Here is a 54,667-nt window from a genome sequence, read left to right as displayed (position 1 = left end):
GTGGCCGACGCGTTCTGCGCCGGCCGGCTGGGCGGCGACCGCGGCGCGGCCTTCGGCACCTTGCCGGCGGGGGTCGACACCGAGGCGATCATCGACCGCGCCCGCCCGGTGCCCGCGTGAGCGGCCGGGAAGTGAGCGCCCGCGTGAGCCCCCGGGAAGTGAGCGCCCGAGAGGCGGGCTGCCAGGAGGTGGCGGAGGTCCGCGCGTTCTGGCAGGCCCTCGGGCTGCCCGGCCTGATCGACGTGCACACCCACTTCATGCCGAAGAACGTCCTCGACAAGGTGTGGGCGTACTTCGACGCGGCGGGGCCGCTCATCAACCGCCCCTGGCCGATCACCTACCGCGAGGCCGAGGACGAACGCGTCCGGCGGCTGCGGGAGTTCGGCGTGCGGGCGTTCACGTCCATGCTGTACCCGCACAAGCCCGGGATGGCCGCCTGGCTGAACGCCTGGTCCGCCGACTTCGCCGCCCGCACCCCGGACTGCCTGCACACCGCGACCTTCTTCGCCGAACCCGAGGCGCCCGGCTACGTGGCCCGGGCGATCGAGGACGGCGCCCGGGTGTTCAAGGCACACCTGCAGGTCGGCGGCTACGACCCGACGGACCGTTCGCTGGACGAGGTCTGGGGACTGCTCGCCGAGACCGGCACCCCGGTGGTCAGTCACTGCGGATCCGGGCCGGTGGCGGGCAAGTTCACCGGTCCCGGCCCGATCGGCGCGGTGCTGGACCGGCACCCCGGGCTGGTCCTGGTGGTCGCCCACCTCGGCATGTCCGACTACCGCGAATTCCTCGACCTGGCCGAGCGCCACCCGGCCGTCCGGCTGGACACCACCATGGCGTTCACCGACTTCGTCGAGGCCGACGACCCGTTCCCGCGCGACGAACTGCCGCGCCTGCGCGGGCTGCAGGACCGGATCCTGCTCGGCAGCGACTTCCCCAACATCCCGTACCGGTACGTCCACCAGCTGGACGCGCTGGCCGGGTTGGGGCTGAGGGAGGAGTGGCTGCGGGCGGTCTGCCACGACAACGCGGCCGCCCTGTTCAAGCTCAGCTGACCTCAAGCTCAGCTGACGACCTCAAGCTCAGCTGACCGCCCCCAGCACCCCCAGCGCGTCCGCGTGCAGCCCGGGCGCGGCGGCGAGGAAGCTGTCGGCGTCGGCCGTCCAGGCCGCCCCGGCGGCGTCCGTCACCGCCGCGCCCGCCTCGCTCGCGATCAGCGCGCCGGGCAGCAGGTTGCCCGCGTCCAGGCCGTACTCCCAGAACAGCGCCAGGTGCCCGGAGCCGACCTGCGCCACCTGCAGTGCGGTCGGGCCGAGGTTGCGCACCGCCAGCACCGCGCCCGCCATCGCGGACAGCGACTCGCCCGCCCGGCGCAGTGCCACCGGGTCCCCGGCCACCCGCGGCGGCTGGCTGGTGGCGGCGACGGTGGCCGCCAGCTCGCGCTCCAGCGGGGTGATGGCGCGACCGTCCAGCTCGGCTCCGCCGCCCAGCACCGCACGGTAGGTCCGTCCGCCGTTCAGCTCCGGGGCGTGCACCACGGCGAGCACGGCGGCGCCGTCCCGGACCAGCGTGGCGGTGACCGCCCAGTGCGGCTGGCCGAGCAGGTACTGCACCGCGCCGTCGGTCGCGTCGCAGAGCCACCACTCGCCCTCGGCGGGCACCGAGTCGTCCGACTCCTCCGGCACCCAGCCGGCCTGCGGGCGCAGCGCGGTCAGCCGCTGCTGCAGCTCGGCGGCGGCCGGCCCGTCCAGTTCGGCGAAGCGGGCCCCGGCCTCCTCGAGCGTCCGCGCCGTGACGGGTTCGGTGGACCGGCGGGCCGCCAGCTTCGCGCCGACCTCGCGCACCGCGGCCTCCACACCCTGCGCCAGCGTCCACAGCTCGTTCATCACGGTCTTCCTCACCTGCTCACGGCCGGTTCGCTCCGGCCTCCCGAGACAAGTAGTACCGTCGGGGTTGCCGAACGGGACGCTCAAGCCGCCGAGAATGACGGGAATCGGACACCATGGACCTCTCCGCTGCCGATCCGGACGCCGTACTGGACGCGCTCGACCGCCGCCTGATCTGCGCCCTCCAGGTGGACGGACGGGCCGAGCCCGGCCGGATCGCCGAGGTGCTGGGCGTCTCCGCCCGTACGGTCACCCGCCGCCTGGCCCGGATGCGGCAGGCCGGGGTGCTGCGGGTGGTCCGGATGCCCGACGTCGAGGACGCAGCCGTGGGTGCGCTGCTGTTGCGGGTCCGGGTGCTCAGCGGCCGGGTGGACACCATCGCGCAGGCGCTGGCCGACCGCTCCGACGTCCCCTTCGTCGACGTGATGCTCGGCGGCCACGAGATCGGCGCCGTCATGATGACCGACGCCGGCGCCCGCGACCGGCTGCTGTACGGGCAGTTGCCCGCGACCGGCGCCGTCACCGAGACCACCACCCACGCCGTGCTGCACGCCTTCGCCGACGCCGGGCAGTGGTGGGCCGGCCACCTGACCGAGGCGGAGGCCGCCGCGCTCGCCCGTCCCGCCGTCCCGCGCCCCGCCGCACCCCCACCGCTGGACGGCCTCGACCGTGCGCTGCTGGATCGGTTGGGCGAGGACGCCCGGCAGTCCCACGCCGTCCTGGCCGCGGCCGTCGGCGCCCCCGAGTCGACCGTGCGCCGCCGACTGCACCGGCTGGACGAGCTCGGACTGCTGCGCACCCACGCCACCGTCGACCCGCGGCTGCTCGGCATGGCCGTCGACGCCAACCTCTGGCTGGACGTGCCGCCCGGCCGGCTCGCCGAGGTCGGTGCGGCCCTGGCCCGCCACCCGCAGGTGCACGGCGTGTTCGCCACCAGCGGCCCGACCAACCTGCTGGCGACGCTGTTCTGCGCGGACCACGGCGAGCTGTACCGCTTCCTCACCGACACCCTCGGCCCGCTCGGGGCCGCCCGCGTCGAGACCACGATCACCGCCCGCGCGGTGAAGCGGGCGGGGGTCCTGCTCCGGCAGCCGCCCCGGAGGCCGTAGCGACCGTACCCGCCCCGGAGTCGGTAGCGACCGTACGGCCCCGGCGCCCGGAGTGGCCGTTACCTGCGGGGTAATCGACGCCCGCCGTCGGGCCGGGCAGGGTGGGGGCAACCCGGTGAGGCCGTCAAGGCCCCGGGATCCCACCCCCGACAGGAGGCGATCCGTCATGTCCGCCCACGCGAACACCCTCACCCCCGCCCGGCCGGGTTCCGCGTTCTCGCCGTGGACGGTGCGCGGCGTCCTCGCCCTGGACGCCCTGGTCACCGGCGGCAACGGCCTGGCCTACCTGGCCTTCCCGGGCCCGCTCGGTGAGCTGCTCGGCCTCGGCCGCGCCACCCTGCTCGGCCTCGGGGCCCTCCTCGCCGTCTACGCGGTCGCGGTCGGCGCGCTGGCGGCCCGTCGGCAGCCGCCGCCGCTGGGCGTGCGGACGGTGATCGACCTCAACCTGGCCTGGGTGGTGCTCAGCCTGGTGGCGATGGAGGCGTGGCTGGAGCCGACCACCGCCGGCTTCGTCTGGATCCCGGTGCAGGCCGCGGCGGTCGGCCTGTTCGCCGTCCTGCAGTTCACCGCCCTGCGCCGGAGCGGGCGCAGCGGCGGGAACGACGGCAAGGGCGGGAACGACGGCAAGGGCGGGAACAGCCGCAACGGTGGGAGCGCCCGCTACAGCTGACGCTCCGGCCCCACCGCGGACTGCAGGAACCGCACCGTCGCCGCGTCGGCCGGGAGGAAGGTCTCCATGGCCAGCTCGGAGACGGTCACGTCCAGCGGGGTGTTGAAGGTCGCGATGGTGGAGAGGAAGGACAGTACCCGCCCGTCGTGGCGGATCCGGACCGGTAGCGCGAACGGGAAGCCGTCCCCGGCCGCGTCCTGCGCCGGGTCGTCGGCCGGCTCGGGGTAGCCGCGGACCTCCTCGTACAGCCGCCGCAGCGGTTCGGCGCGGACCAGCTCCAGCTGGCGCTCCATCCGCTCCAGCAGGTGGTGGCGCCACTGCCGCAGGTTGACGATGCGCGGCGCCAGCCCGTCCGGGTGCAGGGTGACCCGGATCGCGTTGAGCGGCGGCTCCAGCAGGTGCGGGGCGACCCCGTCCAGGAGCAGTCCGAGCGAGCGGTTGGCCGCCAGTACCCGGAAGCTCCCGTCGACGACGACCGCCGGGTACGGGTCGTGGGCGGCCAGCAGCCGCTCCACGCCGCCGCGCAGCGCGTCCATCGAGGGGTCGTCCAGCGGTGTCTCGGGGTAGTGCGGGGCGTAGCCGGCCGCGAGCAGCAGGGTGTTGCGCTCACGCACCGGGACGTCCAACTGCTCGGCCAGCCTCAGCAGGAGCTCCCGGCTCGGGCGGGAGCGGCCGTTCTCCACGAAGCTGAGGTGCCGGGCCGAGGAGTCCGCCCGCAGCGCCAGTTGCAGTTGGCTGAGCTGTCGTCGTTCCCGCCAGCCGCGCAGCAGCGGGCCGACGCCGGTTCCCGTCGGGCTGCCCATGCCCGCCATGATCGTCATGGCCCAGGACGGTACTCGAACAAGCCCGGTCGGCGGGAGGGGGCGAGGGGCGAGGGGGCACGGACGGACCGGACGGACCGGACGGGCCGGACGGGGCCGGGTGAGGCCGGGTGGGCAGGGGGACGGCGGGGATCCGGGGGATCCGGGGGATCCGGAGGGATCAGACGCCGGTGCTGGAGCCCGGCCGGATGACCATGAGGACCACGACCACGGCCCACAGCAGGTTGAACACCCCGGCCGTCATCGGCAGCAGGCGCAGGCCGTTGACGGCCTTGGCGCGCTGCTCGTCCGCCGGGTCGAGGCCGAGCGCCTCCACGGCGGCCTGCTGGCCGGGCAGCACGAACAGCAGCAGCGAGAGCGCGGCGATCGCGGTCAGCACCATCGAGACGATCACCCAGGACTGGCCCATCACGTCCATCACCTGGGCCAGGCCGATGCCCAGAACCGGCACCGCGACCCCCAGCAGCGCGTAGACCTGGGTGATCCGGTGCAGGACGCGCAGCACGCCCGCGTCGGAGGCCTGGTCCGGCCCGCCGGCCAGCGCGGCCTTCGCCCGGCGCGGGAACATGCTGACGGCGACCGCGACCGGGCCTATGAACAGGACCGACACGAGGACGTGCAGGCTCAGCAGGAACTTGGCCATGGCGGGGCACCCTTTGGATCCGGTGGGCAGCTGGGAAGCGGGCGCGCGCGGTCGGCGCGCCCACGAGCAGGCACGCTAACACCGCTTATCCACGGGCCCGCCGCTCGGGTCGGCGGTGGCGAGAGCCCGGGCCCGCGGTTCAGCCCGCGGCCGTCAGCTCCACGATCCGCGGCGCGGCGGTGCTGACCGCCGCGACGGCGGCGCCGTGCTCCGGGTCGGTCCAGTCGATCAGGTGCAGGTCCTCGTACCGGCTGCGCACCGGCGCCCCCGGCGGTACGGCCAACGGCAGGGCGGAGAGGTCGATCCGGCCGAGGGTGTCCAGGGTGGCCCGCCCGATCTTGATCAGCGACTCCTTGCGCACCCACAGCCGCAGGAACGCCCGGTCCGGCTCCGGGTCCGCCTCGACCAGGGCGAGCTCCGCCGGGGCCAGTACCCGGCGGGCGACCGCCCGCAGCGAGCCGCCGCGGCCGGACAGTTCGACGTCCACGCCGATCGGCCGGTAGCCGGCGCCCGCCGCGACCACGCCCCGGGTGTGCGACAGGCTCACGTGCACCCCGGGGTGGTCCGGCAGGTACGGCTTGCCGTGGTCGGCGAGCCCGCAGTCCGGGCACTGCTGGGCGAGCACCAGGCCCGCCGCCGGGACACCGAGCAGCCGCGCGGCGCAGAGCCGGACCAGCAGGTGCCCGGCGGTGAAGTCGACCCGCCCCGACTCGTGCCGGAAACGCGCGGCGCGTTCCCGTTCGAGAGCGGTCAGCAGGTGCTCGCCCGCCTCGGGGTGCCGCAGCACGGCGTCGGCGGACGCGACGGCGACGAGCGGCGCGCTCTGGTCCTGGGCCTCGGTGGTCATGACTCCAACCTAGAGCTTCGCGGGCAGGGGAGCGCACCCGGGAGATCGCTGGGCCGTTCGTAAGAATTCCGGATCGGACCTGAGGGTCCATAGGGTGCGAATAGTCCGATATAGGGTTGGATATCCCGGATTTGTGGGACCGCCAGCAGATCACACGGACCATGGCAGGTCATCCGAACCTGCCCTTTTCTCTGCGCGGAGGAACAGTCGATGGGGCAGGCCACCGGTTCGCCGGATCACCGAACGACCGCCGTGAGAACACCCGCCACCCGCAGCCGCCGGGCCGTCCGCGTCGCGGTGGCGACAGCCGTCGCCGCGCTGCCGCCGGCCGCCGTGCTGACGGTCGGTTCGGCCGCTCCGCTGGCCCCGCCGCTGGGCGCCTGCACCGGACCCGACTGCCCCGGCACCTGGCCGCCGTCGAACAACGGCGACTTCACCGGACGGGACGCCACCATCAACGTCTTCACCGGCGGCAACTACATTGTGAACGGCCGCGCCGCCGAGGCCGAGGGCAAGATCGTCACGCTGGGAAACCTGGCCGTCGACAAGAACGGCGGCGGCGTCTACAACATGGGCGTCGTCGGCGTCGGTTCACGCGTCGTCCCGCCCAACGGCAGCGACTTCGTCACCACCGGCGGGAACGCCGACGTCAGGACCGGCAACACCGTCCTCATCGGTGGCAGCGACTCCCACGGCCAGGCGTTCGGCAACCTGCGCCACGCCGGCAGCGTGACCGGCACCGTCAACATCGATCCCACCGGCCAGTCGATCCAGGACTCCAACGCCGCCGCGCCGTACCGGACCGTGCTCACCCGGATCGAAGAGGTCTCCGACTGCGTGGGGCGGGCCACCGCGACCGGCACCGTCGACATCTCCTCCAGCACGGCGACCTTCACCGGCGACGGGACCAGCGCGAAGCAGGTCTTCAACGTCACCCGGAACCTCGCCTCGCCGGCCGGGCGGCAGATCGGCCTGGTCTTCAACCGCATCCCGGCCGGCGCCACCGTCGTGGTGAACATGCTCGGCGACAGCCCGATCATCAACACCTACACGGGCACCGGCCTGGCAGGGGACCAGACCACCGAGCTGCGCTCGAAGCTGATGTACAACTTCCCCACCGCGACCACGGCCCAGATCCTCGGTGGCGCCCAGTTCCAGGGCTCGGTCCTGGCCGGCAACCCGGGCGGCACCACCATCATCGCCCAGCCGGGCATGAACGGTCGGGTGTACCTGGCGGGCAACCTGATCCACACGGGGACCGGCGGCTACGAGATCCACAGCTACCCGTTCGACGGGGACCTGCCGGAGTGCACGGTGACGCCGAGCCCGTCGCCGACCTCGCCGTCTCCGTCACCGACCTCGCCGTCGCCGACGTCCCCGTCCCCGACGCCTCCCTCGCCGACGTCTCCGAGCCCGACCTCGCCGATGCCCACCTCCCCGAGCCCGAGTCACCACTCGCCGTCGGCCAGCGCTTCGACATCGAGCGCGCACCCGGCCCCGACCAGCCACCATCCGACCGGCCACCACCCGACCGGTCACCCGACCAGCCACCACCCCGGTGGGGGCGGTGAGCTGCCCTCCACCGGTGCGGGCAACGCCCCGGTGGTCTTCGGCCTGGCGGGCGTCGGCCTGCTCGGCCTCGGCGGTCTGGCCGTGATGGCCGCCCGCCGCCGTGGCCGCCACGGCTGACGGCCCGTACGGGACGGCTGAACGGCTGAGCACCTGAAGAGCAGAACGGCTGACCGGCCGAAGAGCAGAACGGCTGAACACCTGAAGAGCTGACCATCGGCCCAGGTCGCCCGCGTCGATCCGACCGGGCGGCCTGCGCCGTCCCGGGCTCCGGCGCGGAGCAGCCGGGGGCGGGCCGACGGGAGGCCGAAGGCGGGGTCTACCGCTGCGCCGGGTAGTCCGCGAGCCCCGAGGCGAGCAGGTCGAATGCCTGCTCCGCCGCCGCCCGGACTCGCGTCCGGACGGCGGCGGCCGGTTCGCCGGCCACCATGGCCCGCCGGATCTCGCCGAGCACCGCGCGGTGGGCCCCCGCGATGGCTCCGGCCACCACGTGGGGGAGCGGGTCGTCCTCGGCGGCTCCCGACTGCTCGGCCAGGACGGCTGCCAGTGCCGCCTCGGCCTGCTCGCCGAGTTCCAGCAGCCGGGCCCGGAGTGCCGGGCTGTCCGCGACGATCCGCCAGAACGCCGCCATCCCAGGGTTCAGTCCGACCGTCGGTTCCCCGTCCTCGAGGGCGGCCAGCAGGTCGGCCCGGACGGCGGCCACGGCGGAGCTGCCGGCCGGGCGGCGCCGGACCACCTCGGCCAAGTGGGCGACCACGGCGTCCTGCCGGTCGAAGAACAGGTCTTCCTTGGTCGGGAAGTAGTTGAAGACCGTGTTGGGCGAGACCCCGGCGGCCCGGGCCACCTCGACCACCGTGACCTGGTCGAACCCGCGCTCGGCGAACAGGCCCATGGCGGTGTCGGCGAGGAGCTCCCGGGTCTGTTGCTTCTTGAGTTCGCGAAGTCCCATGGCGGGATCCTATGCCAGAATCATGGTGTCGCAGCAAACTTGCAGTGACACCAAAAATATCGGGTATGGTCGCGGCATGACCTTCACCTTCGGCATCTATCCCGGCGGACTGCTCGGTGACGACACCGGCGTGCTCGCTCCCGTCCGCCCCGACGACCCGGCGCTGATCACTGCGGCGCTGCGCGAACTCCAGGGCGACGCACCAGAGTTCCTGGTCCGCGCCTACCGCTCGTACGCGGACTCGGCGCAAGCCCCCGATCGGCCCGAGCAGTACGCCGTGGACGGCCGGAGGCTCGACCTGGTGCTCCAGTACCGTGACCGCAGCGGGGAATTGGCGGGCTGGCTGGACTTCGTCCGGAGCACGGTCCGGGCCGAGGGCCACCGCGTCGCCCTGCTCCAGATCTGCGAGGAGCCCAACCTCGACCTGCCGCCCGTGGACGGCAGCATCCCGAACGTCCGCCGGGCGCTGGTGGCCGGCGTGGTCGCGGCCAAGGAGGAGGCGTTGGCCCGCGGTTACGACCACCTGGCCGTCGGCTTCAACGCGGTGCCGTCCTTCGATCCCGCGGACACCTTCTGGCCCGAGCTCGGAAAGCTCGCCGACGAGCGCTTCCACCGCGCCCTGGACTACGTCGGCCTGGACTTCTACCCGGACGTCTTCGGGCCCGTCCCGCCCGGCGGACTCGCCGACGCGGTACGGGCGGTGGTCACCGGATTCCGTCGCGACTTGCTGCCCAGGGCCGGTATCGGGCCCGCCGTACCGGTGCGGATCTGCGAGAACGGGTGGCCCACCGGCCCCGGGCGGAGCGAGGCGCGGCAGGCCGAGGTGGTCGAGGAGCTGGTCCGGACGGTCGCCGGGCTGGCCGCCGAACTCGCCGTTACCGGTTACGCGTTCTTCGCCCTGCGGGACGCCGACAGCGCGGGTGCGGGGCTGTTCCACCACTTCGGCCTGCTGCGCGACGACTACTCGCGCAAGCCGGCCTTCGACACCTACCGGAAGCTGGTGGCCGAACTGACCGGCTGAAAAGGCTAGTTCGCCTCGAAGAAGCGGTCCACCGTGCGGCGCCGGGCGGCGACGGCGTGCACCGGCTCGCCGATCACCCGCCCGGCCAGGGCGACGGCCAGTTCGCCGACGTCCCGGCGGAGCCGGTCGGTGGCCGCGGCCCGGTCGGCGGCGATCCGCGGGTGGGCGGTGGCGAGCAGTTCGTCCCGGTCGCGGAGGCCCTCCGCGCGGGCCGCGGCGATCGCCGCCGCGCCGCGCTCGGCGTAGTCCTCCCGGATCCGGGCTGCCTCGTGCCGGGCCTCGGCCAGTTCCCGCAGGTGGGCGTCCCGGACGGCCGCGGCCTCGGCGTGCAGGGTCTCGGCGCGTCCCGTCCGGCTTTCGGTGATCTCCCGACGCTCGGCCTGCACCCGCTCGATGCGGGGGAGCAGGTGCCGGCCGAGTATCCACAGGATCAGGAAGAACTGAGCCAGGCCGAGGAGCACGACCGGTTCGGGCTTGAGTTCGAGGTTCACGCGACCCCCCTGAGTCCGACGTTCCGTCAATCAGGGGTCTCCCCGGGGTCGATCGCGCTGGAACTCCACCCGGACATGACGTCCGTCACGGTGCCGATGCCCCGAACGGCATTGCCCTGTCCGGAACTTGACGATCAGTCCGGTGGTTCGGAAGCCGCTCGGGTACGCCGGGTCGACCGCTACGTCACCTCGCCCCGGCGGGAGAAGCGCTCTGCCCGCCACTCGCCGCTCTCCAGTACCTCCGCCAGCTGGCGGGCGGCGTCCCAGACCTCGGTGTACGAGAGGTAGAGCGGGGTGAAGCCGAAGCGCATCAGGTCCGGCGCGCGGAAGTCGCCGATCACCCCGCGCTCGATCAGCGCCTGCACCACCGGGTAGCCGTCGGCGTGCCGCAGGGCGACCTGGCTGCCGCGCCGGGCGTGCTCGCGCGGGGTCACCACCTCGATCCCGTCCAGGCCCTCGGTCAGTGAGATGAACAGATCGGTCAGCGCCAGGCTCTTCGCCCGAACCGCCGCGAGGTCGGCCCGCTCCCAGATGTCCAGGGAGGCTTCGAGGGCCGCCTGGCCGAGCAGCGAGGGCGAGCTGGTCAGGAAACGGCCGATGCCCGGCTTGGGGTCGTACCCGGGCTCGAAGGCGAACGGGCGGGCGTGTCCGAACCAGCCGCTCAGCGGCTGCAGCGGACCGGCCGCCAGGTGCCGCTCGGCGACGTACAGGAAGGCCGGCGAACCGGGGCCGCCGTTCAGGTACTTGTAGGTGCAGCCGATCGCGAAGTCCACGTTCGCGGCGCCGAGTTCGACCGGCAGCGCGCCCACCGCGTGGCACACGTCCCAGATCATCAGTGCGCCCGCGGCCTGCACCCGGGCGGTGATCCCGGGCATGTCCAGCAGCTCGCCGGTGCGGTAGTCGACGTGCGACAGGACGACCGCGGCGACGTCCCCGTCCAGGTGCCGGTCCAGGTCCTCCGGCCGGATCAGCACGCTGCGCGCGCCGTCGACCAGGCCGGTCACGCCCTCGGCGATGTACAGGTCGGTCGGGAAGGCCTCGGCGTCGCCGAGCACCGTGCCCCGGCCCGGGCGCAGCCGCAGCGCGGCCGACAGCACCTTGAACAGGTTCACCGAGGTGGTGTCGCAGACGACCACCTCCGCCGGATCGGCCCCGATCAGCGGCGCGATCCGCCGGCCCAGCCGGTACGGCTGCTCGAACCAGCCGGCGTCGTTCCAGCTGCGGATCAGCTCCCGGCCCCACTCCTCCTCGACGACCTGGCGCACCCGCTCGGGCGTGCGCACGGGCAGTGCGCCCAGCGAGTTGCCGTCCAGGTAGATCACCCCGTCCGGCAGGGCGAACTCCTTGCGGAACGCCGCCAGCGGGTCGACGGCGTCCAGCGCCGCGCAGTCCTCGCGCGTGGTCATGCCCATTCCCTCGTTCCCCTCGCTCACTGCTCTTCCCGTCACTGCTCTTCCCGTCACTGCACTTCCCGTCACTTCTCGCGCCGTGACGGACCGTCCCGTCACAGCTCGTTCCGGATCGTCCACAGCTCCGGGAACACGTCCTGCTCGGCCGACTTGCGCAGCCAGGTCAGCCCGCTCGAGCCGCCCGAGCCGGGCTTGCCGCCCATGGTCCGCTTCACCGCCGAGAGGTGCCGCTGGCGCCAGCGGGTGACCCGCTCGGCGACGTCCAGCAGGGCCTCGCCGAGCGGCTGCAGCGCGGCGAACTCCGGCTCGGTGTACACCCGGCGCCAGGCCGCCGCGACCTCCTCGGACGGGTGGTAGCGCTGCTCGGACGACTCCGGGTGCAGCTCCAGGCCGCGCCGCGCCAGCAGCGCCAGCACCTCGTCGTACAGGCCGGGGGAGCGCAGCGCCTCGACCAGCTCGTCCTGGGTGTGCGGCATGCCGTCGTACATCTTCAGCAGCGCGGCGTTCTTGTTGCCGAGCAGGAACTCCAGGTGCAGGAAGGCCGCGGACTGGAAGCCGGAGGCCTCGCCGAACAGCGAGCGGAAGGAGTTGAACTCGTGCGGCGTCATGGTGGCCAGCAGGTCCCAGGAGTCCACCAGCACGTTCTGTGCGTGGGTGCCCCGGCGCAGCGCCGCGAGCGCGGTGGGGAGGTCGTCCTCGCGCAGTGCCTGCCGGGCGATCGTCCACTCGTGCCGCAGCAGGTCGAAGAGCAGTTCCATCACCTGGGTGGTGACGATGAACGACAGCTCGGCGGGTTCCTTGCTGCGCGGGTGCTGCAGGCTGTGCAGCTCGTCCAGGCGGGCGTACTGGGCGTACGGGGTGCTCCGAACCGGCGCCCCGCCCCGACCGAACGACAGGTTGGGTGTCTCCACCGTGTCGTGCCCCATCCCGATGCCTCCTGCTCCGTCCGGGCCACGTCGCCCGCTCCCGTGAACCAGACGGACTGCCTGGTTCCACCGGGATGCCCATTGTGCGGCGGTGGTGGCTCCCGCTTGAATGGTCGACGGACACCGCAACCGCCGTTGCAGCTGTCATTCGCGAGGCGTTCAGCCGATTCGCTTTACGAATGAAATTCCCTTGATCCCGACCACTGATCCCGACCACCCGGGGAGCCGCCATGGACGCCGTCGACCGCCGCCTGCTGGCCGAGCTGCAGGCCGATGCCCGGCTCTCGTACAACGAACTCTCCCGCCGGGTGAGCCTGTCCGCACCCGCGGTGGCCGAACGGGTCCGCCGCCTGGAGTCCGAGGGGGTGATCAGCGGCTACCACGCCCATGTGGACCCGACCCGGGCCGGGCTGCCGATCACCGCCCTGGTGCAGATCCAGTGCTACGGCCCGCGCTGCGTACTGCGCGACCCCGACGTGCCGACCTGGCCGGAGGTGCTCCAACTGCACCGGGTCACCGGCGGGGCCTGCTGCGTGCTGCTGGTCGCGGTGCCGACGATGGCCGAGTTCGAGGCGCTCTGCGACCGGCTCGGCGGCTACGGCCAGCCGTCCAGCTCGATGATCCTCTCCAGCCCGGTGCCGTGGCGGCCGCTGGCGCCGCGCTGACCGGGAGCGCGGGCCCGGAGCACGGGCCGCAAGCGCCGGCTGGGAGCGCGGGCCGGGAGCGCAGGCCGAGGCCGTTGGCCTTGACGTGGACGTCAAGGAGTAGGTTCCCCCGCATGTCGAACGAGCGCCACATCCTGCTGCTGCCGGGGAGCCTGCGGGCCGGGTCCACCAACGAGACCGTGCTGCGCACCGCGGCTGCCGTGGCCGCCGCCGCCCCGGGCCTGCGGACCACGTACTACGCCGGGCTGGCCGGGCTGCCGCACTTCAACCCGGACCACGACACCGACCCGCTGCCGGAGCCGGTGGTCGCGCTGCGGGCCGCGATCGAGGCGGCCGACGCGCTGCTGGTCTGCACGCCCGAGTACGCGGGGACGCTCCCGGGCTCCTTCAAGAACCTCCTGGACTGGACGGTCGGCGGGGTCGAGATCTCGGACAAGCCCACCGCCTGGATCAACGCCGCCGGACCGGGCCGCGGCAGCGGCGCCGAGGCCACCCTGCGCACCGTCCTCGGCTACACCGGCGCGGCCGTGGTGGACGAGGCCTGCGTCCGGATCCCGCTGGAGCGCGGGGCGGTCGGCCCGGACGGGCTGATCGCCGACCCGCTGGTGCGCGAGCGGATCGGCGAGGTGCTGGCGAGGCTGGCCGCGGCCTGACCCGCTGCCCGGCCCTGTGTGGGTCCGGGCTCAACGCGCCTCGGGCAGATGCACCCCGAGCCCGGACAGGCCCTCCAGGAAGAGCTCCACGCCGACCGCCGCCAGCAGCAGCCCGAGCAGCCGGGAGAGCACCTCCAGCGAGGTCCGGTGGGAGCGCTGCAGCAGCGGCGCGAGCAGGGCCACGCAGACGTAGTTGATCATGGTGACGGCCACGTACGCCCCGGCGACGGCGGTCTTCCAGCCCCAGTCGTCGTGGTTGAGCGAGGCGACCAGGACGGCGGTCACCGCGAGCGGGCTGGCGATGTACGGCAGGAGCAGCTCGCGGATGCCGTCCACCAGCGGGTTCGGCAGGTGATCGCCTTCCTCGCCGTCGCCGCCGAGGTGGACGCCGAAGACCAGCGCGACCGCGTAGATGAAGAAGATCAGCCCGCCCGCGAGCTGCAGCGACTGGTCGCTGATGTGGAACAGGGTGCTGACCTCGTCCGCCGTGAATCCGAGCACCAGGCCGATCACCGCCGAGATGACCGTGCTCCACGCCGCCAGCCGCCGCAGCTCCCGGGTGCTGCGGGTGGTGGCCAGCCGGGCGAAGGACAGCAGGGTCTTCGGCGGGCCGACCACGGCGAAGAAGGTGATGAACGCGCTGCTCAGGTTGAAGACGAACATGCGCCCAGCATGACCGTGGCGTCCGGGGCGGCCGGTCCGCCACGCCCCGCGACCGGGCGTGGCGTGGGTCTCCCCGGCCGGCGGTCCATTCCCTGTCCGCGGTTCATTCCCGGTCGGCGGTGAATTCGCCCGGATGGCGGCCCCAGCTCGAACGCGTGGGCGCTCTCGGTTGCTATGGAGGCAGGACCGCCATGCCGGCGGGTCCCGCCGGGACGACCACCGGCCGGGACCACTCCGCCGCGGAATCGAGGATGCGACATGTGCCTGAACCGTAAGGACCTGGGCCTGCTGGCCCTGCGCAGCGCGGTCGGCGGGGTGCTGATCGCGCACGGCACCCAGAAGCTGTTCGGCTGGTTCGGGGGTGGCGGCCTGGAGGGCACCACCCAGGCGATGGACCACATGGGCTTCCATCCGGCTCGGGAGAGCGCGATCGCGGCCGGCCTCGGCGAGGCGGGCGGCGGGGCGCTGCTGGTGGCCGGACTGGCCACGCCGGCGGCCGGCGCGGTGGTGGCCGGGACGATGGCGGGCGCGGTGGCGGTGCACGCCCCGGCCGGCTTCTTCGCCATGTCCGGCGGCTACGAGTACCCGGCCTTCCTCGGCGCGACCGGGCTGGCGATCGGCCTGTCCGGCGCCGGGCGGTACTCGCTGGACCACCTGACCGGGCACGTCTTCGACCGGCCCGGGGTCGGCGTGCTGTCCTTCGTGGCGAGCGCGGCCGGCGCGTACGGCGTGGTGGCGCGGCGCCGGCACGTGGTGCGGCTGCGCGAGGAGCGGGCCGCGGTGGAGGCGGACGAGCAGGAGGGCTCCGGGCTGTCCTGACGGGCCGCGCGGCCCGTCCGGTGCTCCACGCGCGGTCACCCGGAGGCAGCAGCCCTGCTGGCGGCTGCCTCCGGGCCCTCGGATGGTGGGCGGGGAGGCGTGCCGGGCAGCCCGGCGCCGACCGGAACCGGACGGTGACCGGAACCGACCGGAACCGGCAGACCGGAACCGGCCCACCGGAAACGAGGGACCGCATGGACCGCATCGATCGCATCGACCACCTGGACCACCTGGGCCGCCGGCCGCTCACCCGGGCCGCCTCCCCGAGCCCGAGGGTCACCGTGCAGGACCTGGATGCTCCCCCGCTGCGCCGTCAACGGCTGGCGGTGGCCGGGATGTTGGCCGCCGCCGTGCTCGGTGCGGCGGCGTTGGCGGGCTGCTCCTCGAGCAAGAGCGCGAGCAGTGTGGCCTCCGAGGCGGCGTCCGCGGTGGAGAAGGGCGCGAGCGCCGCCGCCTCCGCCGCCTCGGCGCTGGCCTCGGCGGCCGGCGGGGCCGGCGCGGTGATCGCCTCGGCGGAGGCGCAGGCCTCGGCGGCGGTGTCGGCCGCCTCCTCGGCGGTGGCCGGGATCAAGGGCGGGCTGGACGCCAAGGCGGACGTGACCGCCGGGGAGGTGACCACCGGCTCGGACGGCAAGGCGCAGGTGCAGCTGACCGTCACCAACCACGGCCAGCAGTCGTACCGGTACGTGATCCAGCTGAACTTCACCGACGGGTCCGGCAAGGTGCTCGACGCGACCGCGGTGACCGTCCAGGAGGTGGCCGCCGGGCAGAGCGCCCAGGCCACCGGGCGCAGCAACCGGGACCTCTCCGGCACGGTCAAGGCCGAGGTGGCCAACGCCGTCCGGTACTGACGCCCGGTAGTGACGCCTGGTAATGGCGCCTGGCGCTGACGCTCGGCTCGGCGCGCGGGCGGTGGAACCTTAAGCGGGACTCAAGGCCCAACGGGACCCCTTGACGGGCGAGTTGGTCTAGTCCATTTTTATTGCCCAGGTGCAGGGAGCCCCTGAACCGGCGCCGACGGCCTTGTGTCGTCGGCGCCGGTTCGGCGCATCCCGGCGTCCGTCATGGCCTGATCCCGCACGATTCCCCACCCATTCCTGTCATGTCCCGGTCGTCCGGCCCCACCCCGGACGCGCGCCCCCGGCGCGGCGGGAACCCCCACAACCAGGAGTCACGCACCCATGCTGCGCTCACACATCGAAAGGGCCGGGACCCCGGCTCCGCAGGGCGGTCGCCGACGCCGCCCGAAGAGCCTGGCCGCCATCGCGGCCGGCACCACCGCCTCCCTCCTGCTCGGCGCGGGCCTCGCGCTGTCCGGCGGCGGCGCGGCCAACGCCGCGACCACCAACAGCAGCGGCGCGCCCGCCACCAGCGGCGGCATCAAGGTCGCCTACTTCGACCAGTGGTCGATCTACGCGAACGGCTACTACCCCAAGACGATCCAGGACACCGGCGTGGCCGGGAAGCTGGACTACCTGATCTACGACTTCGCCAACATCCACCCGAGCGACCTCGGGTGTTTCGAGGCCACCAAGGCCGCCGACACGAACGACAACAACCCCAACGCGGGCGACGGTGCGGGCGACGCGTTCGCCGACTACCAGAAGAGCTTCGGCGCGGACATCTCGGTCGACGGCGTCGGTGACGTCTGGAACCAGCCGATCGCCGGCAACTTCAACCAGCTGAAGAAGCTGAAGGCGAAGAACCCCAACCTCAAGATCCTGATCTCGCTGGGCGGTTGGACCTACTCCAAGTACTTCTCGTCGGCGGCCGCCACGGACGCCTCGCGCAAGCACCTGGTGTCGTCCTGCCTCGACATGTTCGTCAAGGGCAACCTCCCGACCGACGCCGGCTACGGCGGCGCGGGCTCGGCGGCCGGCATCTTCGACGGCGTCGACATCGACTGGGAGTACCCGGGCGGCGGCGGTCACGCCGGCAACATCTCCAGCCCGGCCGACAAGCAGAACTTCACGGCGCTGCTGAAGGAGTTCCGCACCCAGCTGGACGCGCAGGGCAAGGCCGACGGCAAGACCTACGCCCTGTCGGCGGCGGTCGGCGCCGGCCAGGACAAGATCATGAACGTCGAGACCGACAAGATCGGTCAGTACCTGACCTTCCTCGACGTCATGACCTACGACATGCACGGCGGTTGGGACCCGCAGGGTCCGACCAACCACCAGGCGCCGCTCTACTCCGGCCCGAACGACCCGTCGACCCCGGCCAAGCCGGGCAACGGCAAGTACTCGATCGACAACGCCATCAAGGCGTGGACGGTCGGCGACGCGCAGTACGGCATCCCCGGCGGCTTCCCGGCCAACAAGATCAACATGGGTGTGCCGTTCTACTACCGGGGCTGGACCGGCGTCCAGAACAACGGCAAGAACGGCCTCTTCCAGCCCGCCACCAGCCCGGCGGCCGGTGCGGCGATGTCCGGCAACGTCCCCGGCATCCAGATGTTCAAGGAGCTCGCGGGCTTCGTCGACAACCCGTCCAAGACCTTCTGGGACGACGACGCCAAGGCCACGTACTTCTACGACGGCACCACCTTCTGGAGCGGTGAGGACGCCCGGTCGATCCAGGCCAAGATCGACTACGCGCACTGCAACGGCCTCGGCGGCTCCTTCGCCTTCTCGCTGTACGACCTGGGCACCAAGACCGCCCTGTTCGACAAGATGGTGAGCGCCACCAACGGCTCCGCCGCCGGCTGCCCGGCCCCGCCGACCGGCACGCCGACCCCGACCCAGACGCCGACCCCGACCGGCACCCCCACCGGCACGCCGACGGGCACCCCCACCGGCACCCCGACCCCGCCGGCCACCTGCGCGGCCGCCCCGAGCTGGGACCCGAACGCCACCTACGCGGCCGGCGGCACCAAGGTCTCGTGGAAGGGCCACTACTACACCAACAAGTGGTGGACCAAGGGCGAGGACCCGAGCCTGAGCGGCCAGTGGGGCGTCTGGGCCGACAACGGCCCCTGCTGACACACGCACGCACGCACCACCGAGCGGGCGAGGGGCCTGACGGACCCTCGCGGCGAACGCGGGCGGCCCCGGACGAGCATGAACTCGTCCGGGGCCGCCCGTCGTGTCCGGCCGCTCAGATCTTGGCGTAGGTGACCGTGATCGTGGTCGACGAGCCGGTGATCAGCAGGTTGTTCTCGCCCTTCTCGGCGAGGCCCGAACCGTCGCCCGTGGAGGTCACCTCGAAGCCGGCCGCCTCGAGCGCCGAATGCCAACGAAAATCCGCCGGCCCGGCCCTCTCGTCCGGCGGCCCTCTCGCCCGCCGGCCCCCTTGCCCGCTAGCCCAGGTCGGCGGTGCGGCCGAGGGCGTCCGGCTGGCTCTCCTCGATCCGGCGCAGCATCCGGGCCAGCAGGCCGGAGAGCGCGGTGCGCTCCTCGCCCACGACGTCCTGGAGCAGCTCCTCCTCGAACACCGCCGCCATCCGCATCGACTCCAGCCACTTGTCGCGGCCGGTCTCGGTCAGCTCGATGATCACCCGCACCCGGTTGGACTCGTCCCGCTCCCGGGTGACCAGGCCGTCGGCGACCATCCGGTCGATCCGGTGCGTCATCGCCGCCGGGGTGAGCCCGAGCCGCTTGGCCAGCTCGCCCGGTCCCAGCCGGTACGGGCTGCCGGAGACCACCAGGGCCTTGAGCACCTCCCACTCGGCGGAGGTGATTCCGAGCACAGTCAGCTGCCGGTCGTACGCCACGCCCATCCGCCGGGAGACCCGGTTGAGGGTCTGCACGATGGTCTCCACCTGGGGGTCCACGGTGGGGAATTCCCGCTGGTAGAGGGCGACCTGCTCGGCGATGCCGAACTCCAGGGGGGTGGCCGGGGCGGGCTTGTCGGCAGCCGGCGCCGGCTTGTCCGTAGTCATGCGGACCAGTGTCGCACGAGCGTGCACTCCTTAAGCCTTTGACTCCGCAGCCTTCTGGTGCTAAGACTTTATCTCGTCAAACTTTAGCTCTGAAATCTTCTGGACTTAAGAGTATCCAGTTGAAGCCAGGAAGGGATGTGCACGGTGGTCGGCACGGTGAAGCAGCAGAGGCAGCAGCGAGGCGGGGCGGGCGGCCCGCTGCGCCGCGTCCAGATCGGCAACGCGCTCAGTGCGTTCGGCAGCGGATTCACGATGCCCTACATGTTCGTGTACGTGGACCAGGTGCGCGGGCTGGGCTCGCTGGCGGCCGGGATGGTGTTCACCGTCTTCGCGCTGGCGGCCCTCGCCGTCCTGCCGTTCACCGGGCGCGGCATCGACAGGTACGGCCCCCGTCCGGTGCTGCTGGCCGGTACGGCCCTCGCCGCCACCGGCGCGTTCGCCTTCGGCCACGCCACCGGCACCCCGGCCCTGCTGGTCTCCTCCTTCCTGTTCGGCGCGGGTGTCACCACCTGCCAGCCGGCGCTCGCCACGATGATCGTCCGCTGCTCGACGCCGGCGACGCGCTCGCATGCCTTCGCGCTGCAGTTCACCCTGGTCAACCTGGGCATGGGCATCGGCGCGCTGGTCGGCGGGCAGATCGTGAACGTGGCCGACCCGGCCAGCCTCACCCGGCTGTTCACCATCGAGGCGGTGACGTTCCTCGGCCTGGCCCTGGTCACCGGCACCGCCCGGATGCCGCGGATCCAGCTGACCGCCGTCCACGGGAAGAACGACGGCCCGACCGGCCTGCGCGCGCTGGTCGCCGACAAGGCGATGCTGCGGCTCTGCGTGCTCGCCGGGCTGATCTTCTTCACCTGCTACGGCCAGTTCGAGTCCGGCGTCGCGGCCTTCGCCACCGACACCGTCGGTACCGCGCCCTCCACGCTGGGCTTCGCGATCGGCGCCAACGCGCTGACCATCGTGGTGCTGCAGATGTTCATGGTGCGGATCACCGCGCGCCGCCGCCGCACCACCGCGATGGCCGCGGCCGGCCTGGTCTGGCTCGGTGCCTGGGCGATGGCCCTGGTGGCCGGTCTGATCCGGACCGAGACCATGGCCGCCACGGTCGCCATCGTCTCGATCTACGCCCTCTTCGGCGTCGGCGAGTCGCTGCTCGCGCCCACCATGGGCCCGATCGTGGCCGACCTCGCCCCGGCCCGGCTGCTGGGCACCTACAACGCCGGGTACTCCCTGGTGAAGCAGATCGCGATCGCGGTCGGCCCGGCCGTCGGCGTGCTGCTGGTCGGCTCCGGCACCTGGCCGCTCTACCTGGCGGCGATGGCGGGTTCGACGCTGCTGATCGTGGCCCTGGCGCTGCGGCTGCGCCCGTACCTCACGCCGGAGCAGGACAACGCCGCCCCGGCCGTGGTCCGCACCGTCCCGGTCCGGGAGCTGCAGACCGCCGCGTAGCGGAAGGGCGCGCACGAGCGTTCGAAACGGGCGCCGACCAGGTCACCTGGTCGGCGCCCGTCGCGCTTGGCTTCGCGACCACCGCCACATAGTGTCAGTGGCTGTTGACCGCCCGGATCCGGCCACTGCGCCGGGGTCCGGGCAGAGCAGACAGGCGAATCGGCGAGGCTATGACGCAAGCGGCGCTCACGCACCCCCCGGCGGCCCCGGCCCCAGCCGCCCCAGCACCGGCCCCGCGCGGGGGCCTGGTCCGCTGGGCGGCCGACCGCTCCGGCTGGCTCGGGCCGATCGCTGTCGCGCTCTTCGCCGGCCTGCTGCGGTTCTGGCACCTCGGCTACCCCAACTCCTTCGTCTTCGACGAGACGTACTACCCCAAGGACGCCTGGTCGCTGCTCCGACAGGGCTACGAGGGCACCTGGCCCGACCACGCCAACGCCGACATCCTGGCCGTCCCGCAGTCCATCCCGCTCGGCTCCGCGCCCGAGTTCATCGCACACCCTCCGCTCGGCAAATGGGTGATGGCGATCGGCGAGCAGCTGTTCGGTCTGCACCCCTTCGGCTGGCGGTTCATGACCGCCCTGCTCGGCACCGTCACCGTGCTGATGCTCGCCCGGATCGGCCGCCGCCTCTTCGGCTCCACGCTGGTCGGCTGCACCGCCGCGCTGCTGATGTCGGTGGACGGCCTGCAACTGGTGATGAGCCGGGTCGGCCTGCTCGACGGCATCCAGATGTTCTTCGTGCTCGCCTCCTTCGGCAGCCTGCTGATCGACCGCGACCACGCCCGCGCCCGGCTGGCGGCGGCCTCCGACGGCGACCTGGTGCGGCTCGGGTGGCGCCCCTGGCGGATCGCCGCCGGGGTGTTCGTCGGCGCCGCCTGCGCGGTCAAGTGGAACGGCGCCCCGATCCTCGCCGCCTTCGGCGTCCTGACCGTCCTGTGGGACCAGTCCGGCCGCCGCGGGGCGGGAGCCCGCCACCCCTGGCGCTCCATGCTCCGCCGGGACTCCGGACCCGCCGTCCTCGCCATGGTCGGCTCCGCCCTGGTGGTCTACGTCGGCGCCTGGGGCGGCTGGCTGGCGAGCGGAGGCAACGGCGAGGGCGGGTACGACCGGCACTGGGCCGACGGCCGCGCCGGGCTCTCCCCGGACAGCTTCCTCGGCATCCCGCTGCCGCAGGTGTCGATGAGCTGGGTGCCCGCGCCCCTGCGCAGCCTGTGGCACTACCACTCGCAGATGTACGACTTCAACACCGGCCTGAGCACCCCGCACACCTACCAGTCCAACCCCTTCGCCTGGCTGGTCGACGGCCGTCCGGTCTCCATGTACTGGGAGCAGGTCCCGAACGGCACCCGCGGCTGCACCTCCTCCGGCGGCTGCGCGGCGCAGATCCTGGGCCTGGGCACGCCGTTCCTGTGGTGGGCGGCCTGCCTCGCGCTGGTCTACCTGCTGTGGCGCTGGTTCTTCCGGCGGGACTGGCGCTCGGGCGCGGTGCTGTGCGCGGTCGCCGGGATCTACCTGCCCTGGTTCCGGTACCAGGAGCGGACGATCTTCTCCTTCTACATGGTCGTGCTGGTGCCGTTCCTGTGCCTGGCCGTCGCCCAGATGCTCGGCGCGATCCTCGGCCCGGCCGGCTGCAGCCGCGAGCGCCGCCGGATCGGCGCGATCGGGGCCGGGGCGGTCGTGCTGGCGATCGTCGGCTGCTTCGCCTTCTTCTACCCGCTGTACACGGCGGAGGTGATCCCGATGTCGTCCTGGCAGGACCGGATGTGGTTCACCAGCTGGATCTGATGCCCCTTGCGGCGTCCGGCGGCGAGCCGGATGGTTCGGGCCTCGCGGCGTCCGGCGGCCAGCTGCTGCCGGTCACCCCGGTGCTCGGGGTGGTCACCGCCGTCCTGCTGCTGGCCGCCGTCGCGGTGGCCGGGCGGGGGCTGCTCGGCCACGGGCACGCGGTGCTGCGGGCCGGGCTGCGGGCGGTGGTGCAGCTGGCGGCCGTCGCCGTGGTGATCACCTGGGTGGTCGGCTCGCTCTGGTGGTCGGCGCTGTTCGTGCTGCTGATGTTCACGGTCGCGGTGCGCACCGCCGGGCGACGGATGACCCCCGGGCCGGACTGGGTCTGGGCGGCCGCCCCGATCGGGGCCGGGGTGCTGCCGGTGCTCGCCCTGCTGCTGGGCGTCGGGCTGCTGCCGGCCAAGGGCCTGTCCGTCATCCCGGTCGCGGGCATCCTGATCGGCGGCGCGCTCACCGCGACCTCGCTGGCCGGGCGGCGCGCCCTGGACGAGCTGCGGCAGCGGCGCGGCGAGGTGGAGGCGGCACTGGCGCTCGGCTTCGAGGAGCGCGAGGCGCGGCTGGAGATCTGTCGTACGGCCGCGGCGACCTCGCTCGTCCCGGCGCTGGACCAGACCCGCACGGTCGGCCTGGTCACCCTGCCCGGGGCCTTCGTCGGGATGCTGCTCGGCGGGGCCTCGCCCGCCCAGGCGGGGACGGTGCAGCTGTTCGTCCTGGTCGGGTTGCTGGCGGTGGAGTCGGTGGCGATCGTGGTGGTGCTGGAACTGGTCGGCCGAGGCCTGGTGGCGGTCGGGCCGGTCGACGCCGTCCGGTAGGCTTGGGCGCGTTGAAGGGGAGTAGCCCTCCACCGGACCGTCGACATACTGGCCCCCAGGGGCCCGGCGCCCGGGGCACCGCTCGCAGAGCGTTGCCGGCGAGACCTTCGGCCGCAGTGCTGTGACCATGACCAGTGCTGTCGGGCCGAGGCGTCCCCTGACGGAGCTGCGGAGGCCGGGCAGCCCGACCGAGGAACTCCCTGATGAGTGAGCGAAGCGAACGAGCCATCAAAAGGCGCGTCTGGGCGAATGCCCCTGCCGAGCGCAGCGAGGCGGGCGCATGAGTCTGACCGTTGCCGCGTTGACCTTCGGCATCATCTTCCTGGCCGAACTGCCGGACAAGACCGCGCTGGCCAGTCTGGTGCTCGGCACCAAGTACCGCGCGAGCTACGTCTTCGCGGGCATCGCCGCCGCCTTCGCCCTCCAGGTGGGCATCGCGCTCGTCGCAGGGCACCTGCTGTCGCTGCTGCCGCACCGCTGGGTGGAGGGCGTCACCGGCGCGCTGTTCCTGGCCGGCGCGGCGATGCTGCTGTTCCACGGCGGCGGGGACGAGGACGAGCACGCGGCCAAGGAGCCGTCCTCGGACAGCTTCTGGCGGGTGGCCGGGGCCAGTTTTGTGGTCGTCGCGATCGCCGAGTTCGGCGACCTGACCCAGATCATGACCGCCAACCTGGCCGCCAAGTACGCCGATCCGCTGGCCGTGGGCGTCGGCTCCTGGCTGGCGCTGTGCGCGGTCGGCGGGGTAGCGATCGTGGGCGGGCAGAAGCTGCTCAAGTACGTGCCGATGAAGCTGATCATCCGCGTGGCGGCGGCGATCATGGTGGTGCTGGCGGGCGTCAGCATCTTTGGGGCGATCACCGGCTGACCGGGGCACCCCCGGCGTGACCGACGGGCGGCGTCTGCTGATCGGCAGGCGCCGCCCGTTCGCGTGCCCGGGGCGCGGCAGTCGGGGAGCAGTAGCCAGGTGGCTGGGGGTCAGCAGCCCGGGTCGGCAGTGAGGACGGCCTGGGTCTTCGGGCCGTAGACGTCGTTCTCGCCCTTGATGCGGTTCTCGCGCTGGTAGTCGTTGAGCACCGTTCGGGTCCAGGAGTCGAAGGTGCCGGTGATGATCGACTTGTCGACGTATCCGCACTCGGCGGCGTAGAGGCGCCGCTGCATGTCCATGACGTCGGACCCGCTCATCCCCATCTTCAGCACACGCGCCGTGGGCGTGGGGGTGGGGGTGGGCGTCGGTGTCGGGGTGGGCGTCGGCGTGGGGGTCGGGGTGGGCGTCGGTGTCGGGGTGGGGGTCGGCGTCGGGGTGGCCGTCTTCGTCGGCGTCGGCTTGCGGGTGGGCGTCGCCGACGGGCTCGGCGTCTCGCTGGTCGGCGCCGGCGTGGTCGGCACCGCAGCCGGAGTCGGCTCCACCGGCGCGGGCGCCAGGGTGGTGGTCGGCAGCGGCTGCGCCTGCTTGGCGCCCGGCTCGGCGGAGGGCGTCACCGCGTACGCGACGCCGATGGTGAGCGCCACCAGCGCGGCGCCGATCCCGACGAGCAGCCCCTTGCGCTCGGCCAGCGGGTTCCTGGCGGCCTGCTCGGCCGCCCGGCGTGCGGCCCGGCCGCTGCCGACGGCCTCCGGCTCAGGCCCGGGCTCGGGGGAGGCCGAGGCGTTGTCGAAGGGGAAGAGGCCGATCTCGTTGCCGTGGCCGCCGTGGCCGCCGTGGCCGCCGCTGTTGCCGCCGCCGTTGCCAGTGCCGCTCCCGTACCCGTACCCGGTCCCGGCGGGGGGCCGCGGCGGCCCCGGCGCGTACGCCCCCGGCCCGGAGGGCGGCACCGGCGGCATCACGGTGGTGGCGGAGGCGTCGGCGTCCGGTCCGAGCGGGGGCCGGCCCGGGAGGACGGGCGGCAGCACGGTGGTGGCGTAGGCGTCCGCGTCCGGTCCGAGCGGGGGAGTGACCGGCCCGCCCGGAGCGAACGACTGCCCCGCAGCGAACGGCTGCCCCGGGGCGACCGGCGGCAGCACGGTGGTCGCGAACGGGTCGACGACCGGGGCGTGCGCCGACGACTCCTCGGCCACCTGGTCGGCGGTCTGCGGGACGTACGGGCGGACCAGCGGCGGGCCCTCGAGGTGGGGGAGGACGGCGGTCTCGGTGAGGCTCGGGTCCGGGACGCAGCCGCACCCGGTTGAGCGTGCGGTGCCGCACGTCGGGCAGTGCTGGTCCGGCATCGGCCGGTCCTCCTCGGTTTCGGGGCGTTCTCGGAGCGGTTTCGGCGGCTCCGGGGCGGGGCCCGGGCGCACGATCGCGCCTGATTATGCAGGACGGCCCGGAGGGTGGACAGGGGCGTCCGGCCTCCGGCGGGGGTGTTGTGCCGGTTGGTGCCGGTTGGCTCCTCCGAGAACGCCCCGAAGGCCGCGGAAGTCCCCGGTGCTTACGTTCGGCTCAACCCGGCGGAACAAACCGGGACGAATCTGCCAGCATGGTGAGCTGGGAGTGATCATCCGCACGGGCCCGGCAGCCGGGGCCCGCGACCCTACGGAGACGCCTTGCCCACGGAGACGCCATGACGGATCCGCTCGCCGCGCCCGACCGGAGCCCGGCGAGCGAGCCCGGCCCGCCGGAGGCCGCCGTCCCCAACCTCTGGGTGCCGATCGGCGCCCTGCTGCTCGCGATGCTGCTCGCCGCCCTCGACCAGACCATCGTCTCCACCGCGCTGCCCACCATCGTCAGCGACCTCGGCGGCCTCGAACACCTCTCCTGGGTGGTCACCGCCTACATGCTGGCCGCCACCGCCGCGACCCCGCTCTGGGGCAAGCTCGGCGACATGTACGGCCGGAAGCGCTTCTTCCAGGCCTCCATCGTGATCTTCCTGCTCGGCTCGGTGCTGTGCGGGATCGCCCAGAACATGGGCGAGCTGATCGCCTTCCGTGCCCTGCAGGGCCTGGGCGGCGGCGGGCTGATGGTGCTCTCCCAGGCGATCGTCGGCGACCTCGTCCCGCCCCGGGACCGGGGCCGCTACCAGGGCCTGTTCGGCGCCGTGTTCGGCGTCACCAGCGTGCTCGGGCCACTGCTCGGCGGGCTGTTCGTCGACCACCTCAGCTGGCGCTGGGTCTTCTACATCAACCTGCCGGTCGGCGTCGTCGCCCTGGTCGTGATCGCCGCGGTGCTGCACGGGCGGGAGGTGCGGCGCGAGCACCGGATCGACTACCTCGGCACTGTCCTGATCGCCGCCGTCGCCACCTGCCTGGTGCTGATGACCTCGCTCGGCGGCACCACCTGGGACTGGAACTCCTGGCAGATCACCGGCCTCGGCGTGCTCGGGGTGGTGCTGCTGCTCGCGTTCGTCCTGGTCGAGCGGACGGCGGCGGAACCGGTCCTGCCGCTGCGGCTGTTCCGCTCGCGGACCTTCAGCCTGGTCGCCGTGATCTCCTTCGTCATCGGCTTCGCGATGTTCGGCGCGCTCACCTACCTGCCGACCTTCCTCCAGGTGGTCATGCGGGTCTCGCCCACCATGTCCGGCATCCACATGCTGCCGATGGTGCTGGGGATGCTCGTCACCTCGATCGGCTCCGGCCAGATCGTCGCCCGCACCGGCCGCTACCGGATCTTCCCGATCGCCGGGACCGCCGTGACGACCGTCGGGCTGCTGCTGCTCTCCCGGCTGGACGAGCACAGCAGCACCGCCGAGATGAGCGGCTACTTCCTGGTCTTCGGGCTCGGGCTGGGCCTGGTGATGCAGGTGCTGGTGCTGATCGTGCAGAACTCGGTCGGCTACGAGGACCTCGGCGTGGCCACCGCGGGCGCGACCTTCTTCCGTTCCATCGGGGCCTCTTTCGGTGTCTCCATCTTCGGGACGATCTTCGCCAGCGGGCTGCGGGACCGGCTCGCCGACGCCCTGGCGGGGGTGCCGCTGCCACCCGGGTTCCGGCCCGAGGCCATCACCGCCGACCCGAGGGTCATCCCCCGGCTGCCGGCCGCCGTCCAGGCGGACGTCTACCACGCGTACGCGGAGTCGATCACCCGCGTCTTCCTGTACGCGGTGCCCGTCGCGGCGGTCGCCTTCGTCCTGTCGCTCTTCCTGCGCGAGCAGAAGCTGCGCTCCACCGTCACCGCGCCGGACCTGAGCGAGTCCATCGGGCTCAACCCGGTGGAACGCACCTCCCTGGACGAAATCGCCCGCGCTCTGTCGGTACTGAGCACCCGCGAGGCCCGGCGCGACCTCTTCCGGCGGATCACCGCCACCGCCGGGCTGGACCTGCTGCCCGCCTCCAGCTGGCTGCTCCTGCAGATGTACCAGCACGGCTCGGTCGAGCCGGCGGAGCTGGCCGAACGGCGGATCGTCCCGGTCGCCGTCATCGAGGAGGCCGCCCGGGAAGTGGAGGGCCGGGGCCTGGCCGCGCGGGCCGGCGGGCTGCCGCTGCGGCTCACCGAGCCGGGGGAGCAAGCGGCACTGCGGCTGGTCGCCGCCCGGCGCGCCCAACTCGCCGACCTGCTGGGGGACTGGGACGAGCAGCAGTACGCCGACCTCGCCGAGCTGCTGACCAGGCTCAGCTCCACCCTGTGCGCCGACCTGCGGGACCGGCCCGACCCGGTCGGACCGGAGCCGCCGTACCGGGGCGAGGGGAGATCGTTCTGAGTGCGGTCGTGTGGCCGTGTGGCCGTGTGGCCGTGTGGCCGTGCGGTCGTGCGGTCGTGTGGCCGTGCGGTCGTGGGGTCATGCGGTCGTGCGGTGTGTGGCCGTGCGGCCTGTGGGTCCGTGGGGCCGTGGAGGTGGTCCGGTGGAGCGGCGAGGCGTGATCGGGTGACGTATCGTCGCCTACCGGTCCCGGTCGTGTCGGCTGCCGGGGGAATTCCGTCGAGAGGGTGCGGCATGCCACTCGAGATCGAGCGCAAGTTCCTGCTGGGCTCCTTCGAGCCGCCGGAGACCGCGGTGCGGCAGCACATCGAGCAGGGCTACATCGCGATCAAGGACGACGGGACGGAGGTGCGGCTGCGCCGGATCGGCGGCAGCTGCGTCCTCGGCGTCAAGCGCGGGAAGGCCGGCTCTCCGGTGCGGGTCGAGGTGGAACGCGAGCTCGGAGAGGAGGAGTTCACCGAGCTCTGGCCGGCCACCGCCGGTGCCCAGCTGGTCAAGGACCGGTACACCTTCGAGTCGGCCGGCGTCACGGTTCACGCCGACGTCTACCAGGGCGAGTTGGCCGGGCTGCGGACCGCCGAGGTGGAGTTCGGCTCGGAGGCCGAGGCGGAGGCCTTCAGCCCGCCGGACTGGTTCGGCGCCGAGATCACGGGCGTCAAGGCGTACAAGAACCAGACCCTCGCGACGCGCGGGCTGCCCTCGGAGGCCTGACCGCTCTATCCGGGAGGCCGGTCAGGCCTCCGAGGGCAGCCGGCCACGCTGGACCGCCCGCACGCCGAACTCGAACCGGCTGCGGGCGCCCAGCCGCTCCATCAGCTCCGTCGCCGACCGGCGGGCCGTGCGCACCTCGCCGCCCAGCCCGGCCAGCCAGCGGACGTACGCCACCGTGGGCCGGTTGTTGCGCGTACCCGCGATCTCATGGCGCGCCGAACCAGCGGGGGGTGTCGAGGCGGAACGGGTCGCCGGGGGCGAGCCGGCGCAGGCCGTCCTCGACCTGGCGGAGCTGCTCCTCACCCAGGGTGGCGGACCACTCGGTGCGCAGCTCTTCGAAGATCCGGGCCGAGCGGACCAGGCAGTCCACGCCCCGGTCGGTGAGCCGGACCACCTTGCGGCGGGCGTCGGCCGGGTCGCTGCCGCGCTCGACGTAGCCGAGCTGCTCCAGGTTGTCGATGGTCTTGCCCGCCGCCTGCTTGGAGACGCCGAGGCGGCGGCCGAGTTCGACGGCGGTGGTGCCGTGCGGGCCGATCGCCTGGAAGACGAAGCCGTGCATCGGCCGCAGGTCCGGGTGCCCTTCGCGGGCGATGCGCTCGTGCAGTTCGTCGATGATCGTCCGGAAGGCGAGGAGCAGCCGCAGCGGCAGCTCGAAGCCGGGCGGGGCCGGTTCACTTGACACGATAGACAACCTCATTGACCATATAGACAATGTCATTGACCATCTTAGGGGAGTCCATCACCATGTCCGTGATCCGCCGAACCGATGCCCGCCAGACCGAGACCCCGAACGCCGCCATGACCACCTTCGCCTCACCCACCCAGGGCTCGACCACCCTGGCCCTGTGGCAGGTCGAGATGCGGCCCGACAGCCAGGGCCCGCTGCACGCCATGGAAGCCGAACAGATCTGGACCTTCCTCGCCGGCTCCGCCACGGCGGACCTGGCGGGCGAGCACCACACCCTCACCGCCGGCGACACCCTCGTCCTCCCCGCCGACACCGCCCGCCGCATCACCACCACCGAGGGCTTCACCGCCATCGTCGCCTCCACCTCCCCCTCCCGCGCCTACAACCCCGACGCCATCACCCCCGAAGGCGCCTGCGCCGCCGCCCCCCGCGACGCCGAACGCATCCTCCCGGCGTGGATCGCCTGAACCACGGCACACGGGCCCGCCCGGCGTGAGGTGTAGCAGACTGCTGGCAGTGACCGAGCCGGCGGCCGCACCCGAGGCCCCGGCGGACCAGTAAGGAGCGGCATGTCCGTCGTCAAGATCAACGTTCTGACGGTGCCCGCCGAGCAGCGCGAGGTGCTGGAACAGCGCTTCGCCTCCCGCGCCGGCGCAGTGGAGAACTCGGACGGCTTCGAGTGGTTCGAACTCCTCCGCCCGGTCGAGGGCACCGACGAGTACCTCGTCTACACCCGCTGGCGCAGCGAGGAGGACTTCCAGGCCTGGATGGAGGGCCCGATGAAGTCGGCCCACCAGGGCGGTGGCGAGGGCGAGGCCCCCAAGCGCCCCGCCGCCTCCGGCTCCACCCTGTGGTCCTTCGAGGTCGTCCAGTCGGCCGGGCCCAAGGGCTGACATTCGTACGGCAGTTGCGCGCCCCGGGGGCTCGACGGGCCCCGGGGCGCGAGGCTGTCCGGGCGACCTCGGCGACCCCGGGCGCTGCTGAGGCGGGTTCACGCCGAGGCGGCGTAGAGGACTTCGCGCAGGCCCGGGACGGATTCGCGGTCGGCGCGCCAGACGAGGCGGAGGTGGAGTGGCGGGGGATCGAGGGGGAGGCGGATCAGGGTGCCGGCGGCGAGTTGCTCGTGGACGGCGAACTCGGGCAGGAGGGCGATGCCGAGGCCCTGTTCGGCGCAGGCGCGGGTGACGGCGACGCCGCCGGTGCGGACGCGGTCGACGTCGTGGCCGAGCAGGCGTTCCCCGGCGAGGAAGAAGGAGCAGGCCGGGGTGTTGACGAGGAGGCGCCGGCCGCGCAGGTTCTCCCGGGTGAGAGCGGTGGCGCCGGCCAGCGGGTCGGTGGGGGCGGCGACCAGGACGAGCGGGACGTCCTGCAGGTCGACGTGGTCGAGCGGGGCCGGCGGCAGGTAGAAACCGAGTTCGCCGAGCGCGCCGGCCGTGTCCAGGATCAGCGCCGCCTCCAGCGCACCGGCCGCGACCCCGCCGAGCAGGCCGTCCCGGGCGCTGTCGGTGTGCAGGGATATCTCCAGGTCGGGCCGGCGCTCGGCGAGGCGGGCCAGAACGGTGGGCACGTGGGTGGCCGCGATGGTCTCCAGCGCGCCGAGCCGCAGCCGGGCTCGGGCGGTGACCACCTCCCGGCGCGCCTGCTCGGCCTGGTCGAGCAGCCGCCGGGACCACGGCAGCAGCCGCTCCCCGGCCGGGGTGAGGGTCATGCCACGCGGGGCCCGCTCGAACAGGTCGGTGCCGAGACTGCGCTCCAGCGTGCGGATCTGCTCCGAGACGGAGGACGGGGCGAGGCCGAGCGCCACGGCCGCGCCGGTGACGGTGCGGTGGGCGACGACGGCCTCGAAGACGCGCAACTGACGTAGTTCCACTGGTATCCCCGACTCCCGAACGTCCTCGCGTGTCCCGTCCGTGTTGCGGGACAGCGTACGGGTGCGGGCACGGAGCCGTACCGGGGCGTTCGGAAAATCCGAACGGTGCGTGAGGCTCCGGCGGTCGAACGGACGGCGGTGGCGCGGCCAGAGTGGGCGGCCGTTCCACCCGTCGATCAGGAGACCTCTCGATGACTGCCCCCGCCGTCCCGCCCGCCGTCCCGCCCGTCCTACCAGCCCTGACCGCCCCACCTGCACCCGCCCGATCGCGGGCCCTGCTCGGCATCGCCCTCGGCTACTTCATGGTGCTGCTCGACACCACCGTGCTCTCCGTCGCCGAACCCGATCTGGCGGCCTCACTGGGCAGTTCGACCGCCGGACTGCAGTGGGCCGTCACCGGCTACAGCGTCACCTTCGGGGCGCTGCTGCTGTCGGCCGGTGCCGCCGCCGACCGCTACGGCGCCCACCGGGCCTTCCGCTTCGGCATCGCCGCCTTCGGAGTGGGCTCGCTGCTCAGCGCGCTCGCGCCGGACATCCGGACACTGGTGCTGCTGCGCGCCGTGCTGGGCGTCGCGGCGGCGGCCTGCGTCCCGGCGAGCATGGCGCTGATCACCCGCCTCCACCCGGAGCCGGGGGCACGGGCCCGGGCAGTCGCCGTGTGGGCGGCGGTCAGCGGCTGCGCGATGGCCTTCGGGCCGATGGTCGGCGGCGCGCTGGTCGACCTCGCCGGGTGGCGGGCGGTGTTCCTGGTCAACGTCCCGCTGGCGGCGCTGGTCCTCGCCCTGGTCGCCGGACGGGCGGTGCACTGCCCGCGCGGCGAGCGGCGCATCGACTGGCCGGCCCAGCTGGCCGCCTGCGCGACCCTCGCACTGTTCACCGACGCGCTGATCGCGCTCGGCGACACCGCGTGGTCGCACGCGGCCTGGTCGGGGGCGGGCGCGGCGGCGGCCGGCATCGCCTTCGCCCGGCGCGAGCGGCGCAGCCCCGCGCCCGCCATCCCGACCGACGTGCTGCGGGCACGCGGCATGGGTGCGGTGCTGCTGGCGGGCGGGGCCGTGAACTTCGCCATGCTGGGCGTGCTGTTCGTGCTGCCGCTACTGCTGCAAGGGGAGCTGAGGCTGTCGCCGACGCTGGCCGGGGTGGCGTTCCTGCCGATGACGCTGCCGCCGGGCTTCAACCCACTGCTCACCGGACGGATCGTCGCCAAGGTCGGCCCGTGGCGGCCGGTGCTCGGCGGGCTGGCGCTGCTGTCGACGGGCTGCGCGGTGTTCGCGGGGGCGGTGCTGCTCGGCACGCCGTACTGGCTGCTCGCCGTGGGCCTGCTGGCGGCCGGATTCGGGGTCTCCTTCGCGCTGCCCGCGCTGGTCACCGCCGTCGTCACCACCGCGCCCGAGGGCAGCGCGGGTACGGCGGGCGGCCTGCTCAACGCCGTACGGCAGGTCGGCGCGACGCTGGGGGTGGCGGTGACGGGCGCGTTCGTCGGTGGCGGAGCTGCCGTCGGCGGTGGCGGCGCGCTCGCGGCAGCGATGCTGCTCCCGGCGGCGGTGTGCGCGGCGGCGGCGCTCACGGTGCTGCGCAGCCGCCGGTGACCGATGCACTGGCGGCTGACCAGGAATCACGCGAGAGGCGTGAGGAAGATCCACACGTGGCCGAACGGGTCGCGGAGCATCGACTGCCGGGCACCGTACGGCATGTCGGCCGGGGGAGTGAGGAGTTCGGCGCCCGCCGCAACGGCCTGGGCGGTCAGCCCGTCCACGTCCGGGACGTAGACGTGCAGGATGACGGACGGAGCGCCGGCGCCGGGCGGTGCGAACGGGGCCTCCGCGTCACCGAGCATGAGCGTGGCGCCCTGCACCTTGATCTCGGCGTGCACGATCCGCCCACCCTCACCCTCGAGCCGGAACAGCTCGGACGCCCCGAACGCGGCGCCGTAGAAGTCGATCGCCTCGGCAGCCCCGTCGACCAAGATGTGCGGGATGACGCCGTACTTGTACTGCTCGGGAATCTCCATGCGGATCACGGTAGGCCGGTGCCGCCCAGTCGAGGATCAGGCGTAGGACCCACCGGCCCTACGCCGCTCGGCGGAGGGCTCCAGGACCTGTTCAGCGAGGCGGGGAACTCCCTGTCCGGCACGAAGCAGTTGAACTCCTGGACAGCGCCCCGTTGTCCGCCAGGGGCGCGACATTGGAGAGATGGCCGCCGGCGAGATCGGGCAGGGTGTCGCTGATCCGGCCGAAGGTGCGGCGGCTGGTCACGGTGACGTACTCGCTCTGACCGGGCCCAGGTCCGCGCCGGGCAGCGCGGGCCCGGCCGGCGGGACTGTGTTCCGCGCGCCCCCACCGGGTCACCCTCTGCTCTTCGTCTTCTCGGGGGTGCTTTAGCGCCCATCGGCTGGCGAGCCTGTATGTGGCGCTGCTGAATGCCCAGTACAGCAGTTCGGCGGGGTCGCGGGTCGCCTGTTCATGGACCAGTTGCCCCCGCTCGACGGGGAGGTAGCGCAGTGCGCCGTCCTCGGCGACGACCATGAACGGCCGGGCACCGTCACGCTGCACGAAGCCAGGCATATCGGAGCCCGTGATTCCGATGACCGCGCTCAGTCGGGCGATCTCGGCTTCCAGGTACTGCCGCATCAGGGCACCCTGGTCCTTGCTCATGGTCACCACCATGTCATGAGGCGCACGGCCCAGGAGGAGGGCCCGTTCTCATCAGCCCACCAGGCTCTTCGAGCCGGTGCAGCGGTATCTGGATGGCGCTCTCGCGGGCTGACCGAGCGTCGGCTTGGGGCTCTGGATGTTCGCGCCGGGTGGTGTGCGCGTGCGCCGCCCGAATGGGTGACGGAAGTCAAGGATTGACGTTCTGTCAGGGCGATACGGTGAACACTGCGCAAGAGAAAGCCCCGGCGGTGCTACCAACACCCCGGGGTATGGCACCAGGAGCAGGAGACTCCCGAATGCAGATTCATCGTATCCCCAAGCATGACCCCGGGTACACGATCCTCGACAACGGCCACGTCGTCCGTAAGCACTCGCTGAGTTGGGCGGCGCGCGGGCTGCTCGTTTACCTCCTCAGCCTGCCGGATGGGGCGCGGGAGGACGTTCGCACGCTCGCGGCGAAGAGCCTGGAGGGGCGGGCGACCGTGGCCCGGGCGCTGCGGGAGCTGGAGGCGGCCGGGCACTACGTCCGGCGGACGCAGCGGGATCCCGTCACCGGGCAGGTGCGGACGGACGTTTCGGTCCACGAGCAGCCGGTGGTGGGGAAGGCGGTTCACGCCGTGCCGCCGCTTCCCGTTCCCCCGGCCGCCGGGGTGCCTGGAGCTGGGGCGGCAGGCGGCGGGAACGCGGGAAGCCCTTCCAAGGAACCGAAGGTCAAGGACGTGAAAGAACCTTCCGTCCGTCCCTCCGAGAAGTTGACGGCCGGCATGGCCCTGCTGCTGGACCTCGGGCGCCGGGAGCCCCGGATGGCGTTGGCGGGGAAGCCGCTGTCCGACCAGGCCGCGCGGGTGGAGGGGCTGCTCGCGGGTGGCTGGACGAGAGAAGCGCTGGCGGGGATTCTGGCCGCGCCCCTGCCGCAGACGGTCACGCACAGCGTGGGGGCGATCCTGGCGGGGCGGTTGGCGAAAGTGCCGGCTGTTCCGGCGGCACCGATGACGGCGGACAGGCCGCGCCGACATGAGTGCTCCGGGCGGGGCGGGATGTGCGGGCGGCCCGTCGCGAGTGCCGGGCAGAGGTGCGGCCGGTGTTCACCAGGTCAGGAAGCCCGGCAGCTCGGTGACGGGCGGGAGCGGTGCGTCCGCCGGTAGCGGGCGGATCTGGACGTAGGCGTGCTCGAACTGTGAGTAGGAGAAGCCGTCGAGGCCCGGCGCGACGACCAGGATGCTGCCTCCCCGGCGCCAGATCCGGTATCGCCAGCGGTAGCCTTCGTGCGTCACGTCCTCATCGGGCGGGCCGAGCAGTGCGCCGAACTGATCGGCCACGGCGTCCAGTCGGGTGCCAAACGTACCGGCCGGCGGATCGACGAGGCTCCGCCAGCCGGGCTGCTCCGCCCAGAAGTCCTCCGTCCACGCCCCGTCGGGGTGAATCCAGTACTCGTACACGAACGGCATGGCGAGGCGGTCGTCGCCGTACACGAGGTGTCCGGCGGGCGCGTACGCCTTCTCGTTGAACTCACCGAGGTAGTCGCCGGTCGAGCGCCAGCCGGCGCTCACCATGGCCTTCTCGGTGATCTCGGGGTCCTCCCAGTCGAGTTCCACCATCTCGGCGATCTGCTCGGCCAGTTCGGGCGTGACCGGGCAGACTGCGACGGTCCAGGGCGACTCTTCCTCGTCGGACACGCGGGGGACTCCGTTCTGCGGTGGCGTACAGGCGTTCACCCTACTCAGAGCGTGTCGCGGACCTCGATGGAGCCGCGGTCCACCACGAACCTCTGGTTGGGGTTGGTGACGTCGCAGCCGTACAGGAAGACGTTGTCGCCGTTGGTGCGGGACGACCCGACGTCGACGCACATCTCCTCGCCGCTGCCGACCGTCCGCTGCAGGACGAGCGCGCCGCGACGCAGCAGCCAGGTCTGGTTGGCGCTGGCGGCCTGGCTGTACTCGCACGCCCAGATGCGGACGACGTCGCCGTTCACACCGGTGTAGTCGGCGTCGAGGCACATCTCCTGCGCCGTACCGACGGTGTCGGCGACCTTCACCCTCCCGTCGTCCAGGACGAAGCGCTGGTTGGTGTGGTCGAGGCAGTCCCACACCCGGACGTTGTCGGCGTTGTAGCGGGTGCTGCCGACGTCCAGGCACTTGCCGGTCGTCACCCGGGGTGGGGTGGCGACGGTGAGGGTGCCGTCGGTGATGGTGTACTCGGTGGTGCTGCCGGGGTTGGTATAGCGGAAGGTGCCGTTGCCGCGCGGGAGCGTGGTGTCCGACGGCGCGGACGGGTTGACGGTGACCAGTGGGGAGAAGCGGAAGTAGCCGTTGGACGGCCAGCCGCTGTTGCCGCCGTTGAGGCCGTAGCCCTCGCAGGTGAGGGTGCGGTTGCCGTTGCTCTGCGCGCATCCCCGCAGGCCGACGTTGTTGGAGGCCCAGGAGGACCCGTCACTGCTGTACTGCGTGGGGACGGTGGACTGCGCCGGGAAGGTGGTGTTCCCCGGGGCGGTGAAGACGGCGGTCATGCCGGACGGCGGGAGCAGCCCCGCGCCGCCGGTGTTCTGGTACGTCCACGGCACGGCGCCGGTCCGGCCGGGCGCGATGGTGGCGGTGGTGGGGACGTCACGGCCGATGAAGGTGACGGCCGCGGCGGGGGAGGCGAGGGCGGCGGCGAGGGTGAGGGTCGTCGCGGCGATGGTCGTCGTACGGGCGAGGGTTCGGATCACGCTCGCGATGATCGTGGACGAACGGGGGCGCCACGGGCGCACGGCACGCCAGGGGAGCGGCGGTTCACCCTTCCGGCGGCCGGAACACGACGGGCGCGTCGAAGGCGGCCCGCCGGGTCGCCCGGCGCAGGGCGCGCAGCACCGGGGTGCCGAGGGCGAGGCACAGGACGACGGTCAGCACGGCGCGCGGCAGGTCCCAACCCAGCGAGGTGGTGAGGCAGTAGGCGGCGAAGCGGACCAGGTTGGCGGGCAGAGAGTCGCCGGGGACGAAGGAGATGGAGCCGGCCAGGCCGCCGATGTACGGCCAGCCCTGCAGGTTCATGATGGTGCCGTACAGCACAGCCGACACCGCCCCGTACCCGGCGAGCAGCAGCAGTTCGCGGCGGCCGCGCAACGAAGCGGCGCCCGGCAGCAGCCCCGCGCCGAGGCAGACCCAGCCCATCGCCAGCATCTGGAACGGCAGCCACGGCCCGACCCCGCCCGTCAGCAGCGCGGAGGCGAACATCGACAACGAGCCCAGGACGAAGCCGAATCCGGGGCCGAGCACCCGCCCGGAGAGCACCATCAGGAAGAACATCGGCTCCAGCCCGGCCGTGCCCGCGCCGAGCGGGCGCAGGGCCGCGCCCGCCGCGGCCAGGACGCCGAGCAGCGCGACGGACTTGGCGTCCAGCCCGGGCGCGCCGCCGCCCGCCGAGCGGCCCTCGGAGATCTGCGCGATGACGACGGCGAGCAGCAGGGGCAGGAGCAGCGCGAACAGCCATGGCGCGTCGGTGGAGTGGCCGACCAGCGCCGACTTGGTGGAGGCGAGCAGCGGCCAGCCGAAGGCGGCGACGCCGACCAGCGAGGTCAACGACAGTGCCGCGACGGACCGGCGGCCGAGAGGGACCGGACGGTTCATGCGCCGCTCGGAGGCCGGACGGTTCATGCGCGGATCGGAGGCTGGACGGACCATGCGCCGATCGGGGGCCGGACGGTTCATGCGCCGTTCGCCTCCGCGCCGATCGCCGCCGCGACCTGCCCCACGGTGAGCCACGGCCCCGGCGCCAGCACCTTGGCGACCTGCGGGGCGAAGGCGGGGGAGGAGACCACGACCTCCGCCGTCGGCCCGTCGGCGACGATCTCGCCCTCGGCCAGGATCACCGTGCGGTGGGCTAGTTCGGCGGCCAGTTCGACGTCGTGCGTCGCCAGCAGGACCGCGTGGCCCTCGACGGCGAGGCCGCGCAGGATCTCCACCAGCCGGGCCTTGGCGGCGTAGTCGAGGCCGCGGGTCGGCTCGTCCAGGAGCAGCAGCGGGGGTCGGGCGGTGAGGACGACGGCGAGGGCGAGGGTGAGCCGCTGGCCCTCGGAGAGGTCGCGCGGGTGCGCGGCGTCGGCGATGCCGGGCAGCAGGCGCTCGACGAGGGCGCGGCAGGTGCCGGGCTCGGCGCCCGCGTCGGCGTCGGCCGCCGCGCACTCGGCGGCGACCGACTCGCCGTACAGCAGATCGCGCGGGTCCTGCGGGACGAGGCCGACCTGGCGGATCAGTTCGGCGGGCCGGGTGCGGTGCGGGGTGCGGCCGCCGACCCGGACGCTGCCGGAGGCGGGGGCGTGCAGGCCGACCAGGGCGCCCAGCAGGGTGGACTTGCCGGCGCCGTTGCGGCCCATCAGGGCGGTGATCTCGCCGGGGTGGAGGGAGAGGTCCACGCCGCGCAGGGCCTGGACGGGGCCGCGTCGCACGGCGAGACGGTCCGAAACGGCAAGGGGGGAGCCGGTGGTGACACCGGCAGCGGACGGCGCGCGGCCGTCGAGGCGCTCTCGCAGCGCCGCCGCCTTGCGCCGTGCGTCGCGCACCGACAGCGGCAGTGGGCGCCAGCCGGCGAGCCGGCCGAGGCCGACGACGGGCGGGTGCACCGGCGAGTGCGCCATCACCTCGGCGGGCTCGCCCAGTACCGGGGGCGCGCCCGGGGTCAGCAGCAGTACCTGGTCGGCGTACTGGACGACCCGTTCCAGCCGGTGTTCGGCCATCAGGACGGTGGTGCCGAGGTCGTGGACCAGCCGCTGCAGGACGGCCAGGACTTCCTCGGCCGCGCCGGGGTCGAGGGCCGAGGTGGGCTCGTCCAGGACCAGCACCCGCGGGTGCACGGTGAGTACGGAGCCGATCGCGACGCGCTGCTGCTGGCCGCCGGAGAGGGAGCCCAGCGCCCGGTCGCGCAGGTCGGCGAGGCCGAGCAGGTCGAGGGTCTCCTCGACCCGGCGGCGCATCACGTCGCCCGGCAGGCCCAACGACTCCATGCCGTAGGCGAGTTCGTCCTCCACGGTGTCGGTGACGAAGTGCGCCAGCGGGTCCTGCCCCACCGTGCCGACCAGGTCGGCGAGTTCGCGCGGCCGGTGCTCGCGGGTGTCCCGGCCGCCGACGGTGACCCGGCCGTGCAGGACACCGCCGGTGAAGTGCGGCACCAGGCCGCTGACCGTCCCCAGCAGGGTGGACTTGCCGGAGCCCGACGGGCCCACCAGCAGGCAGAGTTCGCCCTCGGGGACGGTGAGGTCGACGCCGTCCAGGGCGGGCGCGGCGGAGTCCTCGTACCGGACGGAGACCTGCTCGAAGGTGATCACGATGCCCTCCGGGGCGGGGTCGGGGCGGCGAACGCCGGCACCAGGCCGAGCAGGACGGCCAGGACGGCGGCCAGCGGCAGTGGGGGAACGGTCGGCGGGACGACGATGGGGGCGAAGGCGACGGGGTCATGCGCGGCCAGGTAGGTGGTGAGGGCGGCCACGGCGGCGCCCGAACCGGCGGTCAGCCACTCGGGCAGCGCCCAAGGGTCCGGCCGGTAACGGGTTCTGACAGATCGTCGTCTACCGAGCAGCAACCCGGCGAAGGCGGCGGCCAGGCCGAGCAGCAGCACGGGCGGCGCCCAGCCGGCACCTCCGGCGGTCAGCAGCCCGTACGCGGCCAGGCAGATCCCGAGCAGCCCGGCCAGGGTGAGCGCCGCCGTGGTCCGGGCGAGCCGGAGCGGGACGTCGGCGGTGCGGCCGAACCCCCGGGTGTCCATCGCGGCTGCCAGCGCGACGGACCGCTCCAACGCGCCGTCCAGCACCGGCAGTCCGACACTCAGCACGGCCGCGACGCCCCGGTCCGTACGGCCGCGCAGCCGCCGCGCGGCGCGCAGCCGGCGGACGTCCGCGACCAGGTTCGGCGCGAAGGTCATCGCCACCACCACCGCCACGCCCGCCTCGTAGAGCGCGCCGGGCAGGGTGCGCAGCAGCCGGGCCGGGCTGGCCAGGGAGTTGGCGGCGCCGACGCAGACCAGCAAGGTGGCCAGGCGCAGTCCGTCGTACAGCGCCGCGAGCAGGCCCTCGACGGTCACCGGGCCGCCGATCCGCACACCCTGCGCCCAGGTGGGCAGCGGCACTTCGGGCAGCGTGAACAGCACATGGGTACCGGGGATCGGCGAGCCGAGGAAGACGGCGAACACCAGCCGGATGCCGAGCACCAGCAGGCCCAGCCGCAGGAAGGCCCCGTACGACCGCGACCAGGGCGCGTCGCCGCGCCGGGCCGCGACCACGTACCCGGCGACGGTGGCGAGCAGCAGAAGGATCGCCGGGTTGGTGGTGCGGGTCGCCGCCGCGCCCAGTCCGAGCGCCCACAACCACCAGGCCCCGGGGTGCAGTTGGCGGGGGCCGGTGGGCGGTCGGGTGCTGCGGGGGGTGCTGCTCACGGGGACTTCCTGGAGGGGTGCGGTCTTCCTGGCGGGGTGGCTCGGGTCAGGACTGACGGCGGCGGCGGCGCGCCTGCCGGACGGCGTCGCCGACGAGGCCGGCGACCAGCACGCCACCGGCGATCAGCCCGATGTCCGGGCCGCTGTCGCTGTCGCCGCCACTGGCGCCGCCGTGGCCGGCGGACGTGCCGCCGCTGCCCGGCTGCGCGGCGCCCGCCGCGCCGACCTGGTCGGCGCAGCCCGCCGTCGGGTACCCGGCGATGGCGCACAGCAGGCCGTTGGTGTCGTACCGCAGCGGCGGAGCGACGGCGGCCAGCACTTCGGCGGAGGTGGCGCGCGGCGCGACACTGGCGCACACCGTGCGCGGCTCGGGCACCGATCCGGCAGCCGATCCGGCGCCCGATCCAGCAGGTGATCCGACGTCCTCGGCGGTCCCGAAGTCCAGTACGACGGCCACCCGCTTGCGCCCCTCCTGCGCGGGCGTCTGCGCACAGATGTCCGCGAAGCTCCCGGCCGTGCGCGGCTTCGCGGCGTCCTGCCCGCTGTCCGGACTCACCGCGAACCGCCACCCGTCCACGGAGGCGTCCGGCGGCACCGCGATCGCCGGGCCCTGCTGCTGGTACGCCCAGCCTCCGCCCTCGGCGCCGCGCCAGAACGACCAGTACCGGTACCCCGCCGCCTCCGCGGGCGCGGCACCGGCGAACAGCAGCGCCCCGACCAGCGGCAGCAGCAGCGCGGCGAGGCCCCGCCCGGATGGACGGGCGGCGCGGACGGCGCGGCGGACGGCGCGGCGGCGGGGTGCGCGGCGCATCAGAGGTTCGGGTTGCGCTTGCGCTGGAGGCTGAGGAGGAGGCCGCCGCCGAGGCCGATGAGGAGGCCGACGCCGATGACCCAGTACTGACCGATGCCGTCGTGCTTCTTCTTCGCCGGGGTGGCCTCGTCCGAGGTGGCGGCGGTGGCCTTGGGGGCGGGGCCGAGGGCGGTGAGCTTGCCGGTGAGGTCGGAGGTAGCGCGGTGGTCGGCCTGGGCGACCAGGAGGAGGGTGGCGGTGGCGCCGGCGTCGGTGCCGTTCTTGGTCCAGGTGGCTTCCTGCTGCTCGAGCCAGTCGGCGGCGTCGGAGGCCTGGTCGGGGTGGCCGCTCTGGATGAGGGCGAGGGCGGCCCAGGCGGTCGCGGTGTAGTCGGGGGTCGGGGCGGCGCCCGGGGTGGTGAGGGTGAGGTGGTTGCCGCCGGCCGTGAGCTGGGCGGAGAGGTAGGCGCCGGCGGCCTCGCCCGACTCGGCGTGCGGGACGGTGGCGGGCGCGGAGCCGTCGGAGCACGCGAGGGGCTTGGGCTCGGTGTCGGCGCGCACCGAGCCGGCGACCGGCAGGTGTCCGCCCGCGGCGGCGAGGGAGGCCTGGCCGCTGGCCAGGGCGTTGGGGGCGAGGGCGCCGGTGGCGGCGTCCGGCTGGTAGGCGAAGGCGCCGCGCTGGTCGGCGGGGGCGCTGCAGCCGAGCTGGAAGGCGGCGAGGCCGTCGAACGCGTTCTTCCCCGCACCGGAGCCGGGCTTGGCGACGCTCGCCGGGTCGGTCCGGGCGGCGAACAGCGCGTTGACGGCGAGTCCGGTGGAGTTGGCGTCGCCCGGGCTGCCCGGGTTGTAGGCCCAGCTGCCGTCGGCGTTCTGGTTGGCCTTGAGCCAGGCGACGCCCTTGTCGACGGCCGGCTGGTGTCCGCCGAGGGCGACGAGGGCCTGGATGGCGACGGCGGTGGCGTTGCTGTCCTCGGTCTTGGGGTCGCAGGCCGCGCCGGCCGCGCGGTAGGAGGGCCAGCCGCCGTCCTCGCACTGCTGGCCGGTGAGCCAGCCGACCGCCGAGTCGGCCGGGGTGACCTTGGCCGTGGTCAGCGCGGTGAGCGCCAGCGACTGCCGCCACACACCGTCGTACGTCGGGTCGCTCTTCCCGTACAGGCCGTCGGGGACGGCGACCGGGGTCGGCGAGGGGCTGTCGGCCAGGGCCGGTCCGGCGGCGACGCCGGCGAGCAGCGCGGCGGACAGGGCGGCGGCGCCCAGGCGGGCGGCGGTGAGCATGGTGCTGGTGTGCCTTTCGGTGAGCGGTGGTGGCCCTGGCGGGGGCCGTTCCGTAGTCCTCGACGGTGCCGGGCGCGTGCGTCCGGGCCGGCCGCTCGCCCCGCCCCGGGCGCTCCGACTCGTCCGGTGACCAAGGGGGACCGGGCTCACGGTTGCGGGGTCAGCGCCGGATTCGCACCGGCTTTCCCCGGGGGAGGAGCGGGATGGAGTTGTGCTGCCCGTCGACTCTAGCCGCCGGGCCGCGCCGGGTGTCCCCTCCGTGGCAGGAACAGGTTCCAGTCGGGGGCCGTTCACGGCCGGGCGATCGAAGGGCGATCGAAGGGCGATCGAAGGGCGATCCCAGGGCGATCCCAGGGCGATCCCAGGGCGGTCAGGGACTGTTCACGGGAGAGTGAGCAGTCGGGCCGCGGTGTGCAGGTCGGCCCGGACCTCGGCGATCGAGGCGCGTCCGGAGAGCCAGGCGACGAGCGCCGAGTGCCAGGTGTGCTCGATCACCCGCACCGCCGCGCGCTGGCTCTCGCTGGGCGGGCCGGACTGGCCGATGGCGTCCAGGATGAGCTGTCCGGTGGCCACGCTGACCTGGTCCACCTCGGCGCCGACCGAGCGGTCCGCGAAGGACAGGGCCCGGACCATCGCCTCGGCGAGCAGCGGCTCGCGCTGCAACGCGTGGAAGGCCCGGGTGAGGGTGTCGGCGACCCGCAGGGCGGGCTCCGCCTCGATCGGCGGGTGCCGCCGGATGTGTTCGCGCAGGCCTTGCAACTGCTCCAGCATCACCGCGACCAGCAGGTGCACCTTGGACGGGAAGTACCGGTACAGCGTGCCCAGCGCGACCTGGGCGCTCTCCGCGACCTCCCGCATCTGCACCGCCTCGTACCCGCCGCGGGCGGCCAGCGCGGTGGCGGCCCGCAGGATCCGCCGGCGGCGCTCGGCCTGCCGGGTGGTCAGCGGCAGCTCACCGGGCCGGGGCGCCACGGGGCTCGGGGTGAGGTGCTCGGTCGACGGCGGCAAGGGTGCTCCCGGGCGGGCGAGAGTGGCGGTGTGCTCCACTGGTCGGCAAGAGTTCGGCAAAGGGCGCCGACAGGGTCGTCGGCAGGGTTCGTCGGCAGGGTCATCGGCAGGGTTCGGCGGGCGTCGGCGTGGCGGGAATCACCAGCCCTGGCTCCTGAGGAAAAGCTACGGGCCGGTATCTTCGAGGTCTCTCATTGTTCACGTGGTCGACGACGAGTTCCCCAGCCACTGAAACCTGATCTACTTTAGCGACCGGCAGCACAGATAGCAGCTAGAGATGAGGGCCCAGGATGACCGCGCAGCCGCTGCGGATTGCCCTGCTGTCGTACCGCGGGGACCCCTTCTGCGGCGGTCAGGGCGTGTACGTACGGCACCTCTCCCGTGAGCTGGCCAGGCTCGGCCACCACGTGGACGTGATCGGCGCCCAGCCCTACCCGGTGCTGGACGAGGTCGAGGGCCCCGGTTCGGTGCGTCTGGTGGAGCTGCCCAGCCTGGACCTCTACCGGGCCGACGACCCGTTCCGCACCCCCGCCCGCGGCGAGTTCCGCGGCCCGGTGGACGCCCTGGAGTTCGCCACCATGCGCACCGGCGGCTTCCCCGAGCCGCTGACCTTCTCGCTGCGCGCCCGCCGGTACCTGGCCGCCCACAAGGGCCGCTACGACGTGGTGCACGACAACCAGACCCTCGGCTACGGCCTGCTGGGTCTGGCCCGGTACGGCTTCCCGCTGGTCACCACGATCCACCACCCGATCACCGTGGACCGGCAGCTGGAGCTGGACGCGGCCGGCACCCGGCTCAAGCGGCTGTCGCTGCGCCGCTGGTACGCCTTCACCCGGATGCAGCGCCGGGTCGCCGCCCGGCTGGACCGCGTGATCACCGTCTCCGGCACCTCGCAGCGCGAGATCGCCGAGCACCTGGGCGCCGCGCCCGGCGCGATCTCGGTGGTGCCGATCGGCGCCGACACCCGGCTCTGGTCGCCCTCGGACGCGGTCGAGCAGGTGCCTGGCCGGATCGTCACCACCTCCAGCGCCGACGTGCCGCTGAAGGGCCTGGTCTTCCTGGTCGAGGCGCTCGCCAAGGTCCGTACCGAGCGGGACGCCCACCTGGTGGTCGTCGGCAAGCCGCAGAAGGAGGACGGGCCGGTGGCCGAGGCGGTGCGCCGCTTCGGGCTGGAGGAGTGCATCGAGTTCCGCAGCGGCCTGACCGACGGCGAGCTGGTCGACCTGTACCGCTCGGCCGAGGTGGCCTGCGTCCCGTCGCTGTACGAGGGCTTCTCGCTGCCCGCCGCGGAGGCGATGGCCACCGGCACCCCGCTGGTCGCCACCACGGGCGGGGCGATCCCCGAGGTCGCCGGACCGGACGGGGAGACCTGCCTGGCCGTGCCGCCGGGCGAGGCGGACTCGCTGGCCGCCGCGCTCGGCCGACTGCTGGACGACCCGGAGCTGCGCGCCGAGTTGGGCGCGGCCGGTCGCGAGCGGGTGCTGGCCCGGTTCACCTGGGAGCGGGCCGCCGAGCTGACCGCCGAGGCCTACCGCGCGGCGATCGCCACCGGTGTCGGCGCCCGGGCCCGCTCCGGGCCCGGCTGGCGGTACGTGGCCTAGCTCGGCGGTACCTGGCCCAGCCCGGCGGTGCGCGGCCGCCCGATACCCAGCCGGGCCGCCGCCCCGAGGCGGTGCGCGCGTCGCCCGCCCGAGCGTGATGAAGCATGACGAAGCGTCAAGGACGCTTGGTAGCAATAGGAATGGGAGTCCTGCAGTGCTGACCGTCGATTTCTCGCGCTTCCCGCTCGCCCCCGGCGACCGGGTGCTCGACCTGGGCTGCGGCGGGGGCCGGCACGCGTTCGAGTGCTACCGCCGCGGCGCCAATGTGATCGCCCTCGACCAGAACACCGAGGAGATCGCCGAGGTCACGAAGTGGTTCGCGGCGATGGAGCAGGCCGGTGAGGCTCCCGAGGGCGCGTCGGCGGTCGCGATGGAGGGCAACGCGCTGGCGCTGCCGTTCGAGGACGAGTACTTCGACAAGATCATCATCTCCGAGGTGATGGAGCACATCCCCGACGACAAGGGTGTGCTCAACGAGATGTTCCGCGTCCTTAAGCCGGGCGGCCTGCTCGCCGTCACGGTGCCGCGCTGGCTGCCCGAGAAGATCTGCTGGGCGCTGTCCGACGAGTACCACGAGGTCGAGGGCGGCCACATCCGCATCTACCGGGGCGACGAGCTGCTCGGCAAGCTCAAGGACGCCGGCCTGGAGCCGTACGGCACCCACCATGCGCACGCGCTGCACTCGCCGTACTGGTGGATCAAGTGCGCGGTCGGCGTGAACAACGACAAGGCGCTGCCGGTCAAGGCCTACCACCAGCTGCTGGTCTGGGACATCGTCGGCACCCCGGTCATCAGCAGCCTCACCAAGGCCGCCGAGCGGGCGCTCAACCCGGTCATCGGCAAGAGCTTCGTCGCTTACGCCTCCAAGCCCAACCGCACCCCGGGCGGCGCGGCGTGACCGCCGCCGTCCCCGAGGTGCTGCTCCTGGACGGGGTGCTCGACGCCGAGCAGGCCGCCGACACCGTGCGCAGCATCCTCGCCGAGCAGCGCCCCGACGGCGCCATACCGTGGTTCGCCGGCCACCACCTGGACCCCTGGGACCACACCGAGGCCGCGATGGCCCTCGACACGGCCGGCGAGCACGCCGCCGCCGAGGCCGCCTACCGCTGGCTCGCCGCCAGCCAGAACCCGGACGGCTCCTGGTACGCCGCCTACACCGACGGCGTGGTCACCGACCGGGCCAAGGAGAGCAACTTCTGCGCCTACGTGGCGGTCGGGGTCTGGCACCACCACCTCAGCAGCGGCGACGACGCCTTCCTGGAGTGGATCTGGCCGGTCGTCCGGCGCGCCCTGGACTTCATCGTCTCGCTGCGGCTGCCCGGCGGCCCGATCGCCTGGCGGGTCGGCGACGACGGCACCGCCACCGACGAGGCGCTGCTCACCGGCTCGTCCAGCATCCTGCACGCGCTGCGCTGCGGCCTGGCCATCGCCGACTACCTGGAGGAGCCGCAGCCCGACTGGGAGCTCGCGGCCGGCCGGCTGCGGCACGCCATCGCCCACCACCCGGAGCGGTTCCTGGACAAGGGCCGCTACTCGATGGACTGGTACTACCCGGTGCTCGGCACCGGCCTGCGCGGCGACGCGGCGCTGGCCCGGATCGAGCGGGACTGGGAGCGCTTCGTCGTCCCCGGCCTCGGCGTGCGCTGCGTCAGCGACCGCCCCTGGGTGACCGGCGGCGAGAGCGCCGAACTGGCCCTCGCGCTCTGGGCGATCGGGCAGTCCGACCGCGCGGTGGACATCCTGCGCTGGATCCAGCAGCACCTGCGGCACGAGGACGGCTCGTACTGGACCGGGTACGTGTTCGAGGACGACGCGATCTGGCCGGAGGAGCGCACCACCTGGACGGCCGGGGCGCTGCTGCTCGCGGTGGCCGCGCTCGGCGGGGACCCGGCGACGGTCGCGGTCTTCGGCGGGGACCAACTGCCCGCCGGGCTGGTGGTCCAGGACTGCTGCTGAGCGCACGCAGGCACGGAAGCCGCGGCTCAGCGCACGCATACGGAAGGGGCGGGACCGGAGAACCGGTCCCGCCCCTTCCGTGTGCGCGTCCGAGGACGTCAGCCGCGCTGGAGGCCCGTGGTGTCGGTCAGCACACCCTGGGTGCCGTCCGCCAGCTGCGCGACCAGCGCGGCACCGCGCTGCTCGACGGCCAGGTACCAGGTACCGGGCACGACCTCGCCGATCGGGGCGCCGGCCGGGTTGTCCTTCGGGGCCAGCTGGCGCGGGGACGGGACGGCGAACCAGAACGGCTGGAAGTCCGCCGCCGGGGCGGCCTGCGCGGCCGGGGTCGGCTGCGGGGCCGGCACGCCGGCGTCCTGCGGCTGACCGAGCTGACCGGGCTGCGGCTGGCCGGCGGCCGGGAAGCCGTAGCCGCCCTGGGCGCCGAACGCCGGGTCGTGGCCCTGGGCCGGGTAGCCGTACTGGCCGGGCTGACCGGGCGCACCCGGGTGGCCGGGCTGGCCCGGGGCCGGGTAGCCGCCCTGGTACGGGACGGCCGGGCGGTCGGAGACCAGCGGGGCCTTCAGCGCGGGCACCAGCGGGCTCGCCGCGGCCGCGCCGGCGAGCACGATCAGCGCGATGAAGCCGAGCCAGGCGCCGAAGCCGTGGCTGATGCTGCCGCCGGACGGGCCGCCGCCGAGCGACCAGATCGAGGTCCACAGCGCCGCGACGGCGAACGCGATGCCCCACTGGTCCAGCCGCAGGCCGAGCACCTGACGGTTGGCCGCGTCCTTGCCCTGGAAGCGCTGCACCAGGATCAGCACTGCGGCGGCGATGCCCAGCAGGTAGATCGAGGGCAGGATGGGGAACAGCTCCGTGCTCCACGCGTTCTGCGAGGCGTCGGGTCCGCAGTACCGGCCGGCGCAGCTCACGGTCCAGTAAGGCAGGAAGGAGGCGATGAAGAGCAGGACGGCCGCGCCTGCGACGGCGGCGTCTCCCCTGGTGAGAGCGCGCAGATTCACTAACGTTCCCCTCGTTGACGTGTCGTGGACGGTGGTTCGTGCGGTCAGGCTGACCGGCCGAAACTCCCGAACGGACCAGAAGCCTAGGCCCAACCGTCCTGCCGGTGCACGGCGGGACCGGGAATGGGGCGAAGTCGTTGCAAACCACGCGGGCCGGGCGGAGCACCGTCCGCCGGGGTGTGCGGCTCAACTTCCCTACTGGGACTTCGAGTCTTCTATTGAGTCGTCAGGAACGCGGTCAGCGCGTCGGCGATACCCTGGGCGGCCTGCTGGCGCCACTGAGGGTCCGTCATCCGCTTCGCGTCCGTCGAGTTGCGCATGTTACCGCACTCGATGAACACCTTGGGGACGGTGGACAGGTTGAGGCCGCCCAGGTCGGAGCGGGTGTCCAGGCCCTGGCTCGCGATGTAGTCGGCGTACGGCTCGCCGGTCGCGGTGTGGAAGTGGTCGCGCAACAGCAGGCCGAGCCGGTGCGAGGGTTCGACGATCGACGAGTTGTCCGCTTTCCCGGCCACCACCTTGGCGGGCATGATCACGTGGAAGCCGCTGCCGCTCGCCGGGCCGCCGTCCCCGTGCACCGAGACCGCGACGTCGGCGTGCGCGTCGGCGCCGGCCCGGGCGCGCTCGTCGATGCACGGGCCCCAGGGGCGGTCGCCGTCCTGCACCAGCACCACCTTGGCGCCCCGGGCGGTCAGGATCGCGCGGGCCCGGCGGGAGACGTCCAGGGTGTACTCGGCCTCGGTGTAGCCGGCGTTGGTCTCGGTCCCGGTGGTGTCGCACTCCTTGCGGGCGTTGCCGATGTCCACCTGACGGTTGATCTCGGCGGAGTGCGCGACGTTGCCGGGGTTGTGACCGGGGTCGAGGAGGACGGTGCGACCGGCGAGGCTGTTCGCCTCGGCAGGGGTGCCGGTCGGCGCGGCGGCCGGCGGCTGCGACGGCGTCGCGGCGGGCGCGTCGGCCGCCGGGGCGTCGGAGGTCGGGGCGTCGGAGGTCGGCGGCGGCGCCACGGGTGGGGTGAGGGGCGCCGTGGCGGGGTCGGCGGCGCCCGCCGGCGCGCCGGTGCCCTGCGGGTCGGCCGGGTCGGCCGGGGCGGAGGCGGCGGCTGTGGCGCCCGCCGGGCCGGAGTGGTCGAGGGCCTGCCAGCCCAGCCAGCCCGCCGTGCAGAGCGGAACGGCCGCGGCCACCACGGTGGTGACGCGCAGCAGGGTGGAACGGCGGGGCGGTCGGGGGGCGGTGCCGGTCACGGGTCGGTCAGATCCTGTCCTGGGTTCGCGGGGTCAGGCCGTAGCTGATCGCGATCGGGTTCCACTTGGTCATGAAGTCCGTCTTCGCCTGGGTGGCCTGCGGGTTGAGCTCGTCCGCGTGCTTCTTGTCCTGGGTGGTCGGGGCCCTGCCGGAGCAGCCCTGGGCGGCGACGGCGCGCGCCCAGGTCGCGTACGCCTTGTCGATGTCGGCGGACAACTGCCAGGCGGACTTCAGCGAGTTCAGCGCGTCCGTGCCGCCCGGCACGTCCGTGAGGGTCAGCTTGCCGAGCTTGGTCAGCAGGGCGGTGCGCTGGTTGGCGCCGCCGTCGAAGACCTGGGCCGCGCTCTCGATGTCGGCCTTCGACGGGCAGCTGATCACCTTGGCGACGGCGCTGCCGATCGGGGCCTTGGCGCTCTCGCCCTCGCTGAGCAGGCCGTCCAGCGCCTGCGCCTGGGCCTGGGCGTTGGGCCCGGCGCCGGTCGCGGTCGGGGACGGCGCGGCGGTCGGCGAGGCCGGGGTGCTCGCGGCGCCGCTCGGCGCGGCGTCCGTGCCGGTGGGCGCGGAGGCGGGCGGCGGATTGCCGGAGCCGGCCGTGGGGGCGGCCGTCGGGGCCGGTGCGGCCTGGCCGTCCTTGTCGCTGCCCCGGGCGGCGAACAGCAGGCCGCCGCCGATGGCCAGCACCAGGAGCAGGGCGAAGCCGATCAGCAGCGGGGCCTTGCGGTTGGCCGGGCGGTCCCCGTCGTCGTCCGGGTAGGCGGTCGGGTAGTCGGCCTCGTGAGGGGCCGGGTAGCCGGGCTGGGCGCCGTACGGGGGCTGCGGCGGGGCGGCGGGGGGCTGGGGGTAGCCGTAGCCCTGCGGGGGCTGCTGCTGCGCGGTCGCGTGGGAGGGGAACGGCGAGGCCGCGGGAGGGGCGGCCGGGGGCGGCGCGGCGGCGGCGCGGGGGATCGGGGCGGTCGGCGGGTCGTAGCCGGGCGCGGTGGCCAGGTACGGGCGGGCGCCCAGCGGCGGGCCCTGGTCGCCGACGGCGCCGGGCACGGGCGGCGGGACGGCCCGGTCGGCCCGGTCGAGGCGGGGGTCGGCGGGGGACTGCGGCGTCGCCGCCGGCTGCGGTGCGGTGGGTGCGGTGGTGTGTGGGGTGGTGGGTGCGGCGGTGTACGCGGTGCCCGGCGCGGGGGCCTCGGGGGCGGGCTCGGTGCCGGCAGGGCGCTGCGGGCCGCGTACCCAGCCGCCGGCACCGCCGCGCGCCGTCGGGTCCCAGACCGCCGGAGCGGTGTTCTGCTGGTCCGTCATGTCGCTGCTGGCCCCCACCGTCCGCCGATGCTCTGCCTGGTGCTGCGCGGCCACCGTACCGTTCGAATCCGCGCCGGACAGCCCCGGCACGACGTTAGAGCATCGGTGCGGGGCCGTGGGGCGGCTCGGGGGATCCGAGGGGAGTGTGCGGGGGTCTGCGGGCTGTCGAGGGGCCCGGGTCAGCGGGCGGAGCGGCGCAGGACGCGCAGGGAACCGGTCACCGAGACCTCCTCGAAGCCCTCGGCGAGCGCCCGCAGGTACACCCGGTACGGGGCCTGGCCGCCGTCCGCCGGGTCCGGGAAGACGTCGTGCACCACCAGCAGGCCCTCCGGCGCCAGATGCGGCACCCAGCCCTCGTAGTCACCGGTCGCGTGCTCGTCGGTGTGCCCGCCGTCGATGAACACCAGGCCCAGCGGGCGCCCCCAGAGCGCGGCGATCCGCGGCGAGCGGCCGACCAGCGCCACCACGTGCTCCTCCAGCCCGGCGGCGTGCAGGGCGCGGCGGAACCGGGGCAGGGTGTCCATCAGCCCGACCTCGGGGTCGACCAGGGTCGGGTCGTGGTACTCCCAGCCGGGCTGCTGCTCCTCCGAGCCGCGGTGGTGGTCCACGGTCAGCGCCACCGTCCCGGCCTCCCGGGCTGCCGCCGCCAGCAGGATCGCCGAGCGGCCGCAGTAGGTGCCGATCTCCAGCACGGGCAGGCCGGTGTCGCGGGCCACCGCCACCGCCGCCGCGTACAGCGCGAGCCCCTCGTCCACCGGCATGAACCCGGTGGCCGCCTCGAACGCCGCCAGCACCTCGGGCGCCGGGCGGGCGCTCTGCAGCAGGTCGGACATGCGATGCTCCTCGGGTCGGGACGGGGACGGACGTGGTCGGACCCTACTGGACGGTAGCGGTGGCGGTGTCGGCGGGCCCGGACGCGGGCCTGGGTGTGGGCCCGGACGCGGGCCTGGGCGCAGGCCTGGACGCGGGCCTTGGCGGGGTCGGAAACGGGCGGGCCCGGGCTTTCGGCTCTTTGCCCACCCTTTTGAAACCTGTTCTCCTGATATTGCGGAGGCCATGTCAGAATCGGCCCCGTCCCAGGATCCACTCCGCGTCACGCGATGCACACAGGGAGCAGCCCCATGCGCGCAGCCGTCCTGCACAAGACCGGCCAGGACACCCTCGACGTCCGCGAGGACGTGACCGCGGTCGGCTTCAGAAAAGGCAGCGTCCGGGTCCGGATGCGTGCCGCCAGCCTGTGTCACTCCGACCTCTCCGCGATGAGCGGCGTCCTGCCGCAGCCCGCGCCGTTCGTCCCCGGACACGAGGGCGCCGGAGACGTGCTGGAGGTCGGCGAGGGCGTGACCGGCCTCGCCGTCGGCGACCGCGTGGTGCTCTGCTGGATGGCCCCCTGCGGCCGCTGTGACCACTGCGCGCAGGATCGCGGCCACCTCTGCGTCACCAGCCTGCGCCGGCTCGGCGCCCCGGGCTTCCGGATCGAGGAAGGCGGCCTGATCGCCTCCGGCTTCTACGGCACCGGTGCCTTCGCCGACGAGGTCGTGGTCTCCGCCGACGCCCTCATCAAGGTGCCCGCCGACCTCCCGTACGAGGTCGCCGCGCTGATCGGCTGCGGGGTGACGACCGGCATAGGCGCGGCGGTGAACACCGCCAAGGTCGAGCCCGGCGCGTCCGTCGCGGTGATCGGGGCGGGCGGCGTCGGCGTGGCCACCGTGCAGGGCGCCCGGGTCTGCGGCGCCGGCCGGATCACCGTCGTCGACCCGGTCGCCTCCCGCCGCGAGCGCGCCCTCTCCTTCGGCGCCACCGAGGCGATCGCCCCCGAGGAGCTGAAGGCGGTGGCCAAGAAGCTGCCGGGCGGCGGCTTCGACTACGTCTTCGAGGCGGTCGGCCGCGCGGCCACCGTCCGGGCCGGCTACGACGCGGCCCGGCGCGGCGGCGCGGTGGTCGTCATCGGCGCGGGCGCCCAGGACGACCTCGCGCAGTTCACCATGGGCGAGCTGTTCTTCAACGAGAAGCGCCTGCTGCCCTCGCTCTACGGCGGGGCGACGGTCCGGCGCACCATCGCGCTGGTCGTGGACCTCTGGCGGGCCGGACGGATCGACCTCGACGGCATGATCACCCACCGGGTCGGCCTGGCGGACGTCAACGAGGCGATCGCGCAGATGCGCAGCGGCGAGGCGCTGCGGACCGTCGTGACGATGGACTGACGTACGGCCCGCCGCGCGGACTGGCACATGGACTGACGCAGGAACTGACGCACGGACCTGACGCACGGACCTGACGCATGGACTGACGTACGGACTGATGCTCCGACGGACGAGGGCCCGCCGGGGAGCGTTGCTCCCCCGGCGGGCCCGGTGCGCGTCGCGTGCTGCCCGGTGCGTGACGCGGGTGGGATCAGCCCCGCGCCGCGGCCGCGCGGTGGCGGCCGTGCGGGTCGGACTCCGAGCTGTCGTCGGCGGCGGAGCGGCCGCGGTGACGGCCGTGCGCGGAGTCCCCGGCCGTCTTCTCGTCGGCGTCGGTCCCGTTGAACGCGTGGCCGGTGATGTCGGTGAGGGTGTCGGACATGAGAAATCGTCTTCCGTGCGGAGGGTGCTGGTCATCGGCGCCCGGCCGACGCCGGTGGCGCGCGGTCGGGTCCCCGATCGGGCACTCGGTACGCGCCCGTAGCCGGTGATCGCGGCCCGGCCACCATAACGGCCGGAACGGGCGAGATCCTATCGAGATCACGACGCGAGACCCGCCCTGGTCCGGGGCCCGGAACCGAGCCAGTGACCGACCAGCTCGCGGTAGAGCGGGGACAGCACCTGAAGATCGCCGTGCCGGGCCGACAACCCCCGCCCGCCGTCCAGGCCGCCCGGCCAGGAGCCCCTGGTCGACGGCGGCCGCGACGAACAACCCGGACACCAGCGGCGGCAGCGCCTCCACCCCGGACCACGCGAGCATCCGCACCAGCGGCCCCCGGGTGACCGCCAACTGCCGGAACAGCAAGCCCCACCCGGGCGCAGCGCCGAACGCGGAACGTCGGCCCCGCCGACTTCCTGCGCGGTTCGGCGGAGCGGGGCCGTCGGTCGGCGGTGGTGTGGGCTGCATGAGGGGTCGGCTGGGCCGGCTTTCTGTGAGGGGTGGCCGCCCTTCGGGCGCGGGCGGGATCGGACGGCGGAGGGCTCTGCTGCGCAGGAAGTCGACCCCGCCGACTTCCTGCGCGGGCCGTCATCCGGTGGCAGCGGCCTGGAGGGCGGCGTCGGCGAGGGTGGCGCGGTAGTCGGGGTGGGCGAGGAGGGTGGTGTGGGGGGCCAGGGCGCGGAGCCGGCCGGTGTCGAGCCAGGCGACGAGGTCGGCGCGGGCGGCGACGGCGGCTCGGTGGGCGACGACCAGGCGGGTGCGGCCGTGGGTGGCACGGTCGAGGGCTTCGGTGGCCAGGTACTCGGTGGCGAGGTCCAGGCCCGAGGTGGCGTCGTCCAGGATCACGATCCGGGCCGGCCGGGCCAGCAGCCGGGCGAGGTCGAGGAGCTGCAACTCCCCGCCGGAGAGGTGGAGTTCGTCGAGCGGGGTGTCCCAGCCGTGCGGCAGTCGCCGCAGGAAGCCGTCCGCGCGGGCGGCCGCCGCCTCGGCCGGGCCCGCGCCGGCCAGCGCGTCACGGACGGTACGGCCGACCAGCGCGGGCCGGGCGAAGGCGTAGCCGACCGCGTGCCGCAGTTCGCTCGGCGCGAGCGCGCCGACCGGGACGCCGTCGATCAGTACGGTGCCCTCGTCGGGGTCGCACAGTCGGCCCGGCAGCGCGGCCAGCAGGGACTTGCCGGAGCCGGAGCGTCCGACCAGGGCGACCGTACGGCCGCCGGGGATGGTGAGGTCGAGTGGGCCGAGCAGCACCCGGTCGCCGTCGCGCACCACCACGCCCCGCAGTTCGACCTGCCCGGGGCCGCCCGCCGGGAGTGCGGCCGTACCGGAGGAGGCGGGCGTGAACGCCAGCACCTCGTCCACCCGGGCCCGTCCGGCGCCCGCGTGCGCGACCCCGACCAGCGCCTCGACCTGCTCGAACAGTCCCGCGCCCAGTGTCGCCCAGCCGGCCGCCGCGGCGAGCGCGCCGGGGGCGAGGGCGCCGTCGGCGAGCAGGGCGCCGGCGGTGGTGAGCACCGCGACCTCGACCAGGGCGATCAGCAGGGTCGCCTGCCAGGCGGTGCGCCGCTGCGCCGCCCAGAGTGCGTGTCCGGCCATCGAAAGCTCCGGCAGTGGTGCCAACACCCGTGCCGCCTCGCGCGGTTGGGCGCCCGCCGCGTGGATGCTGCGCAGCCCGGTGGGGCGGCGGGGCAACCGGGAGCTCCCGTCGGAGAGTCGGAACGTACGGGGACGTGTCGGAACGCAGAGGGAAGGAGAAGACGGGTGCCGTCCCTGCCTGTCCGGACAGGCAAGGGCAGGGCCCGGTGACTAACGCCCGATTAGCGGTCGGGCAAGGCGGGGGTTTAGGTGAGGAGGAAGGGCAGACAGGTCAAGGCGAGGC

At 73.7% G+C, this 54,667-nt stretch carries 54 protein-coding genes and 1 pseudogene (1 of these 55 cut by a window edge); 25 read left to right on the top strand and 30 right to left on the bottom strand.

Translation table 11 applies throughout. The features are described 5' to 3' along the window. Positions 1–120, top strand: the end of a protein-coding gene (locus ACZ52J_RS31945) for an acyl-CoA dehydrogenase family protein (protein WP_465623702.1). 1,515 nt of this gene lie to the left of the window's left edge; 120 of the gene's 1,635 nt are visible here — the last part of the coding sequence; its start codon lies beyond the left edge, outside the window; it ends in the stop codon at positions 118–120. 38 nt (positions 121–158) lie between these two features. Beyond that, entirely contained in the window at positions 159–1,055 is an 897-nt protein-coding gene (locus ACZ52J_RS31940; protein ID WP_465623700.1) for an amidohydrolase family protein, read from the top strand. Between the two features lie 27 nt (positions 1,056–1,082). Here ACZ52J_RS31940 and ACZ52J_RS31935 read toward each other — a convergent pair whose 3' ends face one another. Then, a complete protein-coding gene (locus ACZ52J_RS31935) occupies positions 1,083–1,886 on the bottom strand; it encodes an inositol monophosphatase family protein (protein ID WP_465623699.1) in 804 nt (267 codons plus the stop codon). A 116-nt stretch (positions 1,887–2,002) separates the two neighbouring features. On the opposite strand from ACZ52J_RS31935, the gene ACZ52J_RS31930 reads away from it, so the two are divergent. Both ACZ52J_RS31930 and ACZ52J_RS31925 read left to right on the top strand, forming a co-directional pair. Further along, positions 2,003–2,995: an Lrp/AsnC family transcriptional regulator gene (locus ACZ52J_RS31930; RefSeq protein WP_465623697.1), complete on the top strand. Its 993-nt coding sequence runs from the start codon at positions 2,003–2,005 to the stop codon at positions 2,993–2,995. A 166-nt stretch (positions 2,996–3,161) separates the two neighbouring features. Next, positions 3,162–3,665, top strand: coding sequence for a hypothetical protein (locus tag ACZ52J_RS31925; RefSeq protein ID WP_465623696.1), 504 nt, complete (start codon positions 3,162–3,164; stop codon positions 3,663–3,665). On the opposite strand, the gene ACZ52J_RS31920 is transcribed toward ACZ52J_RS31925, so the two are convergent. The 3 genes from ACZ52J_RS31920 to ACZ52J_RS31910 form a co-directional block, all read right to left on the bottom strand. Further along, positions 3,656–4,486 carry a helix-turn-helix domain-containing protein gene (locus ACZ52J_RS31920; RefSeq protein WP_465623695.1) on the bottom strand — a complete coding sequence of 277 codons (831 nt, stop codon included), beginning with the start codon at positions 4,484–4,486 and terminating at the stop codon, positions 3,656–3,658. The two genes, ACZ52J_RS31925 and ACZ52J_RS31920, sit on opposite strands and share 10 nt — an antisense overlap. 160 nt (positions 4,487–4,646) lie before the next feature. After that, positions 4,647–5,129 carry a hypothetical protein gene (locus ACZ52J_RS31915; protein ID WP_360492856.1) on the bottom strand — a complete coding sequence of 161 codons (483 nt, stop codon included), beginning with the start codon at positions 5,127–5,129 and terminating at the stop codon, positions 4,647–4,649. Positions 5,130–5,268: 139 nt separating this feature from the next. Next, positions 5,269–5,976 carry a 4'-phosphopantetheinyl transferase family protein gene (locus ACZ52J_RS31910; protein WP_360492854.1) on the bottom strand — a complete coding sequence of 236 codons (708 nt, stop codon included), beginning with the start codon at positions 5,974–5,976 and terminating at the stop codon, positions 5,269–5,271. Between the two features lie 252 nt (positions 5,977–6,228). Here ACZ52J_RS31910 and ACZ52J_RS31905 point away from each other — a divergent pair, with 252 nt between their 5' ends. After that, positions 6,229–7,665 carry a choice-of-anchor A family protein gene (locus ACZ52J_RS31905; RefSeq protein ID WP_465623693.1) on the top strand — a complete coding sequence of 479 codons (1,437 nt, stop codon included), beginning with the start codon at positions 6,229–6,231 and terminating at the stop codon, positions 7,663–7,665. Between the two features lie 199 nt (positions 7,666–7,864). On the opposite strand, the gene ACZ52J_RS31900 is transcribed toward ACZ52J_RS31905, so the two are convergent. Continuing rightward, positions 7,865–8,494, bottom strand: a complete 630-nt coding sequence (locus tag ACZ52J_RS31900; protein ID WP_465623692.1) for a TetR family transcriptional regulator — start codon at positions 8,492–8,494, stop codon at positions 7,865–7,867. A 76-nt stretch (positions 8,495–8,570) separates the two neighbouring features. Between ACZ52J_RS31900 and ACZ52J_RS31895 the strand changes: the two genes are divergently transcribed. Beyond that, entirely contained in the window at positions 8,571–9,515 is a 945-nt protein-coding gene (locus ACZ52J_RS31895; protein ID WP_465623690.1) for a hypothetical protein, read from the top strand. Between the two features lie 5 nt (positions 9,516–9,520). On the opposite strand, the gene ACZ52J_RS31890 is transcribed toward ACZ52J_RS31895, so the two are convergent. From ACZ52J_RS31890 to ACZ52J_RS31880, 3 genes are all read right to left on the bottom strand, one after another. Then, complete coding sequence (locus ACZ52J_RS31890) at positions 9,521–10,006, bottom strand: F0F1 ATP synthase subunit B family protein (protein WP_465623689.1); 486 nt, start codon at positions 10,004–10,006, stop codon at positions 9,521–9,523. Between the two features lie 179 nt (positions 10,007–10,185). Beyond that, complete coding sequence (kynU, locus tag ACZ52J_RS31885) at positions 10,186–11,412, bottom strand: kynureninase (protein ID WP_360492845.1); 1,227 nt, start codon at positions 11,410–11,412, stop codon at positions 10,186–10,188. Positions 11,413–11,510: 98 nt separating this feature from the next. Then, positions 11,511–12,341 (bottom strand): tryptophan 2,3-dioxygenase, encoded by an 831-nt coding sequence (locus ACZ52J_RS31880; RefSeq protein WP_465623688.1) that lies wholly within the window; start codon positions 12,339–12,341, stop codon positions 11,511–11,513. Between the two features lie 230 nt (positions 12,342–12,571). On the opposite strand from ACZ52J_RS31880, the gene ACZ52J_RS31875 reads away from it, so the two are divergent. Together ACZ52J_RS31875 and ACZ52J_RS31870 are read left to right on the top strand one after the other, a co-directional pair. Continuing rightward, on the top strand, positions 12,572–13,006 hold the full coding sequence (locus ACZ52J_RS31875; protein ID WP_360492841.1) for an Lrp/AsnC family transcriptional regulator: 435 nt from the start codon (positions 12,572–12,574) through the stop codon (positions 13,004–13,006). A 113-nt stretch (positions 13,007–13,119) separates the two neighbouring features. After that, complete coding sequence (locus tag ACZ52J_RS31870; RefSeq protein WP_465623687.1) at positions 13,120–13,659, top strand: NADPH-dependent FMN reductase; 540 nt, start codon at positions 13,120–13,122, stop codon at positions 13,657–13,659. A gap of 30 nt (positions 13,660–13,689) precedes the next feature. Here the strand turns inward: ACZ52J_RS31870 and ACZ52J_RS31865 are convergent, their stop codons facing one another. Next, the gene (locus tag ACZ52J_RS31865; protein WP_360492835.1) at positions 13,690–14,322 is read right to left on the bottom strand and encodes a MarC family protein; all 633 of its coding nucleotides are present in this window, start codon (positions 14,320–14,322) and stop codon (positions 13,690–13,692) included. Between the two features lie 258 nt (positions 14,323–14,580). Between ACZ52J_RS31865 and ACZ52J_RS31860 the strand changes: the two genes are divergently transcribed. From ACZ52J_RS31860 to ACZ52J_RS31850, 3 genes are all read left to right on the top strand, one after another. Continuing rightward, positions 14,581–15,141 carry a DoxX family protein gene (locus ACZ52J_RS31860; protein ID WP_465623686.1) on the top strand — a complete coding sequence of 187 codons (561 nt, stop codon included), beginning with the start codon at positions 14,581–14,583 and terminating at the stop codon, positions 15,139–15,141. 194 nt (positions 15,142–15,335) lie between these two features. Further along, positions 15,336–15,992 (top strand): hypothetical protein, encoded by a 657-nt coding sequence (locus tag ACZ52J_RS31855; protein ID WP_465623685.1) that lies wholly within the window; start codon positions 15,336–15,338, stop codon positions 15,990–15,992. Between the two features lie 330 nt (positions 15,993–16,322). Further along, entirely contained in the window at positions 16,323–18,122 is a 1,800-nt protein-coding gene (locus tag ACZ52J_RS31850) for a glycosyl hydrolase family 18 protein (RefSeq protein ID WP_465623684.1), read from the top strand. A gap of 317 nt (positions 18,123–18,439) precedes the next feature. On the opposite strand, the gene ACZ52J_RS31845 is transcribed toward ACZ52J_RS31850, so the two are convergent. Then, positions 18,440–19,021, bottom strand: a complete 582-nt coding sequence (locus ACZ52J_RS31845) for a MarR family winged helix-turn-helix transcriptional regulator (RefSeq protein ID WP_360492825.1) — start codon at positions 19,019–19,021, stop codon at positions 18,440–18,442. Between the two features lie 156 nt (positions 19,022–19,177). On the opposite strand from ACZ52J_RS31845, the gene ACZ52J_RS31840 reads away from it, so the two are divergent. From ACZ52J_RS31840 to ACZ52J_RS31825, 4 genes are all read left to right on the top strand, one after another. Then, positions 19,178–20,470 carry an MFS transporter gene (locus tag ACZ52J_RS31840; protein ID WP_360492822.1) on the top strand — a complete coding sequence of 431 codons (1,293 nt, stop codon included), beginning with the start codon at positions 19,178–19,180 and terminating at the stop codon, positions 20,468–20,470. Between the two features lie 170 nt (positions 20,471–20,640). Next, positions 20,641–22,254, top strand: a complete 1,614-nt coding sequence (locus ACZ52J_RS31835) for a dolichyl-phosphate-mannose--protein mannosyltransferase (RefSeq protein WP_465623682.1) — start codon at positions 20,641–20,643, stop codon at positions 22,252–22,254. Beyond that, on the top strand, positions 22,254–23,066 hold the full coding sequence (locus ACZ52J_RS31830; RefSeq protein ID WP_465623680.1) for an ABC transporter permease: 813 nt from the start codon (positions 22,254–22,256) through the stop codon (positions 23,064–23,066). The genes ACZ52J_RS31835 and ACZ52J_RS31830 overlap by 1 nt, the downstream gene beginning before the upstream one ends. Positions 23,067–23,346: 280 nt before the next feature. Further along, the gene (locus tag ACZ52J_RS31825; RefSeq protein ID WP_465623678.1) at positions 23,347–23,931 is read left to right on the top strand and encodes a TMEM165/GDT1 family protein; all 585 of its coding nucleotides are present in this window, start codon (positions 23,347–23,349) and stop codon (positions 23,929–23,931) included. A gap of 110 nt (positions 23,932–24,041) precedes the next feature. Here ACZ52J_RS31825 and ACZ52J_RS31820 read toward each other — a convergent pair whose 3' ends face one another. Continuing rightward, a complete protein-coding gene (locus ACZ52J_RS31820) occupies positions 24,042–25,271 on the bottom strand; it encodes a peptidoglycan-binding domain-containing protein (RefSeq protein WP_465623677.1) in 1,230 nt (409 codons plus the stop codon). Between the two features lie 335 nt (positions 25,272–25,606). Here ACZ52J_RS31820 and ACZ52J_RS31815 point away from each other — a divergent pair, with 335 nt between their 5' ends. Together ACZ52J_RS31815 and ACZ52J_RS31810 are read left to right on the top strand one after the other, a co-directional pair. Further along, on the top strand, positions 25,607–27,679 hold the full coding sequence (locus ACZ52J_RS31815) for an MDR family MFS transporter (RefSeq protein WP_465623675.1): 2,073 nt from the start codon (positions 25,607–25,609) through the stop codon (positions 27,677–27,679). A 234-nt stretch (positions 27,680–27,913) separates the two neighbouring features. After that, positions 27,914–28,390: a CYTH domain-containing protein gene (locus tag ACZ52J_RS31810; protein ID WP_360492805.1), complete on the top strand. Its 477-nt coding sequence runs from the start codon at positions 27,914–27,916 to the stop codon at positions 28,388–28,390. Positions 28,391–28,411: 21 nt separating this feature from the next. Here ACZ52J_RS31810 and ACZ52J_RS31805 read toward each other — a convergent pair. Then, positions 28,412–28,537, bottom strand: a pseudogene (locus ACZ52J_RS31805) (helix-turn-helix transcriptional regulator); the annotation flags it as partial. 58 nt (positions 28,538–28,595) lie between these two features. Beyond that, a complete protein-coding gene (locus ACZ52J_RS31800; protein WP_465623674.1) occupies positions 28,596–29,072 on the bottom strand; it encodes a MarR family winged helix-turn-helix transcriptional regulator in 477 nt (158 codons plus the stop codon). 29 nt (positions 29,073–29,101) lie between these two features. Between ACZ52J_RS31800 and ACZ52J_RS31795 the strand changes: the two genes are divergently transcribed. Further along, positions 29,102–29,545 (top strand): cupin domain-containing protein, encoded by a 444-nt coding sequence (locus ACZ52J_RS31795; RefSeq protein ID WP_465623672.1) that lies wholly within the window; start codon positions 29,102–29,104, stop codon positions 29,543–29,545. Between the two features lie 102 nt (positions 29,546–29,647). After that, positions 29,648–29,971 (top strand): antibiotic biosynthesis monooxygenase family protein, encoded by a 324-nt coding sequence (locus tag ACZ52J_RS31790; RefSeq protein ID WP_360492796.1) that lies wholly within the window; start codon positions 29,648–29,650, stop codon positions 29,969–29,971. Positions 29,972–30,069: 98 nt separating this feature from the next. On the opposite strand, the gene ACZ52J_RS31785 is transcribed toward ACZ52J_RS31790, so the two are convergent. After that, a complete protein-coding gene (locus ACZ52J_RS31785; RefSeq protein WP_396287793.1) occupies positions 30,070–30,948 on the bottom strand; it encodes a LysR family transcriptional regulator in 879 nt (292 codons plus the stop codon). Positions 30,949–31,139: 191 nt separating this feature from the next. On the opposite strand from ACZ52J_RS31785, the gene ACZ52J_RS31780 reads away from it, so the two are divergent. Further along, the gene (locus ACZ52J_RS31780; RefSeq protein WP_465623669.1) at positions 31,140–32,537 is read left to right on the top strand and encodes an MFS transporter; all 1,398 of its coding nucleotides are present in this window, start codon (positions 31,140–31,142) and stop codon (positions 32,535–32,537) included. A 26-nt stretch (positions 32,538–32,563) separates the two neighbouring features. On the opposite strand, the gene ACZ52J_RS31775 is transcribed toward ACZ52J_RS31780, so the two are convergent. Continuing rightward, positions 32,564–32,959, bottom strand: coding sequence for a VOC family protein (locus ACZ52J_RS31775; protein ID WP_465623667.1), 396 nt, complete (start codon positions 32,957–32,959; stop codon positions 32,564–32,566). 91 nt (positions 32,960–33,050) lie between these two features. Next, positions 33,051–33,602, bottom strand: coding sequence for a hypothetical protein (locus ACZ52J_RS31770; RefSeq protein WP_465623665.1), 552 nt, complete (start codon positions 33,600–33,602; stop codon positions 33,051–33,053). 296 nt (positions 33,603–33,898) lie between these two features. Between ACZ52J_RS31770 and ACZ52J_RS31765 the strand changes: the two genes are divergently transcribed. After that, positions 33,899–34,747: a helix-turn-helix domain-containing protein gene (locus ACZ52J_RS31765; protein ID WP_465623664.1), complete on the top strand. Its 849-nt coding sequence runs from the start codon at positions 33,899–33,901 to the stop codon at positions 34,745–34,747. Here the strand turns inward: ACZ52J_RS31765 and ACZ52J_RS31760 are convergent. The 8 genes from ACZ52J_RS31760 to ACZ52J_RS31725 form a co-directional block, all read right to left on the bottom strand. Continuing rightward, on the bottom strand, positions 34,688–35,278 hold the full coding sequence (locus tag ACZ52J_RS31760) for a hypothetical protein (RefSeq protein WP_465623662.1): 591 nt from the start codon (positions 35,276–35,278) through the stop codon (positions 34,688–34,690). The genes ACZ52J_RS31765 and ACZ52J_RS31760 overlap by 60 nt on opposite strands. A 44-nt stretch (positions 35,279–35,322) precedes the next feature. After that, positions 35,323–36,309, bottom strand: a complete 987-nt coding sequence (locus ACZ52J_RS31755) for an RICIN domain-containing protein (protein ID WP_465623660.1) — start codon at positions 36,307–36,309, stop codon at positions 35,323–35,325. Between the two features lie 64 nt (positions 36,310–36,373). Further along, entirely contained in the window at positions 36,374–37,234 is an 861-nt protein-coding gene (locus ACZ52J_RS31750; RefSeq protein ID WP_465623658.1) for an ECF transporter S component, read from the bottom strand. A gap of 50 nt (positions 37,235–37,284) precedes the next feature. Beyond that, positions 37,285–38,901 (bottom strand): ABC transporter ATP-binding protein, encoded by a 1,617-nt coding sequence (locus tag ACZ52J_RS31745; protein WP_465623656.1) that lies wholly within the window; start codon positions 38,899–38,901, stop codon positions 37,285–37,287. Further along, complete coding sequence (locus ACZ52J_RS31740; RefSeq protein WP_465623654.1) at positions 38,898–40,004, bottom strand: CbiQ family ECF transporter T component; 1,107 nt, start codon at positions 40,002–40,004, stop codon at positions 38,898–38,900. The genes ACZ52J_RS31745 and ACZ52J_RS31740 overlap by 4 nt, the downstream gene beginning before the upstream one ends. A gap of 46 nt (positions 40,005–40,050) precedes the next feature. Continuing rightward, positions 40,051–40,815, bottom strand: a complete 765-nt coding sequence (locus tag ACZ52J_RS31735) for an SCO2322 family protein (RefSeq protein WP_465623653.1) — start codon at positions 40,813–40,815, stop codon at positions 40,051–40,053. Further along, on the bottom strand, positions 40,815–42,068 hold the full coding sequence (locus ACZ52J_RS31730) for a prenyltransferase/squalene oxidase repeat-containing protein (RefSeq protein WP_465623651.1): 1,254 nt from the start codon (positions 42,066–42,068) through the stop codon (positions 40,815–40,817). The genes ACZ52J_RS31735 and ACZ52J_RS31730 overlap by 1 nt, the downstream gene beginning before the upstream one ends. Before the next feature lie 381 nt (positions 42,069–42,449). Then, positions 42,450–43,076 carry a TetR family transcriptional regulator gene (locus ACZ52J_RS31725; RefSeq protein WP_465623650.1) on the bottom strand — a complete coding sequence of 209 codons (627 nt, stop codon included), beginning with the start codon at positions 43,074–43,076 and terminating at the stop codon, positions 42,450–42,452. 290 nt (positions 43,077–43,366) lie between these two features. Between ACZ52J_RS31725 and ACZ52J_RS31720 the strand changes: the two genes are divergently transcribed. The 3 genes from ACZ52J_RS31720 to ACZ52J_RS31710 all read left to right on the top strand — a co-directional run bounded on the left by ACZ52J_RS31720 (position 43,367) and on the right by ACZ52J_RS31710 (position 46,633). After that, the gene (locus ACZ52J_RS31720) at positions 43,367–44,677 is read left to right on the top strand and encodes a glycosyltransferase family 4 protein (RefSeq protein WP_465623648.1); all 1,311 of its coding nucleotides are present in this window, start codon (positions 43,367–43,369) and stop codon (positions 44,675–44,677) included. Positions 44,678–44,831: 154 nt separating this feature from the next. After that, positions 44,832–45,575 carry a class I SAM-dependent methyltransferase gene (locus ACZ52J_RS31715; protein WP_360492751.1) on the top strand — a complete coding sequence of 248 codons (744 nt, stop codon included), beginning with the start codon at positions 44,832–44,834 and terminating at the stop codon, positions 45,573–45,575. Further along, complete coding sequence (locus tag ACZ52J_RS31710) at positions 45,572–46,633, top strand: prenyltransferase/squalene oxidase repeat-containing protein (RefSeq protein WP_465623647.1); 1,062 nt, start codon at positions 45,572–45,574, stop codon at positions 46,631–46,633. The genes ACZ52J_RS31715 and ACZ52J_RS31710 overlap by 4 nt, the downstream gene beginning before the upstream one ends. 98 nt (positions 46,634–46,731) lie before the next feature. On the opposite strand, the gene ACZ52J_RS31705 is transcribed toward ACZ52J_RS31710, so the two are convergent. The 4 genes from ACZ52J_RS31705 to ACZ52J_RS31690 all read right to left on the bottom strand — a co-directional run bounded on the left by ACZ52J_RS31705 (position 46,732) and on the right by ACZ52J_RS31690 (position 51,002). Next, a complete protein-coding gene (locus tag ACZ52J_RS31705; protein WP_465623645.1) occupies positions 46,732–47,634 on the bottom strand; it encodes a hypothetical protein in 903 nt (300 codons plus the stop codon). Between the two features lie 215 nt (positions 47,635–47,849). After that, the gene (locus tag ACZ52J_RS31700; protein ID WP_465623644.1) at positions 47,850–48,878 is read right to left on the bottom strand and encodes an N-acetylmuramoyl-L-alanine amidase; all 1,029 of its coding nucleotides are present in this window, start codon (positions 48,876–48,878) and stop codon (positions 47,850–47,852) included. Positions 48,879–48,885: 7 nt separating this feature from the next. After that, positions 48,886–50,169 carry a hypothetical protein gene (locus tag ACZ52J_RS31695; RefSeq protein WP_465623642.1) on the bottom strand — a complete coding sequence of 428 codons (1,284 nt, stop codon included), beginning with the start codon at positions 50,167–50,169 and terminating at the stop codon, positions 48,886–48,888. Between the two features lie 179 nt (positions 50,170–50,348). After that, complete coding sequence (locus ACZ52J_RS31690) at positions 50,349–51,002, bottom strand: class I SAM-dependent methyltransferase (RefSeq protein WP_465623640.1); 654 nt, start codon at positions 51,000–51,002, stop codon at positions 50,349–50,351. A 288-nt stretch (positions 51,003–51,290) separates the two neighbouring features. Here ACZ52J_RS31690 and ACZ52J_RS31685 point away from each other — a divergent pair, with 288 nt between their 5' ends. Further along, a complete protein-coding gene (locus ACZ52J_RS31685) occupies positions 51,291–52,373 on the top strand; it encodes an alcohol dehydrogenase catalytic domain-containing protein (RefSeq protein ID WP_465623639.1) in 1,083 nt (360 codons plus the stop codon). A 190-nt stretch (positions 52,374–52,563) separates the two neighbouring features. On the opposite strand, the gene ACZ52J_RS31680 is transcribed toward ACZ52J_RS31685, so the two are convergent. Together ACZ52J_RS31680 and ACZ52J_RS31675 are read right to left on the bottom strand one after the other, a co-directional pair. Next, entirely contained in the window at positions 52,564–52,734 is a 171-nt protein-coding gene (locus tag ACZ52J_RS31680; RefSeq protein WP_360492731.1) for a hypothetical protein, read from the bottom strand. Positions 52,735–53,379: 645 nt separating this feature from the next. Beyond that, on the bottom strand, positions 53,380–54,480 hold the full coding sequence (locus ACZ52J_RS31675; protein WP_465623637.1) for an ATP-binding cassette domain-containing protein: 1,101 nt from the start codon (positions 54,478–54,480) through the stop codon (positions 53,380–53,382). Between the last annotated feature and the right edge of the window lie 187 nt (positions 54,481–54,667).

It is taken from the genome of Kitasatospora sp. NPDC034035, from assembly GCF_055575755.1.
Note: the sequence above shows the minus strand (reverse complement) of the source record. Positions and strands in the feature narration are given on the sequence as shown.

Excerpts from the sequence above, each read along its gene's own strand:
- ACZ52J_RS31935 (WP_465623699.1), bottom strand. The coding sequence starts at position 1,886 with ATGAACGAGCTGTGGACGCTGGCGCAGGGTGTGGAGGCCGCGGTGCGC.
- ACZ52J_RS31930 (WP_465623697.1), top strand. The coding sequence starts at position 2,003 with ATGGACCTCTCCGCTGCCGATCCGGACGCCGTACTGGACGCGCTCGAC.
- ACZ52J_RS31925 (WP_465623696.1), top strand. The coding sequence starts at position 3,162 with ATGTCCGCCCACGCGAACACCCTCACCCCCGCCCGGCCGGGTTCCGCG.
- ACZ52J_RS31920 (WP_465623695.1), bottom strand. The coding sequence starts at position 4,486 with ATGACGATCATGGCGGGCATGGGCAGCCCGACGGGAACCGGCGTCGGC.
- ACZ52J_RS31915 (WP_360492856.1), bottom strand. The coding sequence starts at position 5,129 with ATGGCCAAGTTCCTGCTGAGCCTGCACGTCCTCGTGTCGGTCCTGTTC.
- ACZ52J_RS31910 (WP_360492854.1), bottom strand. The coding sequence starts at position 5,976 with ATGACCACCGAGGCCCAGGACCAGAGCGCGCCGCTCGTCGCCGTCGCG.
- ACZ52J_RS31900 (WP_465623692.1), bottom strand. The coding sequence starts at position 8,494 with ATGGGACTTCGCGAACTCAAGAAGCAACAGACCCGGGAGCTCCTCGCC.
- ACZ52J_RS31895 (WP_465623690.1), top strand. The coding sequence starts at position 8,571 with ATGACCTTCACCTTCGGCATCTATCCCGGCGGACTGCTCGGTGACGAC.
- kynU (WP_360492845.1), bottom strand. The coding sequence starts at position 11,412 with ATGACCACGCGCGAGGACTGCGCGGCGCTGGACGCCGTCGACCCGCTG.
- ACZ52J_RS31880 (WP_465623688.1), bottom strand. The coding sequence starts at position 12,341 with ATGGGGCACGACACGGTGGAGACACCCAACCTGTCGTTCGGTCGGGGC.
- ACZ52J_RS31875 (WP_360492841.1), top strand. The coding sequence starts at position 12,572 with ATGGACGCCGTCGACCGCCGCCTGCTGGCCGAGCTGCAGGCCGATGCC.
- ACZ52J_RS31870 (WP_465623687.1), top strand. The coding sequence starts at position 13,120 with ATGTCGAACGAGCGCCACATCCTGCTGCTGCCGGGGAGCCTGCGGGCC.
- ACZ52J_RS31865 (WP_360492835.1), bottom strand. The coding sequence starts at position 14,322 with ATGTTCGTCTTCAACCTGAGCAGCGCGTTCATCACCTTCTTCGCCGTG.
- ACZ52J_RS31860 (WP_465623686.1), top strand. The coding sequence starts at position 14,581 with ATGTGCCTGAACCGTAAGGACCTGGGCCTGCTGGCCCTGCGCAGCGCG.
- ACZ52J_RS31855 (WP_465623685.1), top strand. The coding sequence starts at position 15,336 with ATGGACCGCATCGATCGCATCGACCACCTGGACCACCTGGGCCGCCGG.
- ACZ52J_RS31850 (WP_465623684.1), top strand. The coding sequence starts at position 16,323 with ATGCTGCGCTCACACATCGAAAGGGCCGGGACCCCGGCTCCGCAGGGC.
- ACZ52J_RS31845 (WP_360492825.1), bottom strand. The coding sequence starts at position 19,021 with ATGACTACGGACAAGCCGGCGCCGGCTGCCGACAAGCCCGCCCCGGCC.
- ACZ52J_RS31835 (WP_465623682.1), top strand. The coding sequence starts at position 20,641 with ATGACGCAAGCGGCGCTCACGCACCCCCCGGCGGCCCCGGCCCCAGCC.
- ACZ52J_RS31830 (WP_465623680.1), top strand. The coding sequence starts at position 22,254 with ATGCCCCTTGCGGCGTCCGGCGGCGAGCCGGATGGTTCGGGCCTCGCG.
- ACZ52J_RS31825 (WP_465623678.1), top strand. The coding sequence starts at position 23,347 with ATGAGTCTGACCGTTGCCGCGTTGACCTTCGGCATCATCTTCCTGGCC.
- ACZ52J_RS31820 (WP_465623677.1), bottom strand. The coding sequence starts at position 25,271 with ATGCCGGACCAGCACTGCCCGACGTGCGGCACCGCACGCTCAACCGGG.
- ACZ52J_RS31815 (WP_465623675.1), top strand. The coding sequence starts at position 25,607 with ATGACGGATCCGCTCGCCGCGCCCGACCGGAGCCCGGCGAGCGAGCCC.
- ACZ52J_RS31810 (WP_360492805.1), top strand. The coding sequence starts at position 27,914 with ATGCCACTCGAGATCGAGCGCAAGTTCCTGCTGGGCTCCTTCGAGCCG.
- ACZ52J_RS31795 (WP_465623672.1), top strand. The coding sequence starts at position 29,102 with ATGTCATTGACCATCTTAGGGGAGTCCATCACCATGTCCGTGATCCGC.
- ACZ52J_RS31790 (WP_360492796.1), top strand. The coding sequence starts at position 29,648 with ATGTCCGTCGTCAAGATCAACGTTCTGACGGTGCCCGCCGAGCAGCGC.
- ACZ52J_RS31780 (WP_465623669.1), top strand. The coding sequence starts at position 31,140 with ATGACTGCCCCCGCCGTCCCGCCCGCCGTCCCGCCCGTCCTACCAGCC.
- ACZ52J_RS31775 (WP_465623667.1), bottom strand. The coding sequence starts at position 32,959 with ATGGAGATTCCCGAGCAGTACAAGTACGGCGTCATCCCGCACATCTTG.
- ACZ52J_RS31770 (WP_465623665.1), bottom strand. The coding sequence starts at position 33,602 with ATGAGCAAGGACCAGGGTGCCCTGATGCGGCAGTACCTGGAAGCCGAG.
- ACZ52J_RS31765 (WP_465623664.1), top strand. The coding sequence starts at position 33,899 with ATGCAGATTCATCGTATCCCCAAGCATGACCCCGGGTACACGATCCTC.
- ACZ52J_RS31750 (WP_465623658.1), bottom strand. The coding sequence starts at position 37,234 with ATGAACCGTCCGGCCTCCGAGCGGCGCATGAACCGTCCGGTCCCTCTC.
- ACZ52J_RS31735 (WP_465623653.1), bottom strand. The coding sequence starts at position 40,815 with ATGCGCCGCGCACCCCGCCGCCGCGCCGTCCGCCGCGCCGTCCGCGCC.
- ACZ52J_RS31730 (WP_465623651.1), bottom strand. The coding sequence starts at position 42,068 with ATGCTCACCGCCGCCCGCCTGGGCGCCGCCGCCCTGTCCGCCGCGCTG.
- ACZ52J_RS31720 (WP_465623648.1), top strand. The coding sequence starts at position 43,367 with ATGACCGCGCAGCCGCTGCGGATTGCCCTGCTGTCGTACCGCGGGGAC.
- ACZ52J_RS31695 (WP_465623642.1), bottom strand. The coding sequence starts at position 50,169 with ATGACGGACCAGCAGAACACCGCTCCGGCGGTCTGGGACCCGACGGCG.
- ACZ52J_RS31690 (WP_465623640.1), bottom strand. The coding sequence starts at position 51,002 with ATGTCCGACCTGCTGCAGAGCGCCCGCCCGGCGCCCGAGGTGCTGGCG.
- ACZ52J_RS31685 (WP_465623639.1), top strand. The coding sequence starts at position 51,291 with ATGCGCGCAGCCGTCCTGCACAAGACCGGCCAGGACACCCTCGACGTC.
- ACZ52J_RS31680 (WP_360492731.1), bottom strand. The coding sequence starts at position 52,734 with ATGTCCGACACCCTCACCGACATCACCGGCCACGCGTTCAACGGGACC.